Consider the following 57,187-nt stretch of genomic DNA (forward strand, 5'->3'; position numbering starts at 1 on the left):
CGACCGGCCAGAACAAGGCGCCGGCAACCACATCGTCGATAGCGTGCAGTCGCAAGGTGAGGGTGGTGATCACGCCGATATCGGCGCCGGCGAGGGCCGCATCGAACAGGTCGTCGCCGGCGCGGACACGGCGGACCACGCCGTCGCCGGTCACGAGTTCGAGGGCGAGAACAGAGGCTCGGGCCGGGCCGTGGGAGCGCGCGAACCAGCCGAGGCCGCCGCCCAGCACGAGTCCGACCACGCCGACGTCGGCGGAGAAACCGCCGATCGGTACGAGACCCGCGGCTGCCGCGGCCGCCGTGAGGTCGGCGCAGCGGGCGCCGGCGTCGACATGCGCGATGCCCGCGTCGGCGTCGATCTCGACCCGGTCGAGCGCGCCGGTGCGCAGCAGGATCGTGCGTGCGAGGTCGCCCAGCGGGGTGGCGTTGTGGCCGGTGGATTGCGGTGCGACGCGCAGGCCGAGTGCGGCGGCGGCGCGGACGGTGAATGCCACATCTTCGGTGGTCGCCGCGGTCACCACGGCGATCGGTTGCTGGTCGGCCAGCAATTGCCATGCGGCGCGGGCCTGGTCCCATTCGGCATCCGTGGGTCGGATGAGGGCGCCGGACAAAGCCGCCGCGAGGTCGTCGAGGTCGCGAAAGTGCCCCGGCGCATCATCTTTTCGATGGCCGACGACGCTGGGTCTGCTGTTCGTGTCGCGGAGGGCTTCGTGCGGGAGGGTCATGATTACTCCTTGTGGGGTTGGCTGTCGCGGTCCGAAACGGGTGCGACGGATCGTCCGGCCTGCGGACAGCGCAGGGCGGATGAAGCGAAAGATGGTGTGGTCGAGGCCTATTGGGCTGGCGCGGCAATATGAGAGATGCAGTGCGTTGCGATGATCGGGTCGTCGCAGGTTGCACGGCTGGACGCGCAGATCATCGGCCGTGGTATTCAGGCGGTTTCGACAGCAGTGTTCCAGGCGACTCTGTCGATGATGTCGGCGCCGCGCAGCGTGCGCGCGTCCGGACGCTGATCGGCACTCTCGAAGCAGGAGAACAGGATTCGAACGCAAGCTCGGGGCAAGCAGGGTGGCGGCCGCGCGAACTGTTTGCGATACACCGGACACCTGGGTCTCGAGCGACCGGATCCAACTTCGGAGGCCGACTACACCGGCCTCTCAACGACTGGCAACCAGGTCCGCGCCGTCGTGAGAGGCCCCGCGAACTCGAACGCCGCCACACCGACCTGATCGCCGGACGAGCTCTATGCCCGCTGCCGGCCGGCGGACCGCACCGCGTCGGCGATGATGCCGTGCACGGCCTCGGGACCGGGCGATCGACGGATCGAGTCGCCGATCTCCTTGGCGCGCAGACGATAACGCTCGTCGGTCAGCGCGGTGCGGACCGCACCGCCGACCTTGTCCGGCGTAGGGTTGTCGGTGCGCAGGTCGATGCCTACGCCGGACCAGGCCACCCGTGCACTGACCTCCGTCTTGTCCTCGGTGCGGCCCGCGACCACGATCGGCACGCCGTGTTCGAGCGCGTAGTGCACCCCGCCGTAGCCCCCGTTGGTGACGAAGACGTCGGTCTGCGGCAGCAACCGGTCGTAGGGGAGGAATTCGGCGACGCGCACATTGGCGGGCAGGTCGTTCGGCAGCGTGCCGACCGGTCGTCCGCCGGTGCTGACCACAACGAGGACATCGTCGTGGGCGAGTGCGCGCACCGTGGGTGCGATCAGATTCCATTCGCCGGTGGCGACCGTGCCCTGGGTCACGTGCACGACGCGGCGGCCGGCGAGATCGTCCCACCACTCGGGCACCGGGATCGCCGACGGCCGTGACCGGGCCACGGGCCCGACGAAATGCACGGTGTCGGGCAGACCGCGGCGCACGTATTCGAATTCGGGGACGGTGAACTGCACGATGTGGTCGGCTCCGGCCGGCCAGTCGAGGAAGAACCGCGGCAGTGCGCGACCGGTCTCGGCGCGCGCGATCTCGTTCGCGAAGCGCTGGACGGGAGCGAAAACGCCCTTCTCCGCGCCGAGGGTGAGGACCGCGTTGCGCAGGCGCCCCAGCGGTCCGCGCATCGGTGCGATCCCGAGACCGAACGGCGCGACGTCCGGATGCTTCAGCGCGAGCGGCAGAATCCCCAGATTGACCAGCAGTGGCCGTTCCGAGCGCGGAATACCGCTGAGCACCGCGGCGGCGGCGAACATCGATTCGGCGAGAACGGCATCCGTGGGCTCGGCGGCGATGGCCTCGCGGACCGCTCGCAGCTGGGCGGGCACCGGGTGGAGGAAGATCTCGATCATGTCGTAGCGAATGCCGGCGGGGCCCGACAGTCCGCGACGGCCGGGAAAGGCCGCGTCGATATCGCGATCGTCGTAGTCGGCCTCGGACGGAAGGGGCAGGAATTCGGCGCCGGTGGCCAGCACGTCGTCGCGGAAGCGGGTGCCGGTGAGGAACCGCACGCGGTCACCCGCGGCGATCAGTGCCTCCGCGACGGACAGCAGAGGCGTGACATGGCTGCGCACGGGTGTGGCGGTCAGGAGAACGGAGGTCATGGGCAGGTCTTCCCGAGTGTGAAGCGACGTAAGATTGGTGACACCGATGAAGTATTCACTACCTCGCCGGGGTAGTCAATTAGGAATTGGGATGAGCGACAAGACCGCAACACGGACCTATCGATCCGCCCTGCGCAGCGAACAGGCCGCGGCGACCCGCCGCCGTGTGCTCGATGCCGCGGCCGCCTGCTTCGTGGAGCGCGGCTACAGCGGCACGTCGCTGTCCGATATCGGGTCGCGCGCCGGAGTGTCGACCGAGACCGTGAAGGCCAACGGCCCCAAGCGCAACCTCCTGCTGGGCGCCTTCGAGCAGGCGTTCGCGGGCGAGGAGGGGGAGGCGCCGGTATCGGACAGTGATGCCGCGGCCGAGGTCAACGCCATCGCCGACCAGGAGGGTTTCCTGCGGGCGGCCGCCGGGTTCGTCGCCGCGGCCAATGCCCGCACCAGCGTGCTGTGGACGGAATTCCTCAGCGCCGCGAACGCCGATACCGCCGTCGCCGAGGCGCTGGCCGGACTGCTGACGCGCCGTAAACAGGACTACCGCACCGTGATCGGCATGTTGCTCGAACGCGGAATAGCCCGGGACGGCACCGATCCCGAGACCGCCGCCGACGAGCTGTCGTTTCTCTGGTCGCCCGAAAGTCACCAGCAGCTCGTCCTGCAGAGTGGGTGGAGTATGGAACGCTACGAACAGTGGCTCGTCGCCGCGGTCCGGCGCCAATTCGGCTGAGCGTCGAAACCCATTGCTGTGCAGTGTTCTTCGAGTACGGACTCCGGTTGCGTTTCGATAACGTCTGCCGCCGACGCGGGTACCGGCGATGAATTCCGGCGACCGGATTCGTCTATCTCTTCGAGGCCATACGTCTCGTGGAGATAGGAGGGCGCGATGTCGTCAACTGACCGGGAGCCGACCGAGGCAGGGCGCTACGCGGAGCATCCGACCGTGAAAAACCTTGCCGCCCAGCCGCGAAGAGCACCCGATCCGGTGCTGACCGCCGCGCGGCTGCGTGAGATCTGCCTCGCCGCCGGTGCCGACGACGTGGGTTTCGTCTCCGTCGACGATCCGAAGGTCGCGGAGGAGCGCGAGCACGCGCGCGGCATCCTGCCGTCGGCGCGCACCTTCGTGGCCTTCTGCATCCGGATGAACCGCGACAATCTGCGCAGTCCGATGCGCAGCCTCGCCAATGCCGAGTTCAACCATGCCGACGACGAGACGAATGTGGTGTCGCGGCGCATCACCCGGGCCCTCGAGGAGGCCGGCTATCGCGCGGTCTACCCGGCGCCCGGCTATCCGATGGAGGTCGAGCAGTTCCCGGGCCGGATATGGGTGCTCGCGCACAAGGTGGTGGCCGAGGCTGCGGGCCTGGGCGTCATGGGAATTCACCGCAACGTGATTCATCCGAAGTTCGGCAACTTCATTCTGCTCGGCACCGTGGTGACCGACGCGGTCGTCGACGAGCCGAGCACGGCACTGGACTTCACTCCGTGCCTGGAATGCAAGTTGTGCGTCTCCGCGTGCCCGGTCGGCGCGATCACCAACGACGGCGGTTTCGATTTCCAAGCCTGCTACACCCACAACTATCGGGAGTTCATGGGCGGCTTCACCGACTGGGCCGAAAACGTCGCCGACAGCGCAGACCGCGACGACTACCGCGAGCGCGTGACCAGGGGTGAGTCGTTCTCGATGTGGCAGAGCCTGTCGTTCAAACCCAACTACAAGGCCGGCTACTGCATGGCCGTATGCCCGGCCGGTGAGGATGTGATCGGCGCCTTCATCGACGACCGGAAAACGCATCTGGACGAGGTGGTGCGTCCCTTGCAGAACAAATCGGAAACCGTCTACGTGCTACCGGGATCCGCGGCCGAGGAACATGTGACACGCCGGTTCCCCAACAAGACGCCGAAGCCGGTCGGCAACGGTTTCGGCGACGAGGTCAACGATCTGCTCGATCAGATCGGGCCGCGCCCGCGGCGGCGCGATACGCCGGCGTGAGCTCATGCGCGCCGGCGCAATTGCCCCAGCAGCGGCAGCATCGACACCACGACGATGACCGCGACCGCCGGCAGCAGATACTTGTCGACATTCGGCACCGACGCCCCGAGCCAATAACCCAGCAGGACCAGACTCTGCGACCACACGATCGCGCCGACGATCTGCCACAGCGTGAACGTGCGGGTGGGCACGTCGAGCACACCGGCGACCGGGCTGATGACCGTCCGGACCATCGGCACGAATCGGCCGATCACGATCGCGCGGCGCGCGCCGTACCGGTCGAGCCAGCGTTCGCCGCGGGCCACGACGGTGTGCAGGCGGGAGTTCGACGTGCGCTGGAGAACGGCGCGGCCGCCGTGCTTGCCGAAGGTGTACCCGGCCTGCGCTCCCACGATCGAACCTATTGCGGCACAGAGCAATACCTGCCACAGGACGAGATGGGGTCCGGAATGGGACCCGCCGGCGCACAGGATGCCGGCGGGGAAGATCAGGGTGTCGCCCGGAAGGAAGAAGCCCACGACCAGCAAGCCGGACTCGGCGAAGGTGCCGACCAGGACGGCCAGCGCGCCGAAGTTGGCCAGCAGCGAGGATCCACTCGTCGGGTTGAGTGCGGTCCACGTGCCGGTCACAGGACAACCGTAACGGTTTGTCGGATTCGGGGCCGGGAACGGCGTCCGTCGCGCTAGGAAGCGTTCCCCTCCCGGCTGCGCTGCACCGTCTGACCCGGTCGGAGCACCGTTCCGCAGTCACCGGTCTTCTGGTAGTCGGACAACAGGTGCGGGAGGACCTCACTCGAGTACCGGCGCAGTTGCGCGAGTTGTTTGTCACCGCGCACCACGTCCTTGCGGACCCAGTCCTCGTCCGGGCTGGCCGTGTTCTGCGACTGCTGGATCCGGTAGTAGTCGCGGTCCATGCGCGGATCGACGGTGAGTCCGTTCTGCATCCAGACGCCGTGGGTGTGGACGAATGTGGGCTTCAGATCCTCGAAGACGTAGTCGGAGAGGCCGATGTCGGCCTTGCCGGCGTAGATGTCCGCGATCCGGGCGTCGGCGAGGCCGGCCATATCGATCAGCCGGAGCCGGGAGGTCAACGCGCTTCCGCCCATGTCGGGGGCCAGCAGCGTGCCCTGCTGCAGGTCGAGGATGTCGGCGTAGCCGTTGAAGTAGCGTCCGAAGCGGAAAGCTATCCAGCACAACGGGATATCCGAATCGGCCCGATAGGATCGCGCGGCATCCGCCAGGGCTACCCCGGAGGGGATCATGGCGGCGACCAGCGTGAGCGCGACCAGCGCTCGGCCCCGGGTGCGCAGCCGGGCCAGCACCTCCGTCGCCGAGAGTGCGACGACCAGTGCGGCGAGCGCCCACACCGGAGTGGCGAACCGAAACTGTCCCATCCAATCCGGTTGCAGCACACAGTATCCCGTAATCGCCAGCGTCAGCGGAACCAGCAGGGCGACCAGGCCGTTGCGGATTCTGCCCGGGCCGGCCAGGGCGAATCCGACCACGCCGACGGCCGCGACCACGGCGGGTGCGCCCGCATACTGCACCAGATCGCCGGCCCTGGTCAGGTCGTGCACGGTCGGCGTCGCCTGATTCTTGGCGACCGCGGTATTCGCGACGAGCCGACCGAACTCGGTGATCCGCCACACCAGATAGGCCCCGAACGGAATCGCGAACGCCACAACGGAATACACCACGTGCCGCACCGCGCCGGGCCAGGTCGCCCGGCGAACGAGGATCACCGAAACCAGGGGGTACGCGGCGAGGTAGATCAGGCCGTCGGGGCGGGTCAACGCCACGAATGCCGCTATCGCACCGGCGGTTACGGCCACGGTGGGTGTCCACAATCGCTCGTCCAGCACCGCCAGGAACAGCTGGACGGCGAGAGCGCATGCCGCCAAGGCGAACAACGAGTTCTCCAGGCCGGAGAAGCACCAGATCACGAACGACGGAATCGCGGCGAGGACGGCGCCGGTGACGAATGTGACCACCGCGGGCCATCGCGACACCCGCCGCGCGGCGACGTAACAGCAGAGGAGGATCCCGGCGCAGCACAGCGCCGCGATCGCCTTGGGGTAGAAGACGAAATCGGGAATGCCGAACAGGGAACCGGAGTCGAACAGGCCGCACCATTTGCCCAGCACCAGCACCGCGAGCCAGGTGGGATCGGAGAATCCTTCGACCGGTTGCGCCCCGGGTTGCAGCACCGGCCCCGCGCCCTCGGCGACACTGCGGGCGTAGGCGAACGTGATTCCGGCATCGTCGACCAGCCAGATTCCGTACTGCGCCGCCTGCCAGACCAGTAACAGCACGCCGCTCGTCACCGCGGCCGCCGCGCCCCACCATGATCGCCCGCGTCGCTGCCGCAGGTTCTCCCGCCGCGGGCCGGAGGTTTCCGGGCGCGCTGTTACTACCTCAACCATTCACCGAAACCCATACTCGAAAGATTCGCCAAGGGGCGCAACGACTTTTGCGTCCCTCGGCGAGCACTTCTACAGCTGTCGGTCGATCTTGAATCCGCGTGCCGACGGCTGTCAAACCGGCGAGACCGGCCAGAGATGGGGAAGGGTGGGTAGCGGTTACACGCGCATCCGGCAACGTCCTTCCGTGCACTCTCGTTCGATTCTGCCGCGTGACACCGTCTGCGCCAGGCCGATCCGCCAGCAGGTGGGGCAGCCGCGCAGCGCGACCACCCCGGCAGGCAGCAGGAGCAGGGCAGCAGGACCTGCTGCGGGGATCAGCGCGATCGATCCGGCGATCAGGCCGAAACCGAGCAGCCCGCGTGCCAGGTGAACGGGGACCGAGCGGCCGGCGAACGTTTTCTGCTGTCCGGCACCGTCCTTCATGGCCGCAGACCTCGATCCGGCATCCCGAGTTCGGCCCGAACGGCGGCCCGCGCTCGGTGCAGCCTGGATTTCATTGCCGCCGTGCTCAATCCGAGCGTGCGGGCGACCATGCTGCCCGGCAGTCCTTGCACATCACGCATGATGAGGACTCGACGCTGCTCGGCGGGCAGGGCGGCGATCACCCCGGCGACCCGCTCGATGTCCAGCCGGGCCAGCGCATCGTCTTCCGCCGACGCCGCCGCGATCTGCGCGTCCGGTTCCCGGTGTGCGGCCGTGCGTATCCGCCGCAAGCACTCGTTGCGCACGATGCGGAACATCCACGAGGCCAGCGCGCCCGCCGCCCGCAACGTGCCGATCTTGCGGAACAGGACCAGCATCGCCTCCTGCGCGGCGTCCTCGGCGTCCTGGCTGGTCGCGCACAAGGAATGAGCGAAGCGCTGGACGTGAGGATAGGAACCGGAAACCAGTGCGGCGATGGCGGACTCGTCGCCGTCGCGGGCCGCCGTGACCAGATGTTGTTCGGGCCACGCCGATCTCGTGCACTCAGCCACGGTGACGCCTCCGTCGCAGGACCAGCATGCAACTGCACAGTAGTGCGGCCGCGACCACCACGGCGATGACGGCGACAACCATGTCGACTCCTTCGATTCCGCGGGCCCGTTGCCCGCACGGATATGAGAGCGATCGCGGACGGGAAAGGATTCGCGCTGTTTTCGAATGGGGATGCCGAGCTGGTCGGGCGACGGCGGCCCGCCGGTTCCCGGGCGATTCGACGACCGACGGGTACCGTGCCGATAGCGGATGCGGCGGATATCGCGGAAGGAACGGGGTCGATGGCGGCAGTGTCGGATACCGTCCCCGAATTGCTGCGCGCGCTGGATCTGACCGGTGTGTTCGCCAACGCGATGCTCGGCGGGGCGGTGGCGCGCACGTTCCGCTTCGACCCGATCGGATTCGCCGTCCTGGCCACCGCATCGGGGCTGGGTGGCGGCATCATCCGCGACACGCTGCTGCAGCGGGGGACGCCGGTGGCGCTGGTCGACTACACCTACCTGCTGACCGCCCTGATCGGGGCGCTGATCGCCTTCGTGTTCCGATTCGAGGGCCGGTTGTGGGACCGGCTGTTTCCCTGGGTGGACTCGCTGGCGCTGGGCTGCTGGGCGGCGGTCGGTGCGCAGAAGACGCTCGAAGTCGGGCTCGGGTGGTTGCCGGCGGTGTTGCTGGGGACGACGACGGCGGTCGGGGGCGGAGTGGTTCGCGATCTCGCCGTGGGGCGGGTGCCGACGATTTTCGGGGGTAACACGCTGTATGCCACGTGTGCGCTGCTGGCCAGTGCGACACTGGTGATCATCTGGTATTCCGGGCACGTGACGGCGGGTTCGATCGCGGCGACCGTGGTCGGAGCGGGGTTGTGCCTGCTGGCGCGGTGGCGGGGATGGATGTTGCCGGAGCAGATGAGTTGGCCGGATCGATTGCGTTACGGACGGCGAAAGGAGAGGTAATGGCCTCGACTGCGCAGGAAGCAGCGGTATTGGCCGGGCTGGACGGCATCGGTGGGTGGCAGGACGAGTTCTATCGCGACCTGCACGCCCATCCGGAACTGTCGCATCAGGAGCACCGGACCGCCGGCCTGATAGCGGAGAAGTTGCGGTCGTGGGGGTACGAGGTGCACGAAGGCGTCGGCGGAACCGGGGTGGTCGGGATCCTGCGCAACGGTGACGGCGCCGGAGTGCTGCTGCGTGCCGATATCGACGCCCTGCCGGTGCGGGAGGCGACCGGATTGCCTTATGCCAGTGCGGTTTCCGCCACCGACGCCGGCGGGCACGAAGTGCCGGTGATGCACGCCTGCGGCCACGATGTGCACGTGACCTGCCTGCTCGGTGCGGCGCAACTGTTCTCCGAACACACCGATCAGTGGCAGGGCACGCTCGTCGCGCTGTTCCAGCCCGCCGAGGAGGTCGGCGACGGGGCCCGCGGGATGGTCGAGGACGGTCTGGCCGAGCTGCTGCCGAAGGTCGATGTCGCGCTGGGCCAGCATGTCCTGCCCGCGCCGGCCGGGATCGTCGGAACCGGAAGCGGGCCGATGCTGGCCGCCGCCGACAGTATGCGGATCACCGTCTACGGGCGTGGCGGGCACGGGTCGATGCCGCAGGCGACCGTCGATCCGGTGGTGCTCGCGTCGATGATCGTGCTGCGGCTGCAGATGGTGGTCTCGCGCGAGGTGGCGCCGACCGAGACCGCGGTGCTGACCGTCGGCAGCATCACCGCCGGAACCAAGAGCAACGTCATCTCCGATCACGCTGTGCTGCAACTGAATGTGCGCACCTACAGCGAATCGACCCGCACCACGATTCTCGACGCGATCCGCCGCATCGTCACCGCCGAATGCCAGGCCTCCAACTCCCCGAAGGACCCGGAATTCGAACTGTTCGACCGATTCCCGGTGACCGACAACGACGCCGAGACCACCCGCCGAGTCGCGGCCGCGTTCACCACCCACTTCGGCGACCGCGCCGTCGAACTGCCGAGGCAAAGCGCCAGTGAGGATTTCAGCGATATCCCGAACGCCCTCGGCGTTCCCTACACCTACTGGGGCGTCGGCGGCATCGACCCGGAGACGTTCCAGGCAGCGGCGAAAGCGGGGCGGATAGCCCAGGACATCCCGGTCAACCACTCGCCGTCCTTCGCCCCCGTCATCGAGCCCACACTGCGGACCGGGACCGAAACGCTGGTCGTGGCCGCGCTGGCGTGGTTGGGAAAGTAGGTCACGGCCGGACGATGACGACATCAGTTGTCTGCGGGTGATTCTCGGCGTTCGTATCGGGTGCGGGCGATGTGGTGGGCGCGCTGGAGGAGGTGGGTGATCGTGGTGGCGGTGTGCGGGCCCGGGTTCACTGCGGCGAGCCAGCCCTGGGCGCCGTAGACGGGATGGGGGAACAGGGTGTCGGGGATGCTCGGGTCGGCCGAGATCGCGGCGTGGTCGCGCGGGGTGTGGCCGGTTGCCTCGGTGAATGCCTGTTTGCCCGCGAAGATGTTGAGGCGGAAGGTGTTCGGGCGGTCCAGGCGGGATGATTCGTCGTCCGGGTAGTTCTTGGTGACGATGGTGGCGAAGGGCTGGGTGCGGGGGACTACGCCGTCGGGGGCGTAGTAGAAGAAGGTGTCGCCCCAGCTGATTTCGGGGGTGCCGTCGCCGGGCCCGGGTTTCAGCGTCAGCACACCGCCGAGGTTTTCGACGAATTCGATGATCTCGTTGATCTCCATGCCTCTAGCGTTTCATTCATGTGCTTGTGGAGACTTGATCCATCAGAACGGCAGGCCGGCTAGTGGCAAGTCGCAAAACTGCTGGTCTACGGACCGTGGATGTGGCGCGGCAGGCCGGCTGTTCCGTTCAGCAGGTGCGCAACCTCGAACGCGACGGTGTGCTGCCCGCGGCCGAGCGTGGTTCTTCCGGGTATCGCACATACCGTGAGGTACATGTGCTGTCGGCCCGCGCATATCGGCTGGCGTCGGCGGCCCTGGGGCCCGCGGAGGCGAGAGTTGTTCTGCGCGAGGCACATTCCGGGCAGCGATTGCCCGTGCTGATGGATGCCGCGCACGCTCGCCTCGATGCGCAGCGCCGGGAACTGCGACTGGCGCAGCGAGCAGCCGAAGCGATCGCGGAGGAACCGATCGGGGATGCGAAGCCCGCCGACTCCATGACGGTGTCCGAACTGGCGGGTGCGCTCGGTGTGCGGCCGTCGACATTGCGGCACTGGGATGCGGAAGGGCTGGTCGTGCCCGGCCGGGCCCGCGGTGCGCGGCTGTACGCGCCGGAGGATGTGCGGGATGCGCGGATCGCGCATCAGCTCCGGCTCGCCGGATATCGCATTCCGGCGCTGCGCGAGCTGCTGTCGGCCTCGCGAACCTTTCGAGGTGGTGACGTGTCGGCCGCACTCGCCGCGCGGGAGGCCGAGATCGACACGCGCTCGTGGGCTTTGTTCGAGGCGGCCGCCCTGCTGTTCCGGATCGTCTCCGCGTCCGGGGACGACTCCGTCGAACTCGGATAAAGGGTCGCCGGCACTGTGTTCTCCGCGGTCGGCCACCCGTCGTCTGTCGAGACTGCCCGATCCGGGTCTCACTCGACCGCCGCCGCTCCTGTGCGCGGGCAGCGGCCGATCCGGAGCTGTCGACCGCGAAACCAGGTCGACTGCGAGACCAGGTCGACTGCGCGGCGAGGTCGACTGCGCGGCCAGGTCGACTGCGGGGCGAGGTCGACTGCGCGGCGAGGTCGACCGCGCGGCCAGGTCGACCGCGCGGCGAGGTCGACCCATAGTCGCGGGCCCCGGGGAAGCAGTTGCCTGCGCAGGGAGGTGTGGCACTCTCGCCGGGACGCCGCGGGTCAGGCTCACGAGACGGGTGCGTCGGAGGCGATGTCCGGTGCCAAAGGTGCGATGGCGCCGATGATTTCGCCGAGGGTCGGCTCCTGAACTCCGGCGGCCACCAGGGCATCGGTGAGGTGTGCGGCGACGAGGGTGAAGTGGTGCATGGTGATGCCGCGGCCCTGGTGGACCTGCTTCATCGGGGCACCGGTGTACGGCTCGGGACCGCCGAGGGCGGCGGCGAAGAATTCCACCTGGCGGCCCTTCAACCTCGACATGTTGGTGCCGGTGAAGAAGCCGGCGAGGTCCTCGTCGGCGAGGACGCGGACGTAGAAGTCCTCGACGACGGTTTCCAATGCCTCGTGCCCGCCGATCTGCTCGTAGATCGACGGAGCGGGCGCGGACGGGGCTGCGGACGATTTCGAGAAAAGTGACGAGATTCGCATGAAAAAAGGAAATCAGCGGGGTGTTTCACCTCCGTTAGTTATGTGTCGCCGACCGGTTGCCCCGTGTAGAAAGACGGTTGCTCCGATCTCACATTCGCCGCGATCGGGCTGCGAGGTTTCTCTCGCTGCGATGACGAGCAAGCGGTCCGGATGCGCGGCCGCCTCGATCTTCGTGCGCGCGGTGTGACCGTGGCCCCCGATCCCGGTGCGCGAGCCTGGCGCCGTGACGCTGGAACCCGCACAATCTCCGCGGCGCATGGAACTATCGGGTCGGCATGGCCGGCACCGCCCGGCTGGGGTCCACGCCGGAGAAGGCCAGCGAGATGACGAAACCGGCGGCCTCCTCCAGCTGACGTGCGCGATCCAGACCACCCAGCACCACCGGTACGGCGCCCACGTCGCGGACCAGTTGTTCGGTGGTGCGCAGGGCGGCCGGGTCGTCGCCGCAGATCGTGACCGACGGCGGCAGATGCGTTGTTCCGGTGTCGGCGGATTCGGCTGCGGCCCATTGTTCGCTGGGGAACAGATGAAACGCCTTGACCACCTGCGCGCCCGGCGCGAGTTCCCCCACGCGCTGCGCGTGCGAGGTCCCCGGCGGCACGCGCAGCACGCCGACTCCGTGGTCGATCGCATTGGTCGCGTCGATGACCGTGAGTCCGGACAGCGCGCCGCCGGGAGCGCCCACCGCGCGCAAAATCTCCTCCACGCCGGTATAGGCCACCGCCAGCAGCACCGCGTCGGCCGTGCCCGTGTCGCCCGCGGCGGTCGCTGTATCCGTCGCCGCTTCGGCGTCCGGTGCGAAGTGTCCGTCCGCTGGAACCGCCGCAATCTCCGCCAACGGCACCGCCCGCGCGCCGGCACCGAGCCGCTGCGCGAGTTGCTGTGCCTTCTCCACCGAGCGCCCGGACACCGTGATCTCGTGTCCGGCATGCGCCCATCGGCGGCCCAATGCCTCGGCCAAGGTGCCGGTGCCGAGAATCGTGATACGTATACGCATCGTGTACTCCTTCGACTTGTCGATCCGGCGCTACGGTAGGGGAGCCGATACGCACCGATCGGTGCGCGACGGATGGGTGATCATCACGGGATGAGCGGTTACGACGAGCATGCGGGCGAACTGGTCGCCGACTGCCGACTGCGCGCTGCCACAGACCTTTTCGCGCACACCTGGGATCCGGTGGTGCTGGTCGGACTGCTCGGCGGTGCGCGCCGGCGCAGCGGATTACGGGCCGAGATCGGCGGGATCAGCGATAAAGCGCTCACCGAGGCATTGCGCCGGCTGCTCGGCCACGGTCTGATCGAGCGTCGGCGCTACGCGCAAGCGCCGCCCCGGGTCGAATACGCGCTGACACCGCTGGGGCTGAGCCTCGTCGAGGGGCCGATGCGCGCCCTCGGCGAATGGATCGAGATTCACGGCGACGCACTATTGGATGCGGGCGAGCCTGAAGGGGAGCGTGAGGACGAACCGGCGTAAGCGGTCGCACTCCTGGACGCGGGCGAGCCTGAGGGGATCGGCGGGACGTTCCAGCGAAAGCGGTGTGCCGCGCCGGTCCGGGTGAGCACACGCCTGTCATCCACGTCGGCGCATCCGCCGGCGTTCGATCGTCCGAGGCGTCGCCTCCCGGGCTCGCGGAGTGCGCAGCGCCGGACCGACACGGCGGCCCGGCCGTGAACCACCGGCGGACGACGCTCGATAAGCTCGCCGGGTGACCGACGAGACGCTGCAGCAGGGCCCCATCCACGCCGTCCATGTGGAGCTGGGCGCGACCTTCGCCCCGTTCGGGGGTGGGAGATGCCGGTGCAGTACGCGGGCACCGTCGCCGAGCACACCGCCGTGCGGACCACCGTCGGTGTTTTCGATGTGAGCCACCTCGGTAAGGCGACCGTGCGCGGTGCGGGGGCGGCGGCATTCGTGAACGCGGCGCTGACCAACGATCTCGGCCGCGTCGGGCCCGGGAAGGCGCAGTACACGCTGTGCTGCACCGAGCAGGGCGGGGTGATCGACGATCTGATCGCCTACTACGTCTCCGACGACGAGATCTTCCTGGTGCCGAATGCGGCCAATACGGCCGCGGTGGTGGCGGAGCTGCGCAAGGCGGCGCCGGAGGGCATCACGATCACCGATGAGCATCGCGAGTACGCGGTCTTCGCGGTGCAGGGCACGAAATCGGCGGAAGTGCTTGCCGCACTGGGACTTCCGACCGACATGGAGTACATGGCGTTCGCCGATGCCGAATGGGACGGGCGTCCGGTGCGCGTCTGCCGGACCGGATACACCGGCGAGCACGGCTATGAACTGCTGCCGCGCTGGGCCGATGCCGAGGCGGTTTTCCGCGCGCTGGCGGCGCAGGTCGAAGCGGCGGGCGGGCAACCGGCCGGATTGGGTGCGCGCGACACCCTGCGCACCGAGATGGGCTATCCGCTGCACGGCCACGAATTGTCGCCGGAGATCTCGCCGGTGCAGGCCCGCGCGGGCTGGGCGGTCGGCTGGAAGAAGCCGGAGTTCTGGGGCAAAGCGGCGCTGGAGCAGGAGAAGTCGGCGGGCCCACGGCGAATCCTGTTGGGGCTCAAAGCTCTCGATCGCGGTGTGCTGCGGCAGGGGCAGACGGTGCTGCGCGGTGAGGAGGCGGTCGGCGAGACCACCTCGGGCACCTTCTCGCCGAGTCTCAAGGTGGGCATCGCGCTGGCGTTGCTGAATACCGACGCCGGACTGGAACCGGGCGACGAGGTCGTCGTCGACGTGCGCGGCCGCCGCCTGCGCGCCGAGGTGGTGCGCCCGCCGTTCGTCACACCGCACACTTCCTGACGCCGTCACGGCCCCGCGCACGTGACGGAAATCATGACATTTCCGGAGTGAAGTGTCCGGTGACCGGTATGTGCGCTGCACGACGGCGCCGGGCGGGCTCGCCGGAGTGGAGCGAACGGCTCGTATCGGACGCCGTCAACGGGGCATTACGCCGCGATTGTCCGGTTCCTCGGCCGCTGTCCGGCGAGTCCCGACGCAGGTCCGAGCATCGGCGCCGAGGGCCGCAGTTCTAGTATCGAGGTCATGACAGTCGCTGCACAGTTCACTCGTACCCCGCATCCCGCCCCGGTTCCGGCGGATCGGCGCACGGAGATTCTGGCGGCGCCCGGGTTCGGTCGCTACTTCACCGACCACATGGTGTCGATCGACTACCTCGACGGGCAGTGGACGAACGCGCGGGTCGAGCCGTACGGGCCGCTGTCGATGGACCCGGCGACGATGGTGTTCCACTACGGTCAGGCCATCTTCGAGGGCCTCAAGGCGTATCGGCAGGCCGACGGCAGTATCGCCACCTTCCGCATCGATGCCAACGCGGCGCGGTTCCAGCGGTCGGCGCGGCGGCTGGCGATGGCGGAGCTGCCCGAGGAACTGTTCATCGAATCGGTGCGCCAGCTGCTCGAGGTCGACGCGGACTGGGTGCCGGCCGCCGGTGGTGAGGAGTCGCTGTATCTGCGGCCGTTCATGTTCGCCACCGAGGCGGGGCTGGGCGTGAAGCCCGCGTCCGGCTACAAATACCTGCTGCTGGGTTCGCCCGCCGGAGCGTACTTTCCGCGTGGGGTGAAGCCCGTGCGGGTGTGGCTGTCCACCGAATACGTGCGTGCCGCTCCGGGCGGTACCGGCGAGGCCAAGGTCGCCGGCAACTACGCGTCCTCGCTGCTCGCCCAGCAGCAGGCCACCGACAAGGGTTGCGATCAGGTCGTGTGGCTCGACGCCTGCGAGCGCAAATACGTCGAGGAGATGGGCACCAACAACCTGTTCTTCGTCTACGGTTCCGGTTCCGAGGCCCGGTTGGTCACTCCGGAACTGTCCGGGTCGCTGCTGCCGGGTATCACCCGCGACAGTTTGCTGACCCTGGCCGCCGACTCCGGTTATCCGGTCGAGGAACGCAAGGTGTCGGTCGAGGAATGGCGCAAGGGCGCCGAATCCGGTGAGATCACCGAGGTTTTCGCGTGCGGCACCGCCGCGGTCATCACCCCGGTCGGCTGGGTGCAGTCCGCCGAGGGGGAATTCGAGATCGGCGGCGGGGAGCCCGGCGAGGTCACCATGGCGCTGCGCGACACGCTGACCGGAATTCAGCGCGGCACGTTCGCCGACAACCACGGCTGGTTGCGCACCCTGGCGTGACAGCCGGTGCCCCGGGGTCGGCCCGGGGCACCGCCGCAGAGGGTCCATGGCGGCACCGCCGCAGAGGGTCCATGGCGGCACCGCCGCAGCGGTCGTCAATCGCGCGAGAGCGCTGCCTCGTAATGCTTTTCGACATCGACATAGGCGTCGTCGGCGATGTCGAAGATCACCTTCGCGATCTCGCCACCGCTGAATGCGAACTTGCCGTGGTAGTCGCCGGTCACCGGGTCGGCGGTGTCGTAGCCGATGCAGAGCCCTTCGCCGCAGAGCGTGAAATGCCCCGACTGCGTGCGGATCTCGGACTGTGCGACGGCCTGGTCGTCGACGTACAGCGTTGCCGTGCCCCAGAATTCCCCGTGATCGCCCGGCCGCTCCTTCTGGAAATCGACGCCGATGATGTGCCGGCCGGGATCCGGCGCCGGCGCCTCGAGTCGCTGCTCCGGAGGGATGCCGAGGAAGTTGTAGGTGTAGCGCAGCTTCTTGTCCTTGATATAGAGCGCGTGGCCGCCGAATCGTGAGCCGTGGGCGAAGATCACGCCCTGCGTTTCGGGGGTGGTGGTCACTTCGGCGAGAACCTTGAACGACACCGCATGGGTATTGGCGGCGGCCCGTTCGGGCACTTCCGTGGTGCCCGGGTAATAGATGTATTTGCCGCCGGGCGGCACCGGCACCTTGAATTCCAGCCCGATGAAGGTCTGCAGGTCCTTGCCGGTAACGCCGAGGTCGTTGAGCGGCAGCACCTTGTTGATCTCGGCTTCGCGGAACCACAGCCCGATCATGTCGCGGAGCTTGTCCGGATGTTCCTCGGCCAGATCGTGATTCTCCGAACGGTCGACATCGGTGTGGTACAGCTCCCAGCGATCCTTGTCGAAATTGCTGAGCCCGCTCGTGGGCCCGTGCACGGTGACCGCCTTCCAGCCTTTGTGCCAGATGGCCCGATGCCCGAGCATCTCGTAGTACTGGGTTTCCTTCTCGGTGGGCGCGTCCGCGGAATCGAAGCTGTATTTCATCGATACGCCCGACAGCGGATTCTGGTGGACGCCGTCGACCGTTTCCGGCATCGGCACACCACAGCATTCGAGAATCGTCGGCACGATATCGGTGCAGTGGTGGTATTGGTCGCGGATCTCGCCGCGCGCCTCGATTCCCTTGGGCCAGAAGATGACCAGTGGATCGGCGACACCGCCCTGATACGAATACCGTTTGAACATCTTGAACGGCGTGGAGAACGCGGCCGCCCACCCGGTCGGGTAGTGGTTGTAGGTGTCCGGCGTGCCGAGTTTGTCGATCATTCCGAGGTTGTCCTCGATCTTGTCCGGATAGCCGTTGAAGAATTTGTTCTCGTTGACCGAGCCGTTCGGCGAGCCCTCGCCGGAGGCGCCGTTGTCGGCGGCGTAGATCACCAGCGTGTTGTCCAGCTGGCCGGTTTCCTCCAGATAGTCGATGATGCGCCCCACCTGGTGATCGGTGTATTCGGAGAAACCGGCGTACACCTCGGCCATGCGGGCGAACAGCTTTCGCTCCGGCTCGCTCAGTTCCGACCACGGGCGCACGGTATCGGCCTCGGCGAATGTGCCCGGCGGCATCGGATTGAACTCGGTGAGTTCGGTGCCCTCGGGCAGGATGCCGCGTTCGATCATGCGCGGCAGCACCCACTCGCGGTAGGCGTCGTATCCGTCGTCGAAGCGGCCCTTGTACTTGTCGATCCATTCCTTCGGGGCATGGTGCGGGGCGTGGTTGGCGCCGGGGCAGAACCACAGATAGAACGGTTTGCCCGGATGGGTCTGGCGCTGATCCTGCAGGAACGAAATAGCCTTGTCCGCAAGGTCTTTCGACAGGTGGTAGCCCTCCTCGGGCTGATACGGCTGGTCGATGAAGTGGTTGTCCTCGGCCAGATCCGGATACCACTGGTTGGTCTCGCCGCCGACGAAACCGTAGAAGCGGTCGAAGCACTGTCCCAGCGGCCACCGCTCCCGGGACGAGCCGGCGGTCCATTCGTCGACCGGGATGTTGTGGTTCTTGCCGACCCAGTAGGTGCCCCAGCCGGCTTTCCGCAATACGGTGGCTATCGAGGCGTTCTCCGGCGGGATGTGGGAGCTGTAACCGGGGAAACCGGAGGAGGTCTCCGAGATCGAGGCGAATCCGTTGAGGTGATGGTTGCGGCCGGTGAGGAAGGTGGAGCGGGTCGGCGAGCACAGCGCCGTGGTGTGCCACTGACTGTAGGTCAGTCCCTCGCGCGCCAGCCGGTCCATGGTCGGCATCTCGATCCGCCCGCCGTAGGGCGACCAGGCCGCGCATCCGGTGTCGTCGTACAGGACGACCAGCACATTCGGCGCGCCCTCGGGTGCTTTCTTGGCCAGGAACGCGTCCCAATCGGGAACCGAATCCCGGATGTCGAGATTGATGACGCCCTTGAACTGCTTATCGCTCATAGCTGGAACCCCTGTCGGAGACTGGTCTGCGTCACGGAGTAAGTGCCGCTTGTGAGTGCAGCACCGGCCGCGGCGGCGGGCCTCATCCGCTCGGGGTGAATTCCGGTGCCGTCCCGCGCCCCCGCGCACCCAGTTGCCGATACCGCCCCCGACCGGGCGAATCGGGCGGTACGGTCGGGGCAGCGTACGGTCGGCTATCGCTGCCTGCGTTGACGTTTCGGACAGTGAGGGAGAGGAAGTCATGCCACACCGCACCGACTCCGGCACCCACCACGCCTGCTGCGCACCGTCAGCGGGAAAGAGCGCCGATCCGACCGAGGACATCGGCGCCATCGGTCACCCGGCCGGGGGAGACCACGGCCGGGAATTCGACCCCGCGCTGGTTTCGGTCCCCGGCGGCACCTTCACCATGGGGGACGAGAGCCGGTGGGCGTATCCCGGCGACGGCGAGGGGCCGTGCCACCCGGTCACGCTCGACGCCTTCGCCATCGGCCGGTACGCGGTGACCAACGCCGACTTCGCCGCCTTCGTCGCCGACACCGGCTACCGCACCGATGCCGAGAAATACGGCTGGTCGTTCGTCTTCGCCGGACTGCTGCCGCCGGATATGCCGCCCACCCGCGCGGTGGTGAACGCCCCGTGGTGGCGGCAGGTGGAGGGCGCGGACTGGGCTCATCCGTTCGGACCGGCCTCCGACGTCGGCGCCCTGGCCGACCATCCCGTGGTCCACGTGTCCTGGGAGGACGCGCGAGCCTTCTGCACGTGGTCGGGCACCCGGTTGCCCACCGAGGCCGAATGGGAGTACGCCGCGCGCGGCGGATCCACCGGCCCGTTTCCCTGGGGCGAGGACTTCGAGCCGCACGGGCAGCGGCGGATGAACGTCTTCACCGGCGAATTCCCCCGCACGGCCCCCGGCGCGCATCTGGGCACGATGCCCGTGAACGCGTACGCGCCCAACGGTTTCGGGCTCTACAACACCACCGGGAACGTGTGGGAGTGGTGTTCGGACTATTTCTCGCCCGACTACTACCGGCACAGTCCCGGCGCGAATCCCAGAGGACCCGATCTCGGCCGCGACCGGGTGATGCGGGGCGGCTCGTATCTGTGCCACCTGTCCTACTGCCGCCGCTACCGGGTCTCGGCGCGGCAGGGCAGCGAACCGGTCTCCTCGACCGGGAATCTGGGCTTCCGGGTGGTCGCCGATGCTCCTGCCGCACGCTGACCCGCGGCGGCGCAGTGGAGGGCGGATGAGCGGTGTGATGGTGGCGCCGACCCTGGCCGGCTATCGCCGTACCTGGCTGCGGCCCGACATCGTGGCCGGGCTCAGTGCGGGGGCGGTGGTGATTCCGCAGGCCATGGCCTACGCGACCATCGCGGATCTGCCGGTGCAGATCGGCCTCTACACCTGCATGGTGCCGATGGTCGTCTACGCGCTGCTGGGCGGGTCCCGCACCGCGAGCGTGAGCACCACCTCCACCATCGCGACCCTGACCGCCTCCACGCTGGTCGGGGCCGGGATCGCCGCCGGATCCGAGGATGCGCAGACCGCGCTGATGACGCTGACCCTGATGGTCGGGGTGATCCTGCTGCTCGCGCGGCTGGCGCGTCTGGGCTCGATCATCGAGAACATCAGCGACGCGACGCTCACCGGGATCAAGATCGGCGTCGGGCTCACCGTGGCGGCCGGGCAGTTGCCGAAACTTCTGGGCGTGCCCGCCGATCCGGCCGCCACCGGATTCTTGAGGGTGCTGTGGTCGGCGCTGAAACACCTCGGCTCGGCGAATCCGGCGACGGTGATACTGGCGGCGGCCAGTATCGCGGGGCTGTACGCGATGTCGAAACTGCTGCCGCGCGTTCCCGGTCCGCTCGTGGTGGTGGCGGTAGGCATCGCGCTGGTGGCGTTCGTCCATCTCGACGATCACGGGGTGGCGTTGATTTCGCCGGTCCCGTCCGGGATTCCGCTGCCGGGTGTGCCGCGGCTGCGCGATATCGGTGACCTGCTGCCGGGGGCGCTGGCCATCTCGATGATGGCGTTCCTGGAGACGGTCGCGGTGGGACGTGGTGTGCGCCGCGCGAGCGAACCCCAGATCGACAGCAACCAGGAACTTTTCGCGAACGGGATGGCGTCGCTGGCGGGTTCGTTCTTCCACACTCTGCCCCCGGCGGGTGGGTTCTCGCAGACGGCGGTGGCGCTACGCGCCGGTGCGCGAACACAAATGGCCGCGATCGTCACCGCGGTGCTGGCGGTCGCGGTGGCGCTGTTCCTCGCACCGGTGCTCGACGATCTGCCGCAGGCCACCCTCGGTGCGATGGTGGTGGTGGCGACGCTCGGGCTGCTGGACTTCGGTGCGCTGGCGCTGTTCTGGCGGGTCAGTCGCGTCGAATTCTGGATCGCGGTCGGCACCGCGGTGGTCGGGCTGGTGATGGGGTTGCTTCCCGCGGTCGCGGTCGGGGTGGTCGCCACGCTGTATCTGGTGTTGCGCGAACTAAATCGCCCGCATGTGGTGCAGTTGACGCGCGGTCCGGACGGCCGATGGGTGGGCGGAACACCCACGGCCGCAACCGAACCCGCGAATCCGCTGGTGCTGCGGGTCGCGTCGGGGCTGTACACCGCGAATGTGCGCTCCAATACCGAGGGCATACGGCGTCGCGTGGACGAGCTCGCGGCGGCCGGGCATCCGGTGCATACGGTCGTGCTTGACTGCTCCTGGATACCCGATGTGACGCTGACCGTGATGCGCGCATTCTTCGACGTGGTCAACGAACTGCAGGACAGCGGTGTCACCGTCTACTTCGCGGAATTGCCCGCCCGCAACCTGGCCACCGTTCGCCGCACGGCGGTCGGACGCGACCTGCAGCAACAGGGCCGGTTGTTCAGCACCGTGGACCGGGCGGTCGCCGCACTCAGGTCAGATTGACGATGCCGCGGATGGTGAAGAGGGCGCCGAACACCAGCAGCACACCGATCGACAGCAACCGGGTATGGCGGATCATCCAGACCTTGGCCGCGTCGAGGCCGGTGCGGGCGCGTTCGCCCAGCAGCAGGTAGATGCCGATCGGGACGAGGAAATCGAGGACCGCGGCGATGAGCAGGACGATCGTCCCGACCGCCGATGCCGCGACCGAGGTGGCCGAACTCGCGATCAGGCTCATGCCCGACAGCATGATGAACAGATTCGGATTGACCACCGCCAACGCCAGCCCGGCGATGAACGCGCCGCGCGGTCCGGTGTTCTCCAATTGAGTCATCCAGCGGGGACCGCCGCCCGGCGCGGTCTTCGGCTTGCGCACCGCGATGACGGCACCGGCCACCAGGAACAAGACACCGACCACCAGCCCGGCCCAGTGCGAGGTCTGCTTCGACGTGGACTGCGGATCGCCCGCACCGCCCAGCAGCGCCGCCACCGCGATCTGCGCGTAGACGAGCAGGAACGCGGCGCCGAACGCGGAGGCGTTGGCGATCGGGCGACGTGACTGGAGCAGCAGGACACAACCCGCGACGGCGCCGGGAGTCACGATCAGGCCGATCACTTCCGGAAGCAGCAGTACGAGCAGATCACCCATCTCGACTCCTCGCCAGTCCTGGGGCCCGGCAGCGGCTCGGCTCCGCCGGCGCGGCGGTGTGCCCGTCCGGCGGTGCGCGGGTGCGGTCCCGCTCGCCGACGGTAGTGCGCTAGGCACCGGCCCGCCGTCACACGTTGCGGGTGAGATCGACGGGCGCAGTGGAACAGTGAGCGCGTCGACCTTCCCGGAGCCCCGTCCGCGCCGGCCGAGGTGATCTACGCGCCGCCGGGTGTGTGCGTCCCGGACGCGGTGTGACGCAGATACGGATCGAGCAGCTCCCGGACGCTCGCCGCCACGGTGTCGACGGGAGTGTGGTTTTCCACCAGGCGCGAGGCGGTGTGGACGACGGCGTTGATCAGTTCGGCGGTCGTGGCCGGATCGGGGGCGCCGAGTTCGGTCAGCGCGCCGATCAGCGGTGTGCGTAGTTCGTCGTGGATGGCTCGGCCCTGGGCGGCGAGGGCGTCGGGCGCGACGTGGGTCGAAAGTCCTTGCACCACCGCGTGTTCGCCCTCGTCGACCAGTTCGAGGTTGGCCATCGCATACGCCAGGACCTTGCCGCCCGGGTCGCCGGCCGCGGCCATGCGTTCGGCGATCCGCTCGCTCCAGCGGGGGAGCGCGTCGGCCAAGACCGCCTCGAACAGTTCGTCTCGCGAGCCGAAATACTGATACACACTGGGCCGGGCCAGACCGGCGCGGGCGGCCACCTCGGCGAGGGTAGGCGCCGCGCCCGTCTGTTCCGAGAGGATCGCGCGGGCGGCGTCGAGGAGGGCCCGCCGCTGCGCCTGCCGGTGTTCCGTGACCGTCGCCGCCTGAATTCTCGGCACGACACCTCCTTCTCGCACGACCGGGCCTCCGTCCGACCCTTGCGACAGTGCTATCACACCCGGTCGCCGCCGCGGCCGGAGTGTGGCGCGTGCTCAGCGCTCGGGGGTGAGGCGGCCGTCGATCATATGCAGGACGCGGTCGCAGCGGTCGAGGATGTCGTGGTCGTGGGTGACCATGACGGTGGCGACCGCCGCCGCGCGGGTCTCGCGGGCCAGCAGTTCCACCACCTCCGCACTGCGGGCACGGTCCAGCGCGGCGGTGGGCTCATCCACCAGCAGCACTCGCGGTGAGCCGATGAGTGCGCGGGCGATGCCGACGCGCTGGCGTTCCCCGCCGGACAGTTGCTCCGGACGTCGATTCGCCTTCGCGCCCATACCGACCGCGTCGAGCAATTCCCGCGGATCGCGCCGGGCGCCGGTGAGCCGGGCGATCAGGCGCAGTTGATCGGCGGCCGTGAGCGCGGGCAGGAGGTTGCCCGATTGGAAGACGAAACCGATGTGGCGCAGGCGGAATCGGGTGCGGGCCCGGGCGCCGAGGGCGGTGAGATCGGTGCCGCCGATACGGACACGTCCCGCGTGCGGCGTGGTGAGCCCGCCCGCCACGGCGAGCAGACTCGATTTGCCCGAACCGGAGGGGCCGATGATCGCGACGAATTCTCCCGGCGCGACCGACAGGTGAATGTCGTCCAGCGCGGTCACCGTATCGGCGCCGTCGCCGAGGGTGAGCGCTACGCCGTCGAGGTCGAGTCCCCTCTTCGCGTCGTCGAGGTCGCGCGGATCACCTTGCGTCGCATCGGTTCTGCGGGTGGCGAACAGGCTCATCGGTGAGCTCCCAGGGCCGTGAGGGGATCGATTCCGGTGACGCGCACGATGGCGGCGGCCGCGCCCAGCACGCCGAGCAGCACCAGCAGGCCGGCGCCGGTGGCGATGGCCGCGGGATCGAGGGTGAACGGCATACCGTGAATGAATCGGCTGCCGCCGACGGCGATCAGCACTCCGACAGTGGTCGCACCGACCAGCACCACCACGGCCTGAGTCAGTCCGTCCGCGAGCAGGAATCGCGTCGGTGCGCCGATCGCCCGCAACACCGCCAGTTCGCCCGCGCGCTGAATCGTCCACACGAGGAAGAACGCGCCGACCACCAGTGCGGAGATCGCGTAGAGGAACACCTTGATCAGCGACATGGTCGCCATTTCCGCCGAGAAGCCGGGGGAGGCGTCGTAGGAGGCGGTGCGGGTCATGGCGGTCGTATCCGCCGCCGCGTCGCCGGCGGCCAGGTCGAGAGTCGTGCCCGGCCGCGCGCGCAGCGCCACGGCACTGGCCTCCCGGTAGGCCTGGTCTCGCACCTGCTCGCCCGGTTTCGCCCCGGCATGGATCTGCTGCCAGGTGCGCAGCGGTACATAGGCGACATCGACGTGACCGAAGGTCTGTTTGCCCGCGGTGACACCGACGATCGTCAACGTGGTGCCGAGCCGGTCGATCACGACGGTGTCGCCGAGTCGCGCACCCTTGTCGAGGGCGGTCGCGCTCACGACGATGCCGTCCTCCCGATCCAGGCGTGTGCCCTGCGCCGGGGCCGGTGCCAGGAACGACTGCGGATCGACGCCGAACAGGGCGAAGTCGACCGCGACCCCACCGCCGGTCTTGGCGTTGACCAGCGTATTGCCGAAGGGTGCGGCGTCGGCCACGCCGGGCTCGGACCGCCACGCCGCGACCTGCGCGGTGTCGATCGTGCTGCGGGTGAACGCCGAGTCGGTCTTCGTGCCGTGCGCGAAGGCGAAGGCGTCGACGGGCAGGGCGCGCAGGCCGGAGACGCCGTCGTCGACCAGTCCGGACGACAGCCCGGACAGCATCACGGTCAGGATCGAGATGAGCGCGACCACGCCGCCCATCAGGCCGAATCTCACTCGCGCGTACCACAGTTCGCGCAGTGCCAGGAACATGACAACTCCTCACGGCTGCCGCCGGGCGGGCCGGCGACGGGACAGCACCATCTTCCTGACGGTGCGTCGGTAAGATACCAACGCGATGTCGGTAAAAATCGGCCGGGGTGGTGAAGCCTCGCCCGACATGCGAAAAGCCCTCTCGCGCAAGGCGAAAGGGCTTGGAGGGCGGGTGTGTGTGCTCAGCCGGGCATGAGCATATGCCACTGCTCCAGGGTGGTCGGGCGCATCACGTAGTTGTTCTCGCGCACCGATGACAGGGCCGCGCTGGGTTCTTCGGAATACCAGTGGCCGGGGTAGACGACCGGGTCGCCGGACAATTCGGCCAGGTGACGCAGGCTGCGGAACATGGCGTCGGAATCGCCGCCGGGGAAATCGGTGCGGCCGCAGCCGTCGACGAACAGGGTGTCACCGGCGACGAGCCGGTCCTCGAACAGGAAACACTGGCTGCCCGGCGTGTGACCGGGGGTGTGCAGGAATTCGATCTCGACGCCGCCGACGGCGAGGGTGTCGCCGTGGTCGTGGCCGGTCAGCTCGCTCGGGGCGATGCCGGTGACGTTGGCGACCCAGGACAGTTCCTCGTGGTTCACGTGCACCGGAACCTGCACCCGCTCGAGCAGTTCCCTCACGCCGCGCAGCGTGAAGCCCATCATCGTGCCGCCGACGTGGTCGGGGTGGTGATGGGTTGCCAAAACGCCCGTCAACCGCAGGCCGTCGGCCTCGGCGATATCGACCAGATCACCCGCCGCGTACGCGGGATCCACCACCACACATTCGCCGGACTCACGATCACCGATCACATACGAGAAATTGCGCATCTGAGTGGCAATCGGGTCGCCGACAGCCCAGTCCCGGCCCGCCAGCAGCTGACGAAAATATAAACGATCGGATCCCATACGCACACCCTATTGTTCGCCGGCGAACTCCGCGCATCCGGACGCAATGTTGTGAATCGTCACGGCCGCGGGCCGCAGGATGGCTCGGTTCTTCGGGGCGGCGTCAGGCCAGCAGCGCGCCGAGTTCGTCCGCCGCCTCCGGGCCGTACGCCCCGCGCAACCGCCGCAGCGCGTCGTCGCGGTCGAGCGACCACTCCTGGGTGCCGACGGTCTCCAGGACCAGCACCGCGGTCAGCGAACCCAGCTGAGCCGAGCGCTGCAGGCTGAGTCCGGCGGTGTGCCCGGTGAGGAATCCGGCCCGGAAGGCGTCGCCGACACCGGTCGGGTCGACCTGCGAAAGTTCCGGCACCACTTCGACATTCACCTCGACACCGTCGCCATCGACGATCAGCGCGCCCTTGGCGCCGAGGGTGGTGACGCGAATGCCGACCCGGCGGCCGATCTCCTCGGGGGACAGGCCGGTCTTCTGCAGCAGCAGGCCCCACTCGTACTCGTTGGTGAAAAGGTATGTGGCGCCGTCGATCAGGGCGAGCGCCTGGTCGCCGTCGAGGCGGGCCAGTTGCTGGGAGGGGTCCGCGGCGAAGGGGATGCCGAGCTTGCGGCACTCCTCGGTGTGGCGCAGCATCGCGTCGGGATCGTTGGCGCCCACCAAAACCAGGTCCAGCGAACGGTTTTCGGCTACCTCGGCGATCGAGATGTCGCGGGCCTCGCTCATCGCGCCGGGATAGAACGACGCGATCTGGGCCATCGTCTCGTCGGTGGTGCAGACGAAGCGGGCGGTGTGCGCGGTCTCGGAGATCCGCACCGCCGAGCAGTCGACGCCGTGGCGCTCGAGCCAGTCGCGGTACTCACCGAAATCGGGGCCGACCGCGCCGAGCAGTAGCGGGTTACCGTTCAGCAGACCCATCGCGTACGCGATGTTGCCGCCGACACCGCCTCGGCGAATCACCAGATCGTCGACCAGGAAACTCAACGACACGTGCTGCAACTGATCGGCAAGCAGGACGTCGGAGAATTTCCCCGGAAAACGCATCAAATGGTCGGTCGCGATGGAAGCGGACACAGCGATGGTCACGAAGCCCGGTCCTTGTCTGTCGAGGGCGGAATCAGCTTTACCGTACCGTGTGCGCGACACGGCGCGGAACCTCCGAAGAGATTCCGCGCCGGGAGCAGATCGTCAGTTGAAGCTGTCGCCGCAGGCGCAGGAGCCGGTGGCGTTCGGGTTGTCGATCGTGAAGCCCTGCTTCTCGATGGTGTCGACGAAGTCGATGGACGCACCCTGGACGTAGGGGGCGCTCATCCGGTCGACGGCGAGCTTGACCCCGCCGAACTCGGCGGTCAGGTCACCGTCGAGGGTGCGATCGTCGAAGAACAGCTGGTACCGCAGACCCGCGCAACCGCCCGGCTGCACCGCGATGCGCAGCGCCAGATCGTCGCGGCCCTCCTGGTCCAGCAGCGCCTTCGCCTTGGACGCGGCGGCGTCGGTCAGGATCACACCGTGGGTGGTGGTCTCGTTCTGCACAGTCATGAAGTCTCCTCGCAGACCCTCGTTACCCGTGAACGTTGTTTCCGTGAACAGCGCACGGCTCGGTAGCTGTCAACGCCACGTCGCGGGTGGCTATTCCAATCTTGCCACTGCGCGCACCGGTGCGGGCCCGTCGGCCCCGGAATTGCCGGGTGGACGGCGCTCGGACGTGCGAATCACCACACCCGCGGGGCGTGTCGGGGGGTACAGACCGGCCGGTCGGAGCCGGTTTGCCGGTATGGGCGGTATGACCGATCACACAGGCTCTGCGGAGACCGTATTTCCAGGCCGGTATGCCATCCAATAGCCTGGTCGGCGTGAAGTTCCTGCGCCGTGGCGATGCCAGCACCACCGACGACCACGTCGACGACACGTCGGCCGCGACCGACGACGACACGGCCACGGCAGCGCAGCGGCCCGCACCGACCGCCGGCAAAGGCCGGCCGACGCCCAGACGTCGCGATGTCCAGGGCAGACGTCGCGGGCCGGTTGCGCCCGCGCCGCTGACCGCCAAGGAGGCCCGCGCCCGGCGCAAGGCCACCCGCGGCAACCGCGAGGAACGTAAGGTCGCTTCGGCCGAACGCCGGGCCGCGGCCGCCGATCGCCGCGCCCGGATGCTGGCCGGTGAGGACAAATATCTGCTGCCGCGCGACCGCGGCCCGGTCCGCGCCTATGTTCGCGACCTGGTCGACGCCCGGCGCAACCTGGTCGGACTGTTCATGCCGCTGGCGCTGGTGCTGATCCTGACCATGTTCCTCACGCCGCAGGTGCAGGCCTACGTCACCCTCGCGATGATCGTGATGATGCTGTTCATGGTCGCCGAGGGCTTCGTGATCGGCCGCCTCATCAACAAGCGGGTGCATGAGCGCTACCCCGACGACACCACCTCGAGCTGGTCACTGGGCTGGTACGCCTTCGTCCGCGCCTCCCAGATCCGCCGCATGCGCGCGCCGAAGCCGCGGGTTTCCCCCGGCGACGCCGTCTGAGTCCGGACGGTCGCGTTCGACCCCCGGCGCGGCCGGAAGGACGGGTCGGCTGTCGTGTGCTTCCGGATTTCGCCGACCGCTCTGCGAAGTCGCTGCCGTGGCGAACCGCACTCGGACGGCGCAGCTGCAGGGGCGGGGTCGGCTGTCGTGCGCTCCAGGATTCCGCCGCGGTCTCGGACGTTGCGGCCGTCGGGCACGGACGCGGGCGGTGCGCGTGCTGCCCGCTCGGGTAGGCGGGGGCTCGGGTGCGGGCCGATTGGTACCGTGCTGACGTGGTGAACGATGCTGCGGGCGGCCGAGGGCTGCGGACGCTGGTGCTCGGTGGGGCGCGCTCGGGGAAATCCGCCTATGCCGAGGAGGTGGCCGGCCGCAGCGGACCGGTGCGCTACGTCGCGACCGCGGTTCCCGATCCCGCCGACGCGGACTTCGCCGATCGTATTGCCGCCCATCGCGTCCGGCGCCCCGGCACCTGGCATGTGGTGGAGGGCGATCCGATCACCGTGCTCGGTGATCCGGCGCCGGTGACGCTGATCGACGACCTCGGCACCTGGCTGACCGCCCGCATCGACGCGCGCGCGGCCTGGGAATCGCCGCGCGGAACCGTCGGCCCCGATATCGACGCGCTGGTCGCGGCGGTGACCGGATACGCGGACCGCTTGCTGATCGTGAGCCCGGAGGTCGGGCTGGGGGTGGTTCCGGCGACCGCGTCGGGACGGCTGTTCCAGGACGAGATCGGGACGCTGAATCAGCGGCTCGCGGCGGTGTGTGACGAGGTCGTACTGGTCGTGGCCGGAGTGCCGGTGGTGCTGAAGGGCGCGGAAGCTGCGGGCGCTTCCACCCGAGGCGGGATCGGGACGGCCTCCGCGGCGGCCGCGGCAGCCGGACTGGCAGGCGGTGCGGCGGAACGGGTGTCGGCTTCGGACAGTGCCGATACCGTGGGCCGGGAGCATCCTTTCCACGGCTCCGGTTTCGCCGACTCCGCTGCGGCGGAAAGGGCGTTGGCATCCGGTCACGATGCGGGCGGCGCCGCTGCGTCGACCGGGACGAGTGACGTGACGGATGTGGGCGCGGGTGCCCGCCCCGGCTCGGGTGCGGCGGACGAGGGGGCGGGTCGCGAGTTCGCCGGCGCCGCGGCTGCTGCCGCGGGCTCGCCGGCCGGCTCGACTCCGCGTGGCCTCGCCGAATTCGACGGCACCACACCGGCATTCGGCCCGGTCGCCGCGCCCGATGCGCGCATACGGGCCGAGGCCGAGCAGCGGCAGTTGCAGTTGACCAAACCGGCGGGAGCGCTGGGCCGGCTGGAGACACTGGGCAATTGGGTGGCGTCGTGCCAGGGGCAGTGCCCGCCGCATCAGTTCCGGCGCGCCCGGGTCGTGGTGTTCGCCGGAGACCACGGCGTGGCGCGACACGGGGTGTCGGCGTATCCGAGTGAGGTGACCGCGCAGATGGTCGCCAACTTCCTGGCCGGTGGGGCGGCGGTGAACGCGCTGGCACGACTGGCCGATGCGACCGTGCGCGTGGTCGACATCGCGGTGGACGCCGACACCGATCCGTCGGTCTCGACGCACAAGATTCGCCGCTCCAGCGGCGCCATCGACCGCGAGGACGCCCTCACCGAGGCCGAACTGTACGCCGCGCTGGCCGCCGGCCGCGCGATCGCCGACGAGGAGATCGACAGCGGAGCCGACCTGCTGATCGCCGGCGATATGGGTATCGGAAACACCACGCCCGCGACGGTTCTCATCGCCACCCTCACCGATACCGAACCGGTGGTGGCGATCGGCCGCGGCACCGGCGTCGACGATGCCGGATGGATGCGCAAGGCTTCCGCGATCCGCGACGCCATGTGGCGCGCGCGTCCGCACCGCCAGGACCCGTTCGCGCTGCTGCGGATCGCCGGTGGTGCGGATTTCGCCGCCACCGCGGGCTATCTCGCGCAGGCCGCCGCCCGGCGCACGCCGGTGATTCTCGACGGTGTGGTGGTCACCGCCGCCGCGCTCATCGCCGAGATGCTCGCCCCCGGCGCGAAGCGCTGGTGGGTGGCTGGGCATCGGTCCACGGAACCGGCGCACCCGCTCGCCCTTGCCAAGCTCGAGTTGGAACCGCTGGTCGAGCTGGACATGCGGCTGGGTGAAGGCTCGGGCGCGGTGAGCGCGCTGCCACTGCTGCGCGCGGCCATCGCCGCGCTGTCGGAGATGTCGACCTTCGGTGAGGCCGGGGTGAGCACCGCCGAATCCGATTCGGCCGCACCGGAAGTCGTGTCCTGAACGAGGGGCGCGGACCGGATCGCCCGGCCCGCACGACCGGCCCCCCGAGCACGCGGCGGAAGGCCGGCCGGATCGGGTATCTTGTCGATCACCCGCGCGCCGGGTGTCGTGGTCGGTCGGCGGCACGGCACGCAGCACCGATATGTGCATGCTGTGGCATCGCCGGATCGGGGTTCCGGCCGTGATCGCGGCGGCTCGTCTCGCGCTCTCGTGGTTGACGGTGCTGCCGGTGCGCGGACCCGAGACGGTCGACCGCAGGGCGGCGGCGGGAGCGATCGCGGCCGCACCGGTGGTCGGGGCGGTGCTGGGGGCCGGCGCCGCCGGGTTGCTGTGGGTACTGATCCGGGTCGGAACGGGTTTCGCGCTGGCCGGGCTGATCATCGTCGGTGCGCTGGGACTGGCGACCCGCGGAATGCATCTGGACGGACTGGCCGATACCGCGGACGGGCTGGGCAGTTACGGCCCGCCGGAGCGTGCCCGGGAAATCATGAAGAGCGGCGGGGCGGGGCCTTTCGGGGTGGCCGCGTTGATCTTCGCCATCGGGGTTCAGGCGCTGTCGTTCGCCGCGCTCGCCGAGCACGGCCGCTGGTTCGCGGTCGGGCTCGCGGTGGCCGTCGGACGGGTTGCGGTCGTCCTCGCCTGCCGCGGATACGCTTCCGCTCCCGGCGCCGGATTCGGTGCGCTGGTGGCGCGCACGCAGTCGGCGGTGACACCGGCGGTCTGGACTCTCGCCGCGCTCGTCGCCGGCGTCTTCGCCGCGCCCGCGTCCTGGCTCGGGCCGGTCGCGGTCGCCGTGGCTCTGGCGGGTGCGGCTGTGCTGGTGTGGCATTGTGTGCGGCGTTTCGGCGGGCTCAACGGTGATGTGCTCGGCGCCGCCGCCGAGGTAACCGTCGCGGTCACCGCCGCGGTGCTGTCACTGTCCTGACTTCGTCGGACCGCCCGATCGGCCGTACCGTTTCATCCACCCTGAAGGACCCCGACCAGCGAAAATGATTGTGCGTCAATAACGCAACGGCGTTGTCCCTGTTTGGGAACGAAACATCGGGGTATCCGTGAGCAATGACGGTGATAGAGCGGATCGCCGTTGTTGCCGCCCGTCGACGATGCCGAGCGCACGCGCGGCGATACCGGAGCCCACCGAATTCGCAGCCCCCGGTATCGAGCGCAGGACCACCGCGCGATAAGACGACCTCGCGATCGACGAACGGTGCACCGAGGTCGAAGAGGGGAGCAGGTTTGTCGATTTCATCCCGTGAATCGAAGCGCAGGAACCCGGACAAAGGCTATGTCGCCCTGCTGGGTTGGAGTCTGAACGCGGTCGAAGCGGTGGACCGATTCGACCGGCGTTATGTGGTCGTAGCCCCGGAGTGGGCAGAGGAATATTGCACCGAGAACGAAATACCCTACCTCCGCTGGAATTTCGAGCGACTCAACGACCGGTCGATGGAAATCGCGGAGACCCTGAAGGAGATGGGCGTCGACGTCGCCATCCCGATCTTCGAGGAGACCGTGGAATGGGCGGGTGCGATCAACTCGGTGCTGCTGGACAATCCGCGGCTGCTCGGCCAGGCCATGCTGCTGCGCGACAAATCGCTCATGAAGCGGCGCGCGCAACTGGGCGGTATCCGGGTGGGCATCTTCGAGGAGGCCCACGAGCGTGACGACGTCATCCGGTTCCTCAAGCGCGTCAACCAGACCCTGCTCAAACTCGACGGCGATCCGAACGATCCGATCCATGTCAAGGCCTTCGACAAGGCCGGCTGCCTCGGTCACCGGGTGATCCGCACCCCCGACGAGATCGACGCCATCCCCGACGACGAGTTCCCGGTCCTGATGGAATCGCATTTGGACGGTTGGGAATTCGCGGTCGAGGCGTGGATCCACGACGGCAAGATCCGATTCCTCAACATCTCCGAATACGTGCGGCTCGGCTACTCCGTCTTCGTCCCCGCGACCCCGGAACTGGAAAAGTACCGGCCGGAGATCACCCGGCAGGTGGAAAAGCTGATCAAGACCTTCGATATCGAATTCGGATTCGTCCATCCGGAGTATTTCGTCACCAGCGACGGTGAGATGTACTTCGGCGAGGTCGCCTATCGTCCGCCCGGGTTCAAGGTGTTCGAACTGCTGGAGCGCGCCTACGGATTCAACGCCTATCACGCACTGGTCCTCGCATTCGACCCCAAGACCACCGAGGAGGAGATCGTGGAGTTCTTCCCCCGTGAAGTGGTGGATGCGAAAGGACATGCCGGTTCGTTCGGCGTCTATCCGCGGCGGCGGGTGGTCAGCCGGTTGTCGATCCCGGAGGAGACGGAGGACCACGAATATTTCGAAACCCACGAACTCACCGCCCCGCTGTCGGAAAAGGTCACCAAGCGAACCGCATTCGGCAATCACTGGGGTCTGCTGTACTTCTTCGGCGAAGACCCGTACGCTCTGCGGGACCTGCTGAAGCGACAGGAAGAACTCGACTTCTACGTATGACTCCTTCTCGGCAGGAATGGATCACGGGAGGGTCCTGATTGTCTCCACTCGGCAGCGACGACGACACTCTGGACAGACGTCTCGCCACGCTGGACGAAGCCACCCGAATTCTGGGCGACACCAGTGATTTCGGTAAGCAGGTGAAGCTGTCCAGGGTGTTGGGCGCGCTGCGCCGGGTGCTGCTGCTGCCCGGCGGCTGCGCGGCGGTGCGGGCGCGCGCGAGCCGGCTCGAGGCGGCCGGGCTGTTCCTCGGCACCGACTGGGCGCATCCGGAGATCCTGATTCCGGCGTTGAGCGTGGGTTCGCTGCGCAGCGCCAACGCCGACACGATGGTGCTGGAGACGGTGAGCGATCTCCGGTTGCTGGCGGTGGCCAAAGGTGATTACCCGCATCCGTCGGTGAGTGCGGACCAGGCACTGGGGCATCTGTCGCAGGTGCTGGCGGTCAATCTGAACCTGCTGTTCACTCCGCCGAGCGAGGCCGAACGCGAGCAGCAGGGGCGGATGGCGCGGGTCTCGCGGGAGCTGCTACATCATCTGGTGGACGAAATCGGCTACGAGAAGGTGCTCGAGCATCTGGTCGACGAGATCTGGCGGATTCTGCGCCAGCGTCCCATCCAGGTCGAGCAGGTGAAGCGGATGATCACACAGATCGCCGTGGCCCGCAGCAATCCCGATATCGACCTCGGCGCCAGCGGGCTGGGCGCGGACCGGCTGATCAGCAGCCTCTACGGCACCACCGACGCCTGCCGGGAGGATCCGGGCGTGGAGGTCTACCGCACGCGCCTGGAAAGTATGGACGACAGCGCATTGCAGTACGAGGCAACGGGTTTCGCGCGCTCGATGCACGACACCGGGCTGGTGTCGCCGTACCACGCGGTGCTGCTGCGGTTCCTGCTGACCAAAGGGGAATATCTGCTCGGTGAGGCGCTGGGATTGTCGAGCACCGGGCGCGACAGCCTGCTGTGCTACCACGAACTCGTGCGCAACCTGATCGAGGAGGCCGTGCACGTCGAGACCGCGCAGGGCATCTACGGGCTCGCGCTGCTGCTGGAACGGGGGATTCTGTATCAACCGCCGGTCGCGCCCGCGCTGTGGCGGCAACTCGCGCTACCGGTGTCGCCGCGCTCGGCGGAACGGCTGCACGAGGTGTTCGGGCCGGTTCCGGACGCGCGGGCGCGGCTGCTGTCCGGAATGCTGTCGATCCTGGGCTTGCCACTCGGCGTCGGGCAGGGTGACAATCCGACCTGCCAGTCGGCGCGCGCCCTGTCGATGTGGGCCTACAACGATCCCGACTACCTGCTGCAGACCGTGGCGTGGGCGGCACGCGACGACGAGATCGTCATGCATTTCGAGGGACAGCCGATTTCCTCGCTGGAGGCCGGAGCCGGGGTGGCGACCACCCTGCCGATGGATCTGGACCCGGTATCACTGCTGGTCGTGCCCCATCTCGACCGCATCTACGCGGAGATGGGGCGGCGTTGCGTCGGCCGCGAGGGCGATCCGCATCGGTGGATCAACCCCGAATTCCACGGCTGGTGGTCCGGGCGCGGATTCCGCATCAACGTCGATGTGGAGACCGGGCGGCTGATCGACGTCGACGAATTCCTGCGGCACTTCTACGCCAGCTACCACCCCTTCTACAACGGCAATCAGCCGCTGATCCACCCGCAGCCGGCCGGCATCGCGGTCACCGACAGCGCCGCCCGGTTCGTCGGCTGGCACGCGATCACCGTCCTGCGGGTCAGCCTCGATCCGCAGGACACCATGCGGGTCTACTTCTACAATCCGAACAACGACAGCGGCCAGGACTGGGGAGACGGCGTGGTCGTCGGCACCGCCGGGCACGGCGAACGGTTCGGGGAGGGCTCGCTGCCGTTCGAACAGTTCGCGTCGCGGCTCTACATCTTCCATTTCGATCCGCTCGAACGCGGCGAACCGGCCGCGGTGGAGCGCACGGAACTGGATCGGGTCGTCGGCTACATCCACCGCAGCTGGGGCGCGGACCGGCTACCGGAGATCGTGAGCGATGCGCCGTCGTGACGCGGCGGATACGTTGCGTGCATGGACGATTCACGCCGGCGAGCGTGCGGCCGGGTCAGTGGTCCGAACGCGGGCGGGTGAGGACGAAGCTGTCCACCGGTTTCAGTGTGTCGGTCACGGCGTAGTAGGTGGCCGTCATGGTGGTGTGGCCGCCGGGAGCGCCGGGATCGACGTCGAAAGCGCAGAAGCCGTAGGGATGGTCGGGGTCCTTGAAGGCCGACCACGGCGCCTGCTCCATCACGTAGATCGGCGCCTTCTTACCCGTGGCGGGGTCGACGGCGCCGACACCGGTGATCACCCGGCACTGCTGCCCGGGGAAGAACAGCCCGTTCGAAGGAACGGAGGTGCCGCCGCCGCCGATCACGAGATGCACTGTGCCCCGCGAGGTGTCGATGATGTCGGGCGCGGTCGCGGTGGCGGGCGTGACCGCCTCCGGGACCGGCTTCGGGGTGAGGGTGTCGCTGCCGAGGACGCCGCGGACGGGATGGGAACGCTCGTAATGGTGTTCGTGGCCGCACAGCACCAGATCGACCTGGTAGCGGTCGAACAGCGGTAGCCATTCCTGGCGAATCCCCAGATCGGCGCCGTTGGCCTTGTCGGCCGAGGAGATCGCGGTCTGGTGCATGAACACGACAATCCAGTCGATCGCGCGGTCCGCCCGGGCGGCCGCCAATTCCTTGTCCAGCCAACGCTTCTGGGCGCCGCCGGAGTAGCCGTGCACGTACGAGTTGCCGCCGTCCTGCAGGCAGATGTCGTCGTTGGCCACCGCGATCACCCGGACCGCGCCGACCGTGAAGGCGTACCAGAGCCCGCGCGCGAGGTCCTCGGACCCGCTGTCGGGCACGGTGAAATAGGTTTGGAACGCCTCGTAGCCGATCGGGCCGTTGCCGCGTTCGTTCTCGTGGTTCCCCGGCGCCGGCATCCACGGGCGATGGCGAGCGGACCGAGAGTTGTTGGCCCACCAGTCGTTCCAGGTGCGGATCCGGTCGGTGGCGAGATTGGCGTAGCACAGATCGCCGTTGACGAGATTGAACAGCGGGGCCAGATGCTCGATCCCCGCGGTGACGTCACCGGCGACGGGGGAGCCGAGGTTGTCGTTGACATAGCGGCCGTTGTCCAGCTTGCCGAGCGTCGGAGTGCCCTGATCGCCGAAACTGGTGAAGCGGAACGCGGCCCGCCCCGCCGGCGCGGTGCGGTGGGTGCCCAATTCCGGTGTGGCGCCGTCGTGTCCGGCGGCGTAGATGTAGTCGGTGTCCGGGGTGAGCCCGGTCAGTACCGCGTGATGGGCGTATACCTCGGTGCCCGAGGCGGCGTCCCGGTAGACCCGGGTCTGTGCTTGCGCGGTAGCGCCGAAACCGGTTGTGGCCGTGCCGAATCGCACCACCGGATTGCGCACCGATGCCGAACTCTGCCAGCTCACCACGGCCTCGCGCGCGGCGTCGGCACCGAACTGCAGATGCAAGCCCGTCACCGGCGGCGCGGCCACCCGGGACGGACTCATCGCCAAATCCGGTGACAGCGGCCAGAATCGCCCGCCGCTGCCGGTCGACGACCCGTCGCCGTGCAACGCCGCCGTCGTTCCGGCGCCCACGGCCAGCCCGGCGATCGCCGCCGCCCCCGACGCGCCGAACAACCACCGTCGGCTCACCCCGCGCGGTCGGCCGGGGCGAGCACCGCTTTCCTCCGGCCCGCCGGCCTGAGCAGCGGTATCCGGCTCGGCGGTTCCATCTCGGTGGGGGCCGGCGCCCGATGCCGAACCAGGGCCTGCCCCCGTCTCGGCGTTATCCGCCTGCTTCGCTACCGGCTCCGAGGCATCCCGCTCGTCCATACCTCCAGCCAACCGTGCGCGGGTTCAGAAAACCCGACGCCACGGCGAACGCCGGGTGAATCACGAGCCGAACGCCGGCCTCGTGCTCAGGCGCGGGCGGCGATGCGCGCTTGCACCTCCGGCCGCCGCAGCGGTGGCACCGACTTCGGCGGCACCTTGCGGTCGGGCAGGGCGGCCAGCAGACGAGTGGTGGCCGCGGCGATCTCGGCGACGGCCTCGTCGACCGCGGGGCGGGTGGCCGCGGAGATACTGCTCAGGCCACCCACCTTGCGGACGTACTGCAGCGCGGCCGCCTCGATCTCCTCGGCCGTGGCTTCCGGTTCGAGGCCGCGCAGGGCGGTGATATTTCGGCACATAGCTACGAGGTTAGGCCGTGTGCCGGGTGCGATCGAGCCGATCCGATATCGGCTCAGGAGGCGCTGCCGGTCGAGAACGGCGAGTAGCCGTAGCCGTACCCGTATCCGTAGCCACCCGACCACGGGCTGTGCCATCCGGGATAGAAGCCGCCGTAGCCTCCGCCGGGCAGGCCCCAGCCCGGCGTTCCCCAGCCGCCGTGATGGCCCCAGCCGTGGTGGCCCCAGCCGTGGATTTCCTGGGCCGGTGCCGGTGCCGGGGCCGCCGCCGGTTCGGCGAGAGCGGGGGCGGCGGCCGCCACGATCGGTGCCGCCGCGATGGCGACCGTGATCACGGTGCGGGACATGCGGGTGCGGAGCTTCGAGGGCAGGTCGTTTCGAACCATCGGAATTCCTTCGGTGCGTGACTCGGTCGTATCCGTCCGCGGCCCGATCGGGCCGCTCGACTAGCTTGACGTCATTTAATGTACCGCTATTTAACGGTACGTTCAAGAGTGTCGAAAAGATGACGTGACTACGAGTGCCGTGCGAAGGGAATCGCCGCAAACGGAACGGGCGCCGCACCACCGGCCGTGATCGGCCGCGGTGCGACGCCCGCGTCGCTGGTTTCCGCCGGCTAGAGCCGCACGGGGTAGGTCGGCTCCTGGATATCGGGCTTGATGCGGTCCTCGACGAAGATGCCGTGCCAGATCATGAACACCAGCAGCGTCCACAGGCGCCGGCTGTGATCGCCGTTGCCGGCCCGGTGCGCCTCGAGCATGGCCTTGATCGCGGACTTGTCCAGCAGATGGTTGGTCTGCGATTCCGCGATCTGGGTGGCGGCCCAGTCGTAGAGTTCCGGCCCGCGCAGCCAGTGCCGCAGCGGCACCGGGAAGCCCAGTTTCGGCCGGTGCAGCACATGTGGCGGCACGATCGTCTCGAGCGCGCGGCGCAGCGCGTACTTCGTGGTCTCCTTGGTGATCTTCTGCTGATACGGGATCTGCTCGGCGACCGCGAACACCTCGGGGTCCAGGAACGGCACCCGCAACTCCAGCGAATTGGCCATGGTCATCTTGTCGGCCTTGACCAGGATGTCGCCGCGCAACCAGGTGAACAGGTCCAGATGCTGCATGCGCGCCACCGGATCCCAGCCGCGTGAGCGCGCGTAGATCGGGGCCGTCACATCCTGATGCGTCCATTCCGGGCGGAATTCGCGCAGCACCGAACGCAACTGGGCGTCGTTGAAGCTGCGGGCATTGCCGTAGTAGCGCTGCTCCAGCGGCAGCGAACCGCGATGCAGCAGGCTCTTACCGCGCGTCCCGTCCGGAATCCGGTCCGAGAGCTTGCCGGCCAGCCGCCGCACACCCTTCGGCAGATACTCGAAAGGCTTGAGCGACAACGGTTCCCGATAGATCGTATAGCCGCCGAACAGCTCGTCGGAACCCTCTCCGGAGAGCACCACCTTGACGTGCTTGCGAGCCTCCTGGGCCACGAAGTACAGCGGCACCAGCGCCGGATCGGCCACCGGATCGTCGAGGTACCAGACGATCTCGGGGATCGCGCCCGCGAACTCCTCGGGGCTGACGGTGCGGATGAAATGCTTCGCGCCGATCGCCTCCGCGGTCTCGGCTGCCACATCGGCCTCCGAATACCCCTCCCGCTCGAACGCCGAGGTGAAGGTGAGCAGATTCGGGTTGTGCCGGATCGCCAGCGCCGCGATCGCGGTGGAGTCGATGCCACCGGACAGGAAGGCGCCGACGGTGACGTCCGCGCGCATGTGCTTGGCGACCGAATCCTCGAGCACCGCCGCGATCTCGCGGTAGCGGGCCTCCTCCGAACCGGCCGCGAACGGGCGCACCCGGAAGTTCGGCTCGAAGTAACGGGTCACTTCCGGCGCGGCGCCGGGACGCAGGGTGGCGTAGCAGCCGGATTCCAGGCGGCGGATGTTCGCGTGCAGCGATTCCGGCTCCGGCACGTACTGCAGCACCGTGTAGTGCTCGAGGGCGCGCGGATCCAGCGCGTCCGAGAGGTTCAGCGCGGGCAGCAGTTCCAGCAGGCTCTTCTTCTCGCTGGCGTAGGCCGTGCCGCCCGGGCCGGTGGCCAGGAACAGCGGCTTGATGCCGAACGGGTCGCGGGCCAGCACCAGCTCCTGGGTTTCGGTGTCCCAGATGGCGAAGGCGAACATGCCGCGCAGCTTGGAGAACGCCGCGGTACCCCAGTGGTGATAGGCCGCGACGATCGCCTCTCCGTCGCCCTCGGTGGCGAACCGCGCCCCGAACTCCTCGCTCAGTTGCGTGCGCAACTCCGGGTAGTTGTAGATCTCACCGTTGAACGCCAGCGCATAACGCTCGGTATTCTCCGGCGGACCCCAGCGCAGCGGCTGATGCGAATGCTCGATGTCGATGATCGACAGGCGGTTGAAGCCCAGGATGATGTGTTCGTCGTGCCAGGTGCCGCGCTCGTCCGGGCCGCGATGGCGCCCGCACTGCAAGGCGTCGTACACCTGCTGTACGACGGAGTCGGTGGCCACATCGGCGGTCAGAAATCCCAGCAGTCCACACACTGCGTCGAGAACCTCGTTTCCGGATCGGGTACGCGGAGAACATTCGAAACCAGTCCCCGAGTATGCCGCACGACGGGCCTGCTCGTCGCCTCGCTGGGCGGCAGTCGCGCTCGCCAGGGATTTCGCGTCCGCGCGCGTGAGCGGCGCGGCGGCACCGCCGGGGATCGCACCCGGTGGCCGGTGTGTCGAAAGCGACCCGGGCACAACGCGGGAGGCGGTTTGGTCTACGCTGCGTAGTACTCGGGAACTCTCGTGGTCGGCCGTGCGTTCGGTGCGGCTCGCGGAAGGCTCCCGAACGTGCTGAAAACGCGCCGCCCGGCATCCGGGTGGCGCCGTGTCGGATGGACGACCAGGAAGGCGTTGAGCGTGGCGCACAAGGCGAGCGAAGCGATAGGGGCACGACCCGCCCGGGTACGGCGGGGCCGCATCCTTCGGCGGGCCGGGCTGGCGGTGTCCATGGGGATCACCGTGATGCTCGTCTCGGGCTGCTCGATCGACAATCCCGTGCTTCGGTTCGGGTGGCCCTCGGGCGTGACCCCGCAGGCGACCCGGATGCGGGAACTGTGGACGTGGTCGGTCGTCGCCGCCCTGGCGATGGGTGTGCTGGTCTGGGGCCTGACCTTCTGGACCGTGACCTTCCACCGCAAGAAGAAGAACTCCCCGGAGTTCCCGCGGCAGACCGGCTACAACGTGCCGCTGGAGCTGACCTACACCGCGATTCCGTTCGTGATCATCGCGGTGCTGTTCTACTTCACCGTGGTCGTGCAGAACTACGTGCACGAGAAGACCTCGAACCCGGATGTGGTCGTCGACGTGACCGCGTTCCAGTGGAACTGGAAGTTCGGCTACCAGAAGGTCGTCGGCCAGAACGGCCAGGTCCACGACGGTGTCGATCAGACTCGTCAGGCGATGAACGAGCAGATCCAGGCCGAGTACAAGGAGCGCACCGCCGACGGCCACCCGCAGCCGGGTCCGTTGCACGGCCTGCCCGCCAACGACATCTCCTACCTGCACTACGACAAGGTCGAGACCGTCGGCTCGTCCAACGAGATCCCGGTGCTGGTGCTGCCGACCAACAAGGTCGTGGAATTCCAGCTGGCCTCCGCCGACGTCATCCACTCCTTCTGGGTGCCGGAGTTCCTGTTCAAGCGCGACGTGATGCCGAACCCGAAGGAAAACCACTCCGACAACACCTTCCAGATCACCAAGATCGAGCACGAGGGCGCCTTCGTCGGCCGCTGCGCGGAGATGTGCGGTACTTTCCACTCGATGATGAACTTCGAAGTGCGTGCCGTGACGCCGGACAAGTTCGACAAGTACATCGCCGCCCGCGAAGCGGGTAAGACCAATGCCGAGGCCCTGTCGAGCATCGGCGAGTCGCCGGTCGCTACGACCACGCATCCGTTCGACACCCGTCGCACCGCGCGTGAAGCCAGCCAGGCCGAGAGCAAGTAAGAAGGGTACTGAACTGCAATGAAGGTCGAAGCACGCATCTTCGAGCTGCTCACGGTGTTCTTCATCATCGTGGCGGTCGTCTACGGATTCTTCACCGGCCAGTCCCGCACCGGCGTCGAGTGGGCGGGTACCACCGCCATCGTGCTGACCGCCGGACTGACGCTCATCGTCGGCACCTACTTCCGCTTCGTCGCGCGGCGCCTCGATCTGCGCCCCGAGGACTACGAAGAGGCCGAAATCATCGACGGCGCCGGCGACCTGGGCTTCTTCTCGCCCGGCAGCTTCTGGCCCATCCTGCTGGCCGGTTCCGCCTCGGTCACCGCGCTCGGCTTCGCGTTCTTCCAGTACTGGCTGATCGGCCTGGGCGTGCTCTGCGTCCTGGCCTCGGTCGCCGGCCTGGTGTTCGAGTACCACGTGGGACCCGAGAAGCACTGAGTACCTGACGGCAGTCTCGAAACGCCCCGGCTTCGGCCGGGGCGTTTCGTCGTTACGGGACCGTTCGAGATGTCGCCGGAAAAGCCGAACGCCCCGACACGACTGCCGGGGCGTTCGGTCTACGCAGAGAGGTCAGTCGGGGGTGTGGTAGCGGCGGGCGCGTTCGGAGCGGCAGATGTCGTCGATGCCGGAGGTGATATCGCGCACCAGTTCCGGAGCGCCGGAGCGGCCGGAGTAGGTGCCGGTGGGGCGCAGGCGGCAGGTGAAGGTGATGAAGCCGTGGTCCTCGCCCGCGGATTCGTGCAGATCCGGGGAGCGCACGCCGTAGGTCATGGCGGAGATGACCGTGATGGCGCCGCTGCGTTCGCGGTGGTCGGCGAACAGATCGTGCAACCGGTGGAAGACGGTGCTGTAGCTGCTCATGGGCGCGAAGACCGCCACCCGGTAGGCGGGGCCGCGCTCGGAGGAGCTGATCACCGTGTCGGCGAGATATTCGGCGTCGCGCAGCGTGAGCACCTTCGGCGCGAACATCAGCGCACCGGCGGCGGCATTGCGCACCGGCATACCGGCGCGGCCGCCCGCGGCGGAGGCGATGGCGCCCAACGACTTTCGCGCCCGCGCACCCAGTTCCCGGCGGGCCCGCAGCGAGGGGGTGGCGGTGGTGGGATGCAGACTCGACCACTGGCCGAAGCGGACCGTGCCGAGCTGGATGTTTCCGGTGCCGACCGGTCGCGACACCCGCAGCGGCGCGGTGTCGACCCAGCGGCCGACCTGCAGCAGGGCGTCGCCGGGACGGGTGATCTCGGCGTGCGAGTGTTCGACGAAGGTGTCGAAGTCGAGAAATCGGTGCGCGTCGGAGGTGAGCCAAGTGTGGTCCTTGTCGACCTCGATGGCTTGCAGCGTCAGCGCCGTGATGATGCCCGTGCGCCCGGCTCCGCCGAGGATGCGCCGGAATCGGTCGGCATGGTGGGTGCGCCCGCAGGTGCCGAATCGGCCCTCGGGGTCCACGTATTCGAGGGCGACCACGTTGTCGCTGAACATGCCGTAGCGGTGTGAGGCCGCGCTGAGCCCGCCGACGGCCGCGAAGCCGCCTGCGGTGATCTCGCGGTGGTCGCCGACGATCGGCAGCCCGAGGCCGTGCGCGGCCAGGGTGCGATCGATATCGGACAGGCGTGCGCCGGCCTGCACCCGTACCAGTCGCGCGTCGGCGTCGACCGCCTGCACGCGGTTCATCCGCCGCAGCGACATCACGATGCGACGGTCGGGCGGGGCCGGTTCGTCGTCGAGTTGCTCGCTGCTGTGGTCGCCGCCGCGCACGGTCAGCGGTTGCGGTCGTGAATCTCGCACTGTGCGAACGACATCCGCGGTGTCGCGGGGCAGGTATTCCTCCGGAAGAGCAGCGAGCGTGGTACTCATGGCCTCAAAGCTAACCACAGTAGCGGCGCTACGTCTGCACCGAAGTTCGCAGTGCAGGTGCGGGGGTTTTCGCAATCGGCGCGAAGGCGAACAGCGCGGCCGCGACGGCCGCCCACAGGATCCAGCCGGGAATGCCGGAACCGCCCAGTAGCGTGTGCGCGTGCTCGCTCGAGTCGGCCGACTGCAGGGCGCCGAAAATCAGCGCTGCGCTGTTCCACGACGCGTGCGCGACCGCCGCGGGCCACACGCTGGCCGACCGCAGGCGCAGCCAGCCGAGGACGGCGCCGAAGCAGATGCAGAACGGGATATAGGCCAACGCCGACCAGGCGCCGATATCGGTGAAGCCGTAACCGAGCAATGTGAGCGGAGCGTGCCAGAGGGCCCAGATGACACCGGTCGCGATCAGCGCCACGAGAGTGCCGTAGCGGGAGATCAATTGCGGCAGTAGCCATCCGCGCCAGCCGATTTCTTCGCCGAGCGCGTTCGGCAGTGTCGAGAGGACGACCGTCGTCAGCGTCTCGAGCAGCAACGCGACCACCATCGAGGTGTCGAGCTTGTCCAGATCGAAATGGAACCAGCCGAGCGCCGCGCTGATCTCGTAGGCGATCCACAAGACCATCTGCGTACCGAGCCAGGCGGCGACGACCAACCGGGCGGTGCGCGCAGGTGCCGGACCGAGGCCGAGGCCGACGTCGGCGGCGAAGCCGGGAGCCGCCGGGACGCCCGGTGCCGCGGGACGCGCGAGGACGGGTTGCCCCATCCTCGACCGCGCGACCAGAACGGCCACTGCCGGGGCGAACATCATCAGGGCCGCCCCCTCGTGCAGCCAGGGGACCGATTCCAGCCCCTTTCCGTCGATCCAGGGAATCGCCGCGAGCACCCACGCGAGTGCGTACGCCACCACGATGTAGATGGCGATATCCGAACGCCGAGCAATCATAAGTCCGTCCTTGCGACTGAATCCGATGCCGATCGGGATCGGCCGTCACCTCTGCGGCATTCGGCGCCCCCCGGATACTTCGACGCGGGGGATGTGGGATCGGTTCCAGCGCAGGGTGGTTCGGACGACGTGTCTGCCGATGTGCGAGCGAGCCGGACCGGGGGAGGCCGGACGTACCCTGAACTTTTCGTGCAAACCGCCGCAGGAAATGCGGAAAACCGCCGAATTCGGTGAGGTTTGCACGATTGATTCACTATCACCCGACTCGCCGCCGCCTACCGTTGCGGGCGGTGATCGGGATGTGACATCGGCCGTCGGGTACTTGCCCGGACCGCGGGTGCGGGGTTGGGTGGAGACATGAGCACAGTGCTGGTGACCGGTGGGACAGGCGCGCTCGGGCGGCACATCGTGGATCGGCTGCGGGAACGCGGGCACGACGCGCGGGTGCTCTCGCGGCGCCCGGGTGCGGGAACGCACGTGGGGGATCTGGCGACCGGGGCCGGGGTGCGCGAGGCTGCCGAGGGTGCGGAGTCGATCGTGCACGCGGCCTCGGACTTCCGGCGCTTCGGCAAACCGGATATCGAGCAGACGCGGAATCTGCTCGCGGCCGCCGGAGGAGCGCGGCATCTGATCTACGTGTCGATCGTCGGCATCGACCGCATCCCCTTCGGGTATTACCGCAACAAACTCACCTGTGAACAACTGATCGCCGACAGCGGTGTGCCGCATACGATTCAGCGCGCCACCCAATTCCACGACCTGATCGCCGCGGTCCTGTCCGGGGTACAGAAGCTCCCGATCGCCCCACTGCCTTCAGATTTTCGCTTCCAGCCGGTCGCCACCGACGATGTGGCCACCCGCCTGGCCGACCTGGTCGAAGGGGAACCACGCACTCGCGCAGACGATTTCGGCGGCCCGCAGGTGCTCACCCTGGCAGAACTGGCGAAGACCTGGCAGCAACACCACGGTCGCCCGCGCCGGACGGTGCGGCTGCCGCTACCCGGCACGATCGCCCATGCCTTCCGCGCCGGTTACAACACCTGCCCCGACCACGCCGACGGGACGCGTACGTGGGCGGAGTACGTGGCCGCGGACCCGGGGCCGAGCTACCGGCTGCGTGGCTGATCCGCGGGTGACAGGCGCTCGAGCAGGCCGGCCAGGCCGCTGCGAACATGAGTGGCCGAGCCGGTCTCGAGGCCGTGGGTCACCTCGTGCCACGGCCCGAGCCGATGCCACACCGACGCCCGTCTGCGGAGTTCGCCGGTCACTCCGTACGCGGCGGTCGCGGCGTTCGAGAACTCGGGTGGTGTGCCGTACAGCGCCCACGCCAGGTCGATGGCCGGATCACCCAGGTGAGCGTCGCCGAAATCGATCACGCCGGTGATGCGACCGGCGTCGATCAGGATGTGCTCCGGCCCGATATCGCCGTGGACGACGGTATCGGCGGGACAGTCGCGGGCCGCGTCGAGCAGGCCCAGCGCCGCGGGACGATGAGCGCTCGGTAGCAGCGGAACGACGTCGGCGCGAAACTGTTCGAAGGTCTCGTTCCGGTCGTGCCGGGTCTGCTGTGCCGGTGCTAATCCGTGCTCGATCGCCGCCGTCGCGGGACAGTCGTGCAGAGCCCGCAGAAACCGCCCCACCAGCAAACCCTGTTCGGCACAGGGTCTTTCGAGAGCGCTCCCCGGAATCAACGCATGGCGCACGACGAGCGGGTCCTCCCCGGCCACCCGAGGGACCGGTACGGGCAGCGGCAGTCGTGCCGCCAGCCACGGCAGCAGCCGCGTTTCGCGCAGCAGTTGCGCGGCGACCTCCGGGCGACGCGGCCGCCGCTCGACCCAGCGGTCGTCGACCAAGGTCGCCACGGTATCCCAGCCTCCGGAAAACTCCATGGCGCGACCGTAACTGACGGCCGCGGTTCAGCAGGGACTCTGCCCGCCGACCTCGCCGGTGGTGAGCTCGATCGTGGTGCCGCTGGGTACCGAGGTCTGCGCGTCGGGGGTCTGGGTGGTGATGACGCACTGGCCGCCGCCCGGCCCGCGGCCGGTGCCGCCGGTGATGTGCGCATGGAGGCCCGCCGCGGTGAGGAGTTGGTCGGCGAGGGCCGGGCGGTCGCCGCGGACATCGGGAACGGTGAGCGTGCCGGGCGAAGGCGATGTGGGCACGCTGGAGGGCTGGGCGGGGTGCGCGCCGGTGGCCTCGGTGGACGTGGCTGCGAGGGCGGATGCCGTGGTCGCCACGGTGGTCGGCCTTGCGGGCGTGGCGGTTTCGGAATCGCAGCCGGACAGGGCGGCGGTCAGCGCGAGTGCGGCGATCGAAATCCGCAGGGGGAGAACGGCACGGCGGTCGTCCGAACGGCGTGGAGAGTTTGTGGTCGGCACATCCCGACCGTAGTTGCTGCGGCGTCGATGCGCGCGGACCGGTTGTTACGGAAAGCCCCCGTGATGTGGCCGCTATCAGGCCACTGAGCATCGGCGATCCTACCCGTACGCAAATCAAGGACCGGCGCGCTCGGCGCGCGACATACCCTCATTGTTGTCGCGGTAACGGGCGCCCGCCGGGGCATGGGGCGGTGATGGCAACATCGGCCTATGAGGTGGTGTGGACCGACCAGGCCGAGCCGGCTGCTGGCGCGCTGGACGACGGCACATCCGTGCACGGGGCGCGGCATGCCGGTCTATCAGGTGCCGGTGGTTCGACTGGTCTTTCCTGTGGTGGGGTAAGTGTCAGTGCCAAGGTCGGTGAGTGCTGGGTGTTTTTGCCGCGCATCATCGAACGTCCGCTGGGGTCGGCGCATCCGTGCACGGCAAGCCGTCGATCAGGTGCCGGTAGCGGTCCGGGTGATCTTTTCCGCGGTGGCGGTGATGGCGGCGCCGAGGTCGGTGAGGCGCTGGGCGGAGAGGCGGGTGTCGGGGCAGGCTACTACGGCGGCGATGACGCGGTCGCCGGCGAAGATGGGGGCGGCGACGGTGACGACGGCGTTCTCGGCGCCGAGTTCGTCGGGGAGGTAGTCGATGGTGATCAGGTCGGTGATCATGCTGCCGAGGCGGTTGCGGAGTGGGTCGGTGACCGGTGAGTTGCGCAGGGCGGCAAGGGCTTCGAGTATGGGTGCGGATTCGTCGGCGAGGCGTTCGACGGAGTAGCCGCGGTCGCGGACGGCGTCGAGTACCGCGAGCAGGCGTTCGCGATGGGCCGGGTCGGCGTGGCCGATCCAGGTGGTGCGTTCGGAAGCCGGCGCCCAGGCGATGAATTCGCGCGCGACCGGTGGTGCGAGGGGCAGGCGGCGGCCCTGCCGGATCCACGGCACCGACGGGGTCCCGGCGACCTCGGTGATGATGATCGACCCGTCGTCGCGCTCGGCCAGGAAGACCGGAAAGCCTTGTTCGGCAACGAATTCCCGCAGGAGGTCGGCGGCCAGGCGGCGCAGCGGGAACGCCGCCTCGGCACGGCGTGCGACAGCGAGCAGCCCCATTCCCAGACCGTAGTTGCCGTCGAGATCGCGCACGGTCCAGCCGTCGGCCGTGAGCTGGGTCAGCACCGCATGTGCCGTCGCCCGCGAGAGTCCGGTCTCGCGCACGATCCGCGCCAGCGACAAGTGCTCGGCGGGCCGGCGCGACAGCAGTTCGATCACCCGCACCACCCGATGCGTGGGGGGTGATCCCGCGGAGGCGGCGGGAGTAGCGATGTCGGTGCCCTCGGACATGGCGCCCTTTCCTGGTCGAGAGGTGTATCCACGCGGCCGTGATCGCCGCCCCCACGGTGCTGGGGCACACCGGTCCGCACCGCCGCCCACCGTACCGGCCGCCGCGGGCATGGCCTTTCGAGTGCGGTGGCACGGACTGATGGCGAAGGTTGTCGGTTCGGTCTACGTCGCCGCGCGGTGAGGCGGGCTGGGTGGCCGGTCCTGCGCGCTGAACGTCGGCGAAGCCCAGTGTGGTGCGCGGTCGAGGCGGGGGGCTTCGAGGCGTTGGCCGGCTCAGCCGCGGCGGCGTGTGCGGTGCCGGGTTCGCAGCCCCGCTCACGGAACAGCTCGATTGGTCCCCTTCGCGACGGTGTGACGGCTGTGAAACCCGCGCCGGGGTCCACGGCCCCTTGACCGACGCGCAGCTGTCCGCTTATCGTCGGTGTCACAATATCGAACAATAGCGTCGAATATTCGACACCGCAACCCTCGAGTGGTCGAGATTTCGGATTCGGGGAAGCGGTGCGAGCGATGCGGACAAGGCGAATGTGATGCGGACGGGATACGAGCTGTCGCATCTGTCGGCCCTCGAGGCCGAATCGGTGCACATCTTCCGGGAGGTGGCGGCCACCTTCGAACGACCGGTGCTGCTGTTCTCCGGCGGTAAGGACTCGGCGGTGATGCTGGAGTTGGCGCGTAAGGCGTTCTGGCCGGCGGCGCTGCCGTTCGCGCTGCTGCACGTCGACACCGGGCACAACTTCGACGAGGTGATCGACTTCCGCGATCGCACGGCGGCCAGGCTCGGGGCGCGGCTGCTGGTGGCGCGGGTGCAGGACGATATCGACGCCGGGCGGGTGACCGAACGACCGGGGGAGAGCCGGAATCGGCTGCAGACCACCACATTGCTGCGCGCGATCGCCGAACATCGGTTCGACGCGGTGTTCGGCGGGGCGCGCCGCGACGAGGAGAAGGCGCGCGCCAAGGAGCGGGTGTTCAGTTTCCGCGACGAGTTCGGCGCCTGGGAGCCGCGGGCGCAGCGCCCGGAGGTATGGAACCTCTACAACGGCAAACACCGTGCGGGCCAGCATATCCGGGTGTTTCCGCTGTCGAACTGGACCGAACTCGACATCTGGGAGTACATCGACCGCGAGGCGGTGGAACTGCCGCCGCTGTACTACGCGCACCGCCGCCCGGTCTTCCGGCGTGACGGAATGTTGCTGGCCGCCAATCCTTTCCTGACTCCGGGCGCGGACGAGCCGGTGTTCGAGACGACGGTCCGGTTCCGCACCGTCGGCGACGCCACCTGCACCGGATGTATCGAGAGCGAGGCCGCCGATCCGGCGGCCGTGATCGCCGAAACCGCGATCACCCGGCTCACCGAACGCGGCGCCACCCGCGCCGACGACCGCATCTCCGAATCCGGGATGGAAGACCGCAAGCGGGAGGGCTACTTCTGATGAGCCGCAATCTGTTACGTCTCGCGACGGCCGGCAGCGTCGACGACGGCAAGTCCACCCTCATCGGCCGCCTGCTCTACGACTCCAAGAATCTGTTCTCCGATCAGCTGGCCGCCATCGAACGGGCCAGCGCCCAACGCGGCGACGCCGCAACGGATCTGGCGCTGGTGACCGACGGCCTGCGCGCCGAGCGGGAACAGGGCATCACCATCGACGTGGCCTACCGCTACTTCACCACGCCGCGCCGCAAGTTCATCATCGCCGACACCCCGGGCCACGTGCAGTACACGCGCAATATGGTGACCGGCGCCTCCACCGCCGATCTGGCGTTGATCCTGGTCGACGCGCGCAAGGGCGTGGTCGAGCAGACCCGCAGGCACGCGTTTCTGGCCTCGCTGCTCGGGGTGCCGCACCTGGTGGTGTGCGTGAACAAGATGGATCTGGTGGACTGGTCGGCCGCGCGGTTCGAGGAGATCCGCGAGGAATTCGCCGATTTCGCGGCGAAGCTGACCGTAGGCGACCTGAGTTTCGTGCCGGTCTCGGCGCTGCACGGCGACAACGTCGTCACCGATTCCGCGCATACGCCGTGGTTTGCCGGCCCGCCGCTGCTGAGCCACCTCGAACAGGTGCATATCGCCTCGGACCGCAATCTCATCGACGCGCGGCTGCCGGTGCAGTACGTGATCCGCCCGCACGCCGCCGACGCCGGCACCAGTGGGGCCGGCCATCGCACCTATGCCGGAACCATCGCGGGCGGCATCTTCAAACCCGGTGACGAGGTGGTCGTGCTGCCGTCCGGGCGCTCGTCGCGGGTTGCGCGGATCTGGGGTCCGGGCGGGGTGAAGGTGGACGAGGGGTTCACCGGGATGGCGGTCTCGGTGGAACTCGACGACGAGGTCGACGTCGGGCGCGGAGATATGCTGGCCCGTCCCGGAAACCGGCCGCATATCGCCGACGAGGTCGACGCCATGGTGTGCTGGTTCTCCGAGACCACCGAACTGCGGCCCGGCGCGCGCTACGCGATCCGCACCGCCGCCCAGACCACTCGCGTCCAGGTCCACGAACTCGACTACCGGCTCGACGTCAACACCCTGCACCGCGTCACCGACGCGCAAGCTCTGGCGCTCAACGACATCGGCCGTCTCACCCTGCGCAGCCAGCGCCCGCTGATGGTCGACAGCTACCGCGACAATCGCCGCACCGGCAGTTTCATCCTCGTCGACGAGGACACCGACCAGACCGTGGCCGCCGGGATGATCCTGGCCCGCGACACGGGGCCGGAGTCCGTGCCCGCCGCCTCGGCCGCACCCGCGGTGGTGCGTGCGGACGTCGTCTGGCACAGCTCGTCGGTGGGGCGCGGCGAGCGCCCGAACGCCGGTGCGACGGTGTGGCTGACCGGTCTGTCCGGCTCCGGAAAGTCCACGATCGCCGTGGAATTGGAGCGCCAGCTGGTGGCCGCCGGCCGCCCGGCCTACCGGCTCGACGGCGACAATCTGCGGCACGGGCTCAACGCCGACCTCGGTTTCACCGACGAGGACCGGCGCGAGAACATCCGCCGGGTGGCCCAGGTCGCCTCGCTGTTCGCCGACGCCGGCCTGATCGCCATCGTCTCGGTGATCAGCCCGTTCGCCGACCAGCGCGAACAGGCGCGCGGGGTGCACGCCGCGAGCGGCCTGGACTTCCACGAGATCTTCGTCGACACACCGCTGGAGGTGTGTGAGCGCCGGGATCCGAAGGGCTTGTACGCCAAGGCCCGCGCGGGCCGGCTGCCGGAGTTCACCGGTATCGACTCACCCTACGAACGCCCCGAACACGCCGAGCTCGTGATCACTCCCGACCACGGCTCACCCGCCGAAATCGCCGCGCTGATCCGCCGCGAACTGAGACTGTGAACCGCAGTACCGCCCGCACAACACGCTAGGACGACATGAGTACATCGACAGGATCGTCACCGGGAACCGATACCGCCGCCGGAAACGGACTTCCGGGCGGCGCTGCACTGACCGAACCGTTCACCGCGGCGATCGCCGAGGCCGAGAAGCTGATCGCGGCAGCGGATTTCATCCACGACGAGAAGGATCTCGCCGAGGGCTACGACTACCTCGCCGGGAGTATCGCCGCCTGCCTGCAGCTGTCGGGCACGCACGGCACCAGCCACCCGTACTTCGTGAGCTCCACCGGTCCGCACGCGAAAATGGGCCTGGACAACCCGGATACGCTCTACTACCACGCCAATGTCGAGCCGGGTGCGGAGTATCTGCTCACCGGTGTCCGCGGCAGTACCGTCGATCTCAGCTTTCAGGTGCTGCGCGGCGACTACACCGCCACCGACGTGCCCAACGGCGACGACGCCTTCGACGACCGCCGCCTGCGGATCGCCGAGGACGGCAGCTATCAGCTCCGCTTCGGGCCGCCGAAAGCCGATGCCGGGCCGAACTATTTCGTTCTCGGCGAGGGCGCCTCGATGCTGGCGGTGCGCGAGGTCTACGGAGACTGGAACGCGGAGACGAAGGGCAGTATCCGCATCGAGCGCGTCGACACCATCGGCACCGCGGCGCCCGAGCCCGGTGTCGAACAGTTGCGCAAGCGGTATCGGGCCGCGGCGCGGGCGCTGGTGCAGCGCATCCACACCTGGTTCAACTTCCCGAAATGGTTCTATCTCGACCTGCCGGTGAACACCCTCACCGAACCGCGGCTGACTCCGGGCGGGCTCAGCACACAGTACTCCTCGGTCGGCCACTTCGATCTCGACGACGACCAGGCGCTGGTGATCACGGTGCCGAAATCCGATGCGCCGTATCAGGGATTCCAGCTCGGCAGCCGCTGGTACATCTCCCTCGACTACGTCAATCATCAGACCAGCCTCAACAGCGCGCAGGCTCAGGTCGATCCGGACGGGATGATCCGCATGGTGGTCTCGGCGCGCAACCCGGGCATCGCCAACTGGATCGAGACCACCGGACGCCGCCGCGGCATTCTGCAGTTCCGGTGGCAGCGCGTCGCCCGCGAGATGACCCCGGCGGACGGGCCGCAGTTCGCCTTGGTGCCGTTCGACGAGGTGGCGGCGCAGCTGCCGCATTACGACCTCAACCGCATCGACGAGCAGGGCTGGCGGGCCCGCATCGCCGACCGCCAGCGCGGTTTCGCCGATCGGATGCTCGGATGAGCGCCGGAGCGGGCCTGCTGGCCGACAAGGTGGTCGTGATCAGCGGCGTGGGCCCCGGACTGGGCCGCGCCCTGTGCGTTCAGGCGGCCGCGGCCGGTGCGAAGGTGGTGCTGGCCGCGCGCACCGAATCGCGGCTGCGGGACGTGGCCGGCGAGATCGACGGCGCGGGCGGGACCAGTCTGATCGTGCCGACCGACATCACCGACGACGCCGCGGTGGCGAATCTGGTCGATCGTACGGTCGAGACCTTCGGCCGGGTCGACGCGCTGGTCAACAACGCGTTCGCGATGCCGTCGATGAAATCGCTGGCGCGCACGGACTTTCGGCAGATCAGTGACAGTCTCGAACTGACGGTGCTGGGCACCCTGCGGGCGACGCAGGCCTTCACCGACGAACTGGCCAAGACTCGCGGCGCGGTGGTGATGATCAATTCGTCGGTGCTGCGGCACTCCGAACCGCGCTACGGCAGTTACAAGGTCGCCAAATCGGCCCTGCTGGCGATGTCGCAGACGCTGGCAACCGAACTGGGCGCCAAGGGGATTCGGGTCAACAGTGTGGCGCCCGGCTACATCTGGGCCGATCAGCTGAAGTGGTATTTCGGTGAGGTCGCCAAGAAATACGGCATCACCGTCGACCAGGTGTACGAGCAGACCGCCTCCCGGTCGGATCTGAAGCGACTGCCGGAACCGGACGAGATCGCCAAAGCCGTGGTGTTTCTCGCCTCCGACTGGGCCAGTGCCATCACCGGCCAGACCCTGGACGTCAACTGCGGCGAATACCACGTGTGAGGAACAGAATTTCATGACCGCTCGTACCACCGTCGGCACCGTCGAGGATCTGCACGCATCCGCCACCAAGGCGTGCGGCCTCACCGATTTCGGCCCCGACGACTACACCGAGGCGCTCGGTGTGCTGCTCGACTCGTATCGGCGCGACGCCGACCTCACCGAGCTCGGTTCCAAGATGAACCGCTACTTCCTGCGCGGCGCACTGGTCGCGCGGGCGCTGAGCGAGGCGTCCTGGCAGGCCAACCCCGGGTATGCCGAGACGACCATCCAGCGGCCGATCTTCGTCACCGGCCTGCCCCGCACCGGCACCACCGCGCTGCATCGGCTGCTGGCCGCCGACCCGCAGCATCAGGCGCTGGAGATGTGGCTGACCGAACTGCCGCAGCCGCGTCCGCCGCGCGAGACCTGGGCCGACAATCCGGTGTTCCAGCAGATCGATGCCGGTTTCGCGCGGCATCACATCGACAATCCGGAATTCATGGGCCTGCACTACATGAGTGCCGCCGAGGTCGAGGAATGCTGGCAGTTGCTGCGCCAGACCGTGAAGTCCATCGCCTACGAATCGCTGGCCTACCTGCCGACCTATTCGCAGTGGTTGCAGAAGCAGGACTGGACCAACGCCTATGAGCGGCACAAGCGCAATCTGCAGTTGATCGGCCTCGGTGATTCCCGGGGTTGGGTGCTGAAGAACCCCAGCCACCTGTTCGCGCTGGACGCGCTGATGGAGGTCTACCCGGACGCGCTGATCATCCAGACCCACCGCGATCCGGTGACCATCGTCGGTTCCTCGTGCAGCCTGTCCGAACAGGCCACCAAGGGCTGGTCGAACACCTTCGTCGGCGAGACGATCGGCCGCACCCAGTTGGAGTTGTGGTCACGGGGCCTGCGCGAATTCACTTCCGCGCGTGCGCGGTACAACCCGGACCAGTTCCTCGACGTCCAATTCGAGGATCTGCGGGCGGATCCGTTCGGCACCGTGGAGAAGATCTATTCGGCCTTCGGGCTGGATTACACCGAGCCCGCCCGCAATGCCATGCGGGCGCTCGACGAGGAGAGCAAATCGGGCGATCGCAAACCCGCCCACAAGTATTCGCTGGCCGACTACGGGCTGACCGAGGACGAGGTGCGTTCGGTTTTCGCCGACCTCTGAGATCGCTCCAACCCGCCGCGGGCCGGCTCGGAATCATTGTCCGAGCCGGCCCGCGGCGTTTTCCGGCGCATGAGCCGTGTCAGCCCTCGGCCGATTTCTCGCGGCGGCGGGCGCGGCGCTGCTGGATGGCGGCGAAGCGGAGTTCCAGGCCCGCGACGAACGATTCCAGCGCCAATTCGAAACTCTCCGAGTCGATTTCATCGGCCTTGGCGCGCAGCAGGTGCGCCTGTTCCAGGTGCGGATAGCGGTCGCGGTAGACCTGGACGTCATCGACGAAGCCGCGGGAGAACGAGCCGATGGTCGAGCCCATCACCACATAGCGGGTGGCCGCGCCGATCATGGTGGCCTGGCGGGGTGGCCACCCGGCGCCGACCAGACCGCCGTGCACGGCGTCGGCCGCGCGCAGATTCTCCTCGCGCTTACCGGGGCCCGAGGCCAGGTACGGGACGAAGTTGGGGTGGCGGACCAGGGCCGCGCGGTAGGAACGCGCCCACGAGACCAGGCCAGTGCGCCAGTCGGCGGTTTCGAAGGCCGAGGCGTCCACATGGGACATGATGCCGGCGGCGATATCGTCGAGCAGATCGTCCTTGGTGGGGTAGTGGCCGTACAGCGAGGCCGCCTGAACGCCCAGTTCGGCGGCCAGTTTCCGCATCGAGAGCTCGGGGAGTCCGTCGCGGTCGATCAATTCCAGTGCCGTCTCGCGGATGCGTTCGCGACTCAGGAGCGGTACCCGTGGCCGGGGCATCCTCGCCACCTCCTTCGCCGCGACGCCGATCCGTGCCGAGTCAACCTACACCGTCCGGGACCGGGGCCTTGAACATCCGAACAGTGTTAGTTTATCGTGGCGATAGATACCTAACAACGTTCGGTTAGGAGTTTCCCGTCATGGATCTGGAACTCGGCGACGCTCACCGCGAGCTGCGCGAGGTCGCCCGCGCGTGGGTCGACAAGGAGGTCGTGCCCTACGCCGCGGCCTGGGACCGCGCCGAATCGGTCGATACCGCGATCGTGCGCAAGCTCGGTGACATGGGCTTTCTCGGCATCGAGATCCCCGAGGAACACGGCGGCTCGGGCGGTGACGCGCTGTCGTACTGCCTGCTGCTCGAAGAACTCGGCCGCGGCGACAGCTCGGTGCGCGGCATCGTGTCGGTCTCGCTCGGCCTGGTCGGCAAATCGCTCGAGGCATACGGCAGCGAACAGCAGAAACAGGACTGGCTGCCGCGCTTGTGCGCGGGCGAGTCGCTGGGCTGCTTCGGCCTCACCGAACCGGGCACCGGATCCGACGCGGCGAATCTGACCACCCGCGCGGTCCGCGACGGCGAGGACTGGGTGCTCACCGGCACCAAGATGTTCATCACCAACGGCACCTGGGCCGATATCGCGCTGATCTTCGCCCGCACCGGCGAACCGGGTCCCAAGGGCGTCACCGCATTCCTCGTGCCCACGGACGCACCGGGTTTCGGCCGCACCGAGATCAAGGGCAAACTCGGCCTGCGCGGCCAGGCGACCGCGGAGATCGTGCTCGACGGGGTGCGGGTGCCGGATTCGGCGCGACTCGGCGGCGAGGGGCAAGGCTTCCGGATCGCGATGGCCGCCCTCGACAAGGGGCGCATGGGCGTGGCCGCGGGATGTGTCGGTGTCGCCCGCGCCTGCCTCGAGGCCGCCGTGCGCTACGCCGGGGAACGCGAACAGTTCGGCAAACCGATCGCCTCCTACCAGCTGGTGCAGGAGTTGATCGCCGATATCGCCGTCGAGGTGGAGGCCGCGCGGCTGCTGGCCTGGCGGGTCGCCGACCTGGTCGACCGCGGCCGGCCGTTCGGCACCGAGGCGTCAGTGGCGAAGCTGTTCGCCAGCGAGGCGGCGGTGAAGGCGGCGAACAACGCCATCCAGGTCTTCGGCGGCTACGGGTACATCGATGAATACCCGGTGTCGAAGTATCTGCGCGACGCGCGGGTGCTCACCCTCTACGAAGGCACCAGCCAGATTCAGAAACTACTCATCGGCCGCGCCCTCACCGGCGTGAACGCCTTCGTGTGACAACCGATTTCGAGGAGAGAATTCGATGACAGATCAGCGCAGAGTGGCCGTGGTGACCGGGGCCGCCCGGGGCATCAGCGCGGCGACCGCGGCCCGGCTGGCCGCCGGCGGGGCGGCCGTCGCCATCGCCGACCTCGACGAGAACGCCTGCAAGACAACGGCGGACGAGATCGTCGCCGCCGGTGGCGTGGCCGTCCCGCTGGCCTGTGATGTCACCGACGAGGCGAGCGTCGACTCCGCCTTCGATCGCGTCGCCGCGGAACTGGGGTCGCTCGACATCCTGGTCAACAACGCCGGCGTGCTGCGCGACAATCTGCTGTTCAAGATGTCGGCCGACGACTGGGACACCGTGATGTCGGTCCACCTGCGCGGTGCGTTCCTGTGTTCCCGTGCGGCACAACGGCATATGGTCACCCGCCGGTACGGCAAGATCGTCAACACCTCCAGCGTCTCGGCGCTCGGCAATCGCGGGCAGGCCAACTACTCGGCCGCCAAGATGGGCATCCAGGGACTCACCCGCACCCTGGCGATCGAGCTGGGCCCCTACGGCATCACCGTCAACGCGGTCGCCCCGGGCTTCATCGTCACCGAGATGACCGCCGCCACCGCGGCCCGAGTCGGCGTGACCGTCGAGGAGTGGCAGGC

Annotated in this window: 52 protein-coding genes and 1 pseudogene (1 of these 53 cut by a window edge); 26 read left to right on the top strand and 27 right to left on the bottom strand. The window is 68.4% G+C overall.

Annotated features, from left to right (window positions below; translation table 11 throughout):
• Window positions 1-724 (bottom strand): FAD-binding oxidoreductase (locus ON23_RS08030; protein ID WP_157170188.1); only part of this gene is annotated, 724 nt, incomplete at its 3' end.
• A gap of 150 nt (window positions 725-874) precedes the next feature.
• Between ON23_RS08030 and ON23_RS38435 the strand changes: the two genes are divergently transcribed.
• On the top strand, window positions 875-1,012 hold the full coding sequence (locus tag ON23_RS38435) for a hypothetical protein (RefSeq protein WP_167331844.1): 138 nt from the start codon (window positions 875-877) through the stop codon (window positions 1,010-1,012).
• 230 nt (window positions 1,013-1,242) lie between these two features.
• On the opposite strand, the gene ON23_RS08035 is transcribed toward ON23_RS38435, so the two are convergent.
• Window positions 1,243-2,541: a glycosyltransferase gene (locus ON23_RS08035; RefSeq protein ID WP_039777227.1), complete on the bottom strand. Its 1,299-nt coding sequence runs from the start codon at window positions 2,539-2,541 to the stop codon at window positions 1,243-1,245.
• Window positions 2,542-2,632: 91 nt separating this feature from the next.
• Between ON23_RS08035 and ON23_RS08040 the strand changes: the two genes are divergently transcribed.
• A complete protein-coding gene (locus ON23_RS08040; RefSeq protein ID WP_039777228.1) occupies window positions 2,633-3,271 on the top strand; it encodes a TetR/AcrR family transcriptional regulator in 639 nt (212 codons plus the stop codon).
• Between the two features lie 156 nt (window positions 3,272-3,427).
• Window positions 3,428-4,534: a 4Fe-4S binding protein gene (locus tag ON23_RS08045; RefSeq protein WP_157170189.1), complete on the top strand. Its 1,107-nt coding sequence runs from the start codon at window positions 3,428-3,430 to the stop codon at window positions 4,532-4,534.
• 2 nt (window positions 4,535-4,536) lie between these two features.
• On the opposite strand, the gene ON23_RS08050 is transcribed toward ON23_RS08045, so the two are convergent.
• From ON23_RS08050 to ON23_RS08065, 4 genes are all read right to left on the bottom strand, one after another.
• On the bottom strand, window positions 4,537-5,163 hold the full coding sequence (locus ON23_RS08050; RefSeq protein WP_039777229.1) for a DedA family protein: 627 nt from the start codon (window positions 5,161-5,163) through the stop codon (window positions 4,537-4,539).
• 53 nt (window positions 5,164-5,216) lie between these two features.
• Window positions 5,217-6,956, bottom strand: coding sequence for a hypothetical protein (locus tag ON23_RS08055; RefSeq protein WP_244969782.1), 1,740 nt, complete (start codon window positions 6,954-6,956; stop codon window positions 5,217-5,219).
• Window positions 6,957-7,112: 156 nt separating this feature from the next.
• A complete protein-coding gene (locus tag ON23_RS08060; protein WP_039777231.1) occupies window positions 7,113-7,379 on the bottom strand; it encodes a hypothetical protein in 267 nt (88 codons plus the stop codon).
• Entirely contained in the window at window positions 7,376-7,930 is a 555-nt protein-coding gene (locus ON23_RS08065; protein ID WP_039777232.1) for an RNA polymerase sigma factor, read from the bottom strand. The genes ON23_RS08060 and ON23_RS08065 overlap by 4 nt, the downstream gene beginning before the upstream one ends.
• Before the next feature lie 282 nt (window positions 7,931-8,212).
• Here ON23_RS08065 and ON23_RS08070 point away from each other — a divergent pair, with 282 nt between their 5' ends.
• Together ON23_RS08070 and ON23_RS08075 are read left to right on the top strand one after the other, a co-directional pair.
• On the top strand, window positions 8,213-8,881 hold the full coding sequence (locus ON23_RS08070) for a trimeric intracellular cation channel family protein (protein ID WP_039777294.1): 669 nt from the start codon (window positions 8,213-8,215) through the stop codon (window positions 8,879-8,881).
• On the top strand, window positions 8,881-10,143 hold the full coding sequence (locus tag ON23_RS08075; protein WP_039777233.1) for an amidohydrolase: 1,263 nt from the start codon (window positions 8,881-8,883) through the stop codon (window positions 10,141-10,143). Before ON23_RS08070 ends, ON23_RS08075 begins: the two co-directional genes overlap by 1 nt.
• Before the next feature lie 23 nt (window positions 10,144-10,166).
• Here ON23_RS08075 and ON23_RS08080 read toward each other — a convergent pair whose 3' ends face one another.
• Window positions 10,167-10,640, bottom strand: a complete 474-nt coding sequence (locus ON23_RS08080; protein ID WP_039777234.1) for a DUF6194 family protein — start codon at window positions 10,638-10,640, stop codon at window positions 10,167-10,169.
• Window positions 10,641-10,741: 101 nt separating this feature from the next.
• Here ON23_RS08080 and ON23_RS08085 point away from each other — a divergent pair, with 101 nt between their 5' ends.
• Window positions 10,742-11,425: a MerR family transcriptional regulator gene (locus ON23_RS08085; protein WP_223273504.1), complete on the top strand. Its 684-nt coding sequence runs from the start codon at window positions 10,742-10,744 to the stop codon at window positions 11,423-11,425.
• Window positions 11,426-11,763: 338 nt separating this feature from the next.
• On the opposite strand, the gene ON23_RS08090 is transcribed toward ON23_RS08085, so the two are convergent.
• Together ON23_RS08090 and ON23_RS08095 are read right to left on the bottom strand one after the other, a co-directional pair.
• Complete coding sequence (locus ON23_RS08090; RefSeq protein ID WP_039777236.1) at window positions 11,764-12,183, bottom strand: group I truncated hemoglobin; 420 nt, start codon at window positions 12,181-12,183, stop codon at window positions 11,764-11,766.
• Window positions 12,184-12,445: 262 nt separating this feature from the next.
• Window positions 12,446-13,180, bottom strand: coding sequence for an NADPH-dependent F420 reductase (locus ON23_RS08095; RefSeq protein ID WP_210743522.1), 735 nt, complete (start codon window positions 13,178-13,180; stop codon window positions 12,446-12,448).
• 90 nt (window positions 13,181-13,270) lie between these two features.
• On the opposite strand from ON23_RS08095, the gene ON23_RS08100 reads away from it, so the two are divergent.
• The 3 genes and pseudogenes from ON23_RS08100 to ON23_RS08110 all read left to right on the top strand — a co-directional run bounded on the left by ON23_RS08100 (window position 13,271) and on the right by ON23_RS08110 (window position 16,333).
• A complete protein-coding gene (locus tag ON23_RS08100; protein ID WP_210743521.1) occupies window positions 13,271-13,657 on the top strand; it encodes a winged helix-turn-helix transcriptional regulator in 387 nt (128 codons plus the stop codon).
• Window positions 13,658-13,889: 232 nt separating this feature from the next.
• Window positions 13,890-14,989 (top strand): annotated as a pseudogene (gene gcvT / locus ON23_RS08105) (glycine cleavage system aminomethyltransferase GcvT).
• A 243-nt stretch (window positions 14,990-15,232) separates the two neighbouring features.
• Window positions 15,233-16,333, top strand: a complete 1,101-nt coding sequence (locus ON23_RS08110) for a branched-chain amino acid aminotransferase (RefSeq protein ID WP_039777238.1) — start codon at window positions 15,233-15,235, stop codon at window positions 16,331-16,333.
• A 95-nt stretch (window positions 16,334-16,428) separates the two neighbouring features.
• On the opposite strand, the gene ON23_RS08115 is transcribed toward ON23_RS08110, so the two are convergent.
• Window positions 16,429-18,765 (bottom strand): arylsulfatase, encoded by a 2,337-nt coding sequence (locus tag ON23_RS08115; protein ID WP_039777240.1) that lies wholly within the window; start codon window positions 18,763-18,765, stop codon window positions 16,429-16,431.
• 241 nt (window positions 18,766-19,006) lie between these two features.
• On the opposite strand from ON23_RS08115, the gene ON23_RS08120 reads away from it, so the two are divergent.
• Together ON23_RS08120 and ON23_RS08125 are read left to right on the top strand one after the other, a co-directional pair.
• Complete coding sequence (locus ON23_RS08120; RefSeq protein ID WP_039777241.1) at window positions 19,007-19,987, top strand: formylglycine-generating enzyme family protein; 981 nt, start codon at window positions 19,007-19,009, stop codon at window positions 19,985-19,987.
• Between the two features lie 25 nt (window positions 19,988-20,012).
• Window positions 20,013-21,683, top strand: coding sequence for a SulP family inorganic anion transporter (locus ON23_RS08125; RefSeq protein WP_039777242.1), 1,671 nt, complete (start codon window positions 20,013-20,015; stop codon window positions 21,681-21,683).
• On the opposite strand, the gene ON23_RS08130 is transcribed toward ON23_RS08125, so the two are convergent.
• The 7 genes from ON23_RS08130 to ON23_RS08160 form a co-directional block, all read right to left on the bottom strand.
• Window positions 21,670-22,329 carry a GAP family protein gene (locus ON23_RS08130; RefSeq protein ID WP_039777243.1) on the bottom strand — a complete coding sequence of 220 codons (660 nt, stop codon included), beginning with the start codon at window positions 22,327-22,329 and terminating at the stop codon, window positions 21,670-21,672. The two genes, ON23_RS08125 and ON23_RS08130, sit on opposite strands and share 14 nt — an antisense overlap.
• A 215-nt stretch (window positions 22,330-22,544) precedes the next feature.
• A complete protein-coding gene (locus ON23_RS08135; protein WP_039777244.1) occupies window positions 22,545-23,153 on the bottom strand; it encodes a TetR/AcrR family transcriptional regulator in 609 nt (202 codons plus the stop codon).
• A gap of 93 nt (window positions 23,154-23,246) precedes the next feature.
• Window positions 23,247-23,969: an ABC transporter ATP-binding protein gene (locus tag ON23_RS08140; RefSeq protein WP_373282175.1), complete on the bottom strand. Its 723-nt coding sequence runs from the start codon at window positions 23,967-23,969 to the stop codon at window positions 23,247-23,249.
• Window positions 23,970-23,971: 2 nt separating this feature from the next.
• Window positions 23,972-25,096 carry an ABC transporter permease gene (locus ON23_RS08145; RefSeq protein WP_039777246.1) on the bottom strand — a complete coding sequence of 375 codons (1,125 nt, stop codon included), beginning with the start codon at window positions 25,094-25,096 and terminating at the stop codon, window positions 23,972-23,974.
• A 182-nt stretch (window positions 25,097-25,278) separates the two neighbouring features.
• Window positions 25,279-25,992, bottom strand: coding sequence for an MBL fold metallo-hydrolase (locus ON23_RS08150; protein ID WP_039777248.1), 714 nt, complete (start codon window positions 25,990-25,992; stop codon window positions 25,279-25,281).
• Window positions 25,993-26,095: 103 nt separating this feature from the next.
• Window positions 26,096-27,067, bottom strand: coding sequence for a carbohydrate kinase family protein (locus tag ON23_RS08155; RefSeq protein WP_039777249.1), 972 nt, complete (start codon window positions 27,065-27,067; stop codon window positions 26,096-26,098).
• Between the two features lie 102 nt (window positions 27,068-27,169).
• Window positions 27,170-27,520, bottom strand: a complete 351-nt coding sequence (locus tag ON23_RS08160) for a HesB/IscA family protein (RefSeq protein WP_036500157.1) — start codon at window positions 27,518-27,520, stop codon at window positions 27,170-27,172.
• A gap of 314 nt (window positions 27,521-27,834) precedes the next feature.
• Here ON23_RS08160 and ON23_RS08165 point away from each other — a divergent pair, with 314 nt between their 5' ends.
• The 5 genes from ON23_RS08165 (at window position 27,835) to ON23_RS08185 (ending at window position 35,296) form a co-directional block, all read left to right on the top strand.
• On the top strand, window positions 27,835-28,503 hold the full coding sequence (locus ON23_RS08165; protein WP_039777250.1) for a DUF3043 domain-containing protein: 669 nt from the start codon (window positions 27,835-27,837) through the stop codon (window positions 28,501-28,503).
• A gap of 272 nt (window positions 28,504-28,775) precedes the next feature.
• Complete coding sequence (gene cobT, locus ON23_RS08170; protein ID WP_039777251.1) at window positions 28,776-30,770, top strand: nicotinate-nucleotide--dimethylbenzimidazole phosphoribosyltransferase; 1,995 nt, start codon at window positions 28,776-28,778, stop codon at window positions 30,768-30,770.
• Between the two features lie 184 nt (window positions 30,771-30,954).
• Window positions 30,955-31,695, top strand: a complete 741-nt coding sequence (locus ON23_RS08175; RefSeq protein WP_039777297.1) for an adenosylcobinamide-GDP ribazoletransferase — start codon at window positions 30,955-30,957, stop codon at window positions 31,693-31,695.
• 518 nt (window positions 31,696-32,213) lie between these two features.
• Window positions 32,214-33,254 carry an ATP-grasp domain-containing protein gene (locus tag ON23_RS08180; protein WP_369817451.1) on the top strand — a complete coding sequence of 347 codons (1,041 nt, stop codon included), beginning with the start codon at window positions 32,214-32,216 and terminating at the stop codon, window positions 33,252-33,254.
• Between the two features lie 38 nt (window positions 33,255-33,292).
• On the top strand, window positions 33,293-35,296 hold the full coding sequence (locus tag ON23_RS08185; RefSeq protein ID WP_039777252.1) for a hypothetical protein: 2,004 nt from the start codon (window positions 33,293-33,295) through the stop codon (window positions 35,294-35,296).
• A gap of 55 nt (window positions 35,297-35,351) precedes the next feature.
• On the opposite strand, the gene ON23_RS08190 is transcribed toward ON23_RS08185, so the two are convergent.
• The 4 genes from ON23_RS08190 to asnB form a co-directional block, all read right to left on the bottom strand.
• The gene (locus ON23_RS08190; RefSeq protein ID WP_039777253.1) at window positions 35,352-36,944 is read right to left on the bottom strand and encodes a purple acid phosphatase family protein; all 1,593 of its coding nucleotides are present in this window, start codon (window positions 36,942-36,944) and stop codon (window positions 35,352-35,354) included.
• Window positions 36,945-37,210: 266 nt separating this feature from the next.
• On the bottom strand, window positions 37,211-37,480 hold the full coding sequence (locus ON23_RS08195) for a DUF2277 family protein (RefSeq protein WP_039777254.1): 270 nt from the start codon (window positions 37,478-37,480) through the stop codon (window positions 37,211-37,213).
• 53 nt (window positions 37,481-37,533) lie between these two features.
• Entirely contained in the window at window positions 37,534-37,863 is a 330-nt protein-coding gene (locus ON23_RS08200) for a hypothetical protein (protein WP_051042226.1), read from the bottom strand.
• A gap of 230 nt (window positions 37,864-38,093) precedes the next feature.
• Window positions 38,094-40,019 (bottom strand): asparagine synthase (glutamine-hydrolyzing), encoded by a 1,926-nt coding sequence (gene asnB, locus ON23_RS08205; protein WP_039777255.1) that lies wholly within the window; start codon window positions 40,017-40,019, stop codon window positions 38,094-38,096.
• 456 nt (window positions 40,020-40,475) lie between these two features.
• On the opposite strand from asnB, the gene ctaC reads away from it, so the two are divergent.
• Both ctaC and ON23_RS08215 read left to right on the top strand, forming a co-directional pair.
• Window positions 40,476-41,474 (top strand): aa3-type cytochrome oxidase subunit II, encoded by a 999-nt coding sequence (gene ctaC, locus ON23_RS08210; protein ID WP_051042228.1) that lies wholly within the window; start codon window positions 40,476-40,478, stop codon window positions 41,472-41,474.
• Window positions 41,475-41,492: 18 nt separating this feature from the next.
• Entirely contained in the window at window positions 41,493-41,909 is a 417-nt protein-coding gene (locus ON23_RS08215; protein ID WP_036500184.1) for a cytochrome c oxidase subunit 4, read from the top strand.
• Window positions 41,910-42,041: 132 nt separating this feature from the next.
• On the opposite strand, the gene ON23_RS08220 is transcribed toward ON23_RS08215, so the two are convergent.
• Both ON23_RS08220 and ON23_RS08225 read right to left on the bottom strand, forming a co-directional pair.
• Window positions 42,042-43,325, bottom strand: coding sequence for an FAD-binding oxidoreductase (locus tag ON23_RS08220; RefSeq protein ID WP_039777258.1), 1,284 nt, complete (start codon window positions 43,323-43,325; stop codon window positions 42,042-42,044).
• A 28-nt stretch (window positions 43,326-43,353) separates the two neighbouring features.
• Window positions 43,354-44,265: a CPBP family intramembrane glutamic endopeptidase gene (locus ON23_RS08225; RefSeq protein ID WP_051042231.1), complete on the bottom strand. Its 912-nt coding sequence runs from the start codon at window positions 44,263-44,265 to the stop codon at window positions 43,354-43,356.
• A 357-nt stretch (window positions 44,266-44,622) separates the two neighbouring features.
• Between ON23_RS08225 and ON23_RS08230 the strand changes: the two genes are divergently transcribed.
• Window positions 44,623-45,390 (top strand): SDR family oxidoreductase, encoded by a 768-nt coding sequence (locus ON23_RS08230; protein ID WP_039777259.1) that lies wholly within the window; start codon window positions 44,623-44,625, stop codon window positions 45,388-45,390.
• On the opposite strand, the gene ON23_RS08235 is transcribed toward ON23_RS08230, so the two are convergent.
• The 3 genes from ON23_RS08235 to ON23_RS08245 all read right to left on the bottom strand — a co-directional run bounded on the left by ON23_RS08235 (window position 45,372) and on the right by ON23_RS08245 (window position 47,965).
• Window positions 45,372-46,154, bottom strand: a complete 783-nt coding sequence (locus ON23_RS08235; protein ID WP_039777261.1) for a phosphotransferase — start codon at window positions 46,152-46,154, stop codon at window positions 45,372-45,374. The two genes, ON23_RS08230 and ON23_RS08235, sit on opposite strands and share 19 nt — an antisense overlap.
• A gap of 27 nt (window positions 46,155-46,181) precedes the next feature.
• The gene (locus ON23_RS08240; protein ID WP_039777263.1) at window positions 46,182-46,643 is read right to left on the bottom strand and encodes a PASTA domain-containing protein; all 462 of its coding nucleotides are present in this window, start codon (window positions 46,641-46,643) and stop codon (window positions 46,182-46,184) included.
• Window positions 46,644-47,080: 437 nt separating this feature from the next.
• Window positions 47,081-47,965, bottom strand: a complete 885-nt coding sequence (locus tag ON23_RS08245; RefSeq protein ID WP_039777265.1) for an IclR family transcriptional regulator — start codon at window positions 47,963-47,965, stop codon at window positions 47,081-47,083.
• 530 nt (window positions 47,966-48,495) lie between these two features.
• Between ON23_RS08245 and cysD the strand changes: the two genes are divergently transcribed.
• The 5 genes from cysD to ON23_RS08270 are packed head-to-tail and all read left to right on the top strand — an operon-like array spanning window position 48,496 to window position 54,505.
• Window positions 48,496-49,401 (top strand): sulfate adenylyltransferase subunit CysD, encoded by a 906-nt coding sequence (gene cysD, locus ON23_RS08250; protein ID WP_039777306.1) that lies wholly within the window; start codon window positions 48,496-48,498, stop codon window positions 49,399-49,401.
• Entirely contained in the window at window positions 49,401-51,293 is a 1,893-nt protein-coding gene (gene cysC, locus ON23_RS08255) for an adenylyl-sulfate kinase (RefSeq protein WP_051042233.1), read from the top strand. The genes cysD and cysC overlap by 1 nt, the downstream gene beginning before the upstream one ends.
• Window positions 51,294-51,328: 35 nt before the next feature.
• On the top strand, window positions 51,329-52,567 hold the full coding sequence (locus ON23_RS08260; RefSeq protein WP_244969781.1) for a hypothetical protein: 1,239 nt from the start codon (window positions 51,329-51,331) through the stop codon (window positions 52,565-52,567).
• Window positions 52,564-53,355: an SDR family oxidoreductase gene (locus ON23_RS08265; protein WP_039777266.1), complete on the top strand. Its 792-nt coding sequence runs from the start codon at window positions 52,564-52,566 to the stop codon at window positions 53,353-53,355. The genes ON23_RS08260 and ON23_RS08265 overlap by 4 nt, the downstream gene beginning before the upstream one ends.
• Before the next feature lie 13 nt (window positions 53,356-53,368).
• Window positions 53,369-54,505, top strand: a complete 1,137-nt coding sequence (locus ON23_RS08270; RefSeq protein WP_039777267.1) for a sulfotransferase family protein — start codon at window positions 53,369-53,371, stop codon at window positions 54,503-54,505.
• Window positions 54,506-54,584: 79 nt separating this feature from the next.
• On the opposite strand, the gene ON23_RS08275 is transcribed toward ON23_RS08270, so the two are convergent.
• Window positions 54,585-55,250, bottom strand: a complete 666-nt coding sequence (locus tag ON23_RS08275; RefSeq protein ID WP_039777268.1) for a TetR/AcrR family transcriptional regulator — start codon at window positions 55,248-55,250, stop codon at window positions 54,585-54,587.
• 140 nt (window positions 55,251-55,390) lie between these two features.
• Between ON23_RS08275 and ON23_RS08280 the strand changes: the two genes are divergently transcribed.
• Together ON23_RS08280 and fabG are read left to right on the top strand one after the other, a co-directional pair.
• A complete protein-coding gene (locus tag ON23_RS08280; protein WP_039777269.1) occupies window positions 55,391-56,542 on the top strand; it encodes an acyl-CoA dehydrogenase family protein in 1,152 nt (383 codons plus the stop codon).
• A 25-nt stretch (window positions 56,543-56,567) separates the two neighbouring features.
• A protein-coding gene (fabG, locus tag ON23_RS08285; RefSeq protein ID WP_039777271.1) for a 3-oxoacyl-ACP reductase FabG crosses the window boundary here: on the top strand, window positions 56,568-57,187 show its 5' portion. It continues 139 nt past the right edge of the window; only the first 620 of its 759 coding nucleotides appear in the window; it begins with the start codon at window positions 56,568-56,570; its stop codon lies off the right edge, out of view.

This window comes from Nocardia cerradoensis NBRC 101014 (assembly GCF_000308535.1).
GTDB lineage: Bacteria > Actinomycetota > Actinomycetes > Mycobacteriales > Mycobacteriaceae > Nocardia > Nocardia cerradoensis.

Excerpts from the sequence above, each read along its gene's own strand:
- cysC (WP_051042233.1), top strand. The coding sequence starts at position 49,401 with ATGAGCCGCAATCTGTTACGTCTCGCGACGGCCGGCAGCGTCGACGAC.
- ON23_RS38435 (WP_167331844.1), top strand. The coding sequence starts at position 875 with ATGATCGGGTCGTCGCAGGTTGCACGGCTGGACGCGCAGATCATCGGC.
- ON23_RS08130 (WP_039777243.1), bottom strand. The coding sequence starts at position 22,329 with ATGGGTGATCTGCTCGTACTGCTGCTTCCGGAAGTGATCGGCCTGATC.
- ON23_RS08270 (WP_039777267.1), top strand. The coding sequence starts at position 53,369 with ATGACCGCTCGTACCACCGTCGGCACCGTCGAGGATCTGCACGCATCC.
- ON23_RS08225 (WP_051042231.1), bottom strand. The coding sequence starts at position 44,265 with ATGATTGCTCGGCGTTCGGATATCGCCATCTACATCGTGGTGGCGTAC.
- ON23_RS08245 (WP_039777265.1), bottom strand. The coding sequence starts at position 47,965 with ATGTCCGAGGGCACCGACATCGCTACTCCCGCCGCCTCCGCGGGATCA.
- ON23_RS08080 (WP_039777234.1), bottom strand. The coding sequence starts at position 10,640 with ATGGAGATCAACGAGATCATCGAATTCGTCGAAAACCTCGGCGGTGTG.
- ctaC (WP_051042228.1), top strand. The coding sequence starts at position 40,476 with ATGGGGATCACCGTGATGCTCGTCTCGGGCTGCTCGATCGACAATCCC.
- ON23_RS08150 (WP_039777248.1), bottom strand. The coding sequence starts at position 25,992 with ATGGGATCCGATCGTTTATATTTTCGTCAGCTGCTGGCGGGCCGGGAC.
- ON23_RS08100 (WP_210743521.1), top strand. The coding sequence starts at position 13,271 with ATGAGCGGTTACGACGAGCATGCGGGCGAACTGGTCGCCGACTGCCGA.
- ON23_RS08075 (WP_039777233.1), top strand. The coding sequence starts at position 8,881 with ATGGCCTCGACTGCGCAGGAAGCAGCGGTATTGGCCGGGCTGGACGGC.
- ON23_RS08265 (WP_039777266.1), top strand. The coding sequence starts at position 52,564 with ATGAGCGCCGGAGCGGGCCTGCTGGCCGACAAGGTGGTCGTGATCAGC.
- ON23_RS08120 (WP_039777241.1), top strand. The coding sequence starts at position 19,007 with ATGCCACACCGCACCGACTCCGGCACCCACCACGCCTGCTGCGCACCG.
- ON23_RS08195 (WP_039777254.1), bottom strand. The coding sequence starts at position 37,480 with ATGTGCCGAAATATCACCGCCCTGCGCGGCCTCGAACCGGAAGCCACG.
- ON23_RS08095 (WP_210743522.1), bottom strand. The coding sequence starts at position 13,180 with ATGCGTATACGTATCACGATTCTCGGCACCGGCACCTTGGCCGAGGCA.
- ON23_RS08200 (WP_051042226.1), bottom strand. The coding sequence starts at position 37,863 with ATGGTTCGAAACGACCTGCCCTCGAAGCTCCGCACCCGCATGTCCCGC.
- cysD (WP_039777306.1), top strand. The coding sequence starts at position 48,496 with ATGCGGACGGGATACGAGCTGTCGCATCTGTCGGCCCTCGAGGCCGAA.
- ON23_RS08070 (WP_039777294.1), top strand. The coding sequence starts at position 8,213 with ATGGCGGCAGTGTCGGATACCGTCCCCGAATTGCTGCGCGCGCTGGAT.
- ON23_RS08115 (WP_039777240.1), bottom strand. The coding sequence starts at position 18,765 with ATGAGCGATAAGCAGTTCAAGGGCGTCATCAATCTCGACATCCGGGAT.
- ON23_RS08260 (WP_244969781.1), top strand. The coding sequence starts at position 51,329 with ATGAGTACATCGACAGGATCGTCACCGGGAACCGATACCGCCGCCGGA.
- ON23_RS08040 (WP_039777228.1), top strand. The coding sequence starts at position 2,633 with ATGAGCGACAAGACCGCAACACGGACCTATCGATCCGCCCTGCGCAGC.
- ON23_RS08275 (WP_039777268.1), bottom strand. The coding sequence starts at position 55,250 with ATGCCCCGGCCACGGGTACCGCTCCTGAGTCGCGAACGCATCCGCGAG.
- ON23_RS08235 (WP_039777261.1), bottom strand. The coding sequence starts at position 46,154 with ATGGAGTTTTCCGGAGGCTGGGATACCGTGGCGACCTTGGTCGACGAC.
- ON23_RS08110 (WP_039777238.1), top strand. The coding sequence starts at position 15,233 with ATGACAGTCGCTGCACAGTTCACTCGTACCCCGCATCCCGCCCCGGTT.
- ON23_RS08280 (WP_039777269.1), top strand. The coding sequence starts at position 55,391 with ATGGATCTGGAACTCGGCGACGCTCACCGCGAGCTGCGCGAGGTCGCC.
- ON23_RS08215 (WP_036500184.1), top strand. The coding sequence starts at position 41,493 with ATGAAGGTCGAAGCACGCATCTTCGAGCTGCTCACGGTGTTCTTCATC.
- ON23_RS08220 (WP_039777258.1), bottom strand. The coding sequence starts at position 43,325 with ATGAGTACCACGCTCGCTGCTCTTCCGGAGGAATACCTGCCCCGCGAC.
- ON23_RS08180 (WP_369817451.1), top strand. The coding sequence starts at position 32,214 with ATGGAAATCGCGGAGACCCTGAAGGAGATGGGCGTCGACGTCGCCATC.
- ON23_RS08125 (WP_039777242.1), top strand. The coding sequence starts at position 20,013 with ATGAGCGGTGTGATGGTGGCGCCGACCCTGGCCGGCTATCGCCGTACC.
- ON23_RS08160 (WP_036500157.1), bottom strand. The coding sequence starts at position 27,520 with ATGACTGTGCAGAACGAGACCACCACCCACGGTGTGATCCTGACCGAC.
- ON23_RS08060 (WP_039777231.1), bottom strand. The coding sequence starts at position 7,379 with ATGAAGGACGGTGCCGGACAGCAGAAAACGTTCGCCGGCCGCTCGGTC.
- ON23_RS08055 (WP_244969782.1), bottom strand. The coding sequence starts at position 6,956 with ATGGTTGAGGTAGTAACAGCGCGCCCGGAAACCTCCGGCCCGCGGCGG.
- ON23_RS08045 (WP_157170189.1), top strand. The coding sequence starts at position 3,428 with ATGTCGTCAACTGACCGGGAGCCGACCGAGGCAGGGCGCTACGCGGAG.
- ON23_RS08090 (WP_039777236.1), bottom strand. The coding sequence starts at position 12,183 with ATGCGAATCTCGTCACTTTTCTCGAAATCGTCCGCAGCCCCGTCCGCG.
- ON23_RS08035 (WP_039777227.1), bottom strand. The coding sequence starts at position 2,541 with ATGACCTCCGTTCTCCTGACCGCCACACCCGTGCGCAGCCATGTCACG.
- ON23_RS08145 (WP_039777246.1), bottom strand. The coding sequence starts at position 25,096 with ATGTTCCTGGCACTGCGCGAACTGTGGTACGCGCGAGTGAGATTCGGC.
- ON23_RS08230 (WP_039777259.1), top strand. The coding sequence starts at position 44,623 with ATGAGCACAGTGCTGGTGACCGGTGGGACAGGCGCGCTCGGGCGGCAC.